This is a genomic window from Glycomyces harbinensis (assembly GCF_900101745.1).
GTDB lineage: Bacteria > Actinomycetota > Actinomycetes > Mycobacteriales > Micromonosporaceae > Glycomyces > Glycomyces harbinensis.
The window spans coordinates 1-56354 of record NZ_FNAD01000025.1 but is presented as its reverse complement, the minus strand read 5'-3'; the positions used below and the strand labels follow the sequence as shown (position 1 = coordinate 56354).

The window sequence follows — 56354 nt, the reverse complement described above, 5'->3', positions numbered from 1 at the left end:
CCCGTCCCGCCCGACAACGTCACCCTCCGCCTCGGCGAAGCGGTCGAGGCGGTCGACCTGGACGCGAAGACCGTCAACGGCGTCCCCTTCGACAAGCTGGTGCTCGCCACCGGCGCCGAGGCCTTCGTCCCGCCGATCCCCGGCCTCGACCCGCTCCCCACCGGCGCCTACGTGCTCCGCACGATCGAGGACGCGCGGGCGATCCTCGACGAGGCCGCCAACCGCGCCGGCGCGATCGTGCTCGGCGGCGGCCTGCTGGGCCTGGAGGCCGCCCGCGGCCTGGCCGGGCGCGGCATGGACGTCACCGTGGTCCACGCCGCCACCCACCTCATGGAACGCCAGCTCGACCCCGTGGGCGCCAAGGTCCTCGCCGAGTCCTACGGCGAGGTCGGCGTCGGCTCCGTGACCGACGCCCAGACCGTGGAGGTCGTCCACGGCGACGACGGCCTGACGCTGGTGCTAGCCGACGGCGGCACCGTCACCGGCCAGCTCCTGGTCGTCTCGTGCGGCGTCAAGCCGAACACCGCGCTGGCGGCGTCGATGGGCATCGCCTGTGGCCGCGCGGTCGTCATCGACGACCAGTGCCGCACTTCTCACCCGGACGTGTTCGCGGTGGGCGACTGCGCCGAGCACCGCGGCATCCCCTACGGGCTGGTCGGCCCGGCCTGGGAGCAGGCGGACGTCGTGGTCGACCTCCTCTCCGGCGTGAACCCGGACGCGGCCTACGAGGGCTCGCGCCTGGTCACCCGCCTCAAGGCCGCGGGGATCGACCTGGCCGCGATGGGGGAGGTCGACGGCGACGAGGTCGTCTCCTTCGCCGACCCCACGCGGGGCACCTACGCCCGCCTGGTGATCGACGCCGACGGCCGCCTCGCGGGGGCGGTCATGCTCGGCGACAACCCCATGGTCGGCCAGGTGGTCCAGCTGTTCGACACCGGCGACCCGGTGCCGCACGACCGCCGCACCCTCCTGATGGGCCGCCCCGGCGAGTCCGTCTCGGTGGCCCCCGAAACCCCCGCTTCCATGCCCGACGAGGTCGTGGTCTGCCGGTGCAACAACGTCACCAAGGGGACGCTCAGCCGCGCGTTCCTCGACGGGGCGCGCACCCCCGAGGCCTTGACGGAGGCCACGCAGGCCTCGACCGGCTGCGGCACGTGCGCCGAGGACGTCGCCGGGATCTGCAAGTGGCTCAACGGCACCGTCGCCGGTCTGGGCCAGGCCGCGGCGGTCATCGACGCTGCGCGAATGAACGAGGTGTCTGCATCATGAGCAAGTTGGTAGTCATCGGCGACGGCATGGTCGGCCGCCGGTTCCTGGAGGCGGTCACCCAGCGCGACCCGTCCTGGGACGTCACGGTCCTCGCCGAGGAGCCCCGCCCGGCCTACGACCGGGTGCGCCTGTCGGCGTTCTTCGACGGGGTCAGCGCGGAGGAGCTCTCGCTCGCCTCGGACCTGCCCGGCGTCGACGTGCGCCTGGGCGAGCCCGCGGTCGCGGTGGACCGCGAGGCGCGCACGGTGCGCTCGAGCGCGGGCGACTACGCCTACGACAAGCTCGTGTTCGCGACCGGCTCGTACGCGTTCGTGCCGCCGATGGAGGGCGCCGACCTCGAGGGCGTGTTCGTCTACCGCACCGTCGAGGACCTGGAGTCGATCAAGGCCCACGCCTCCGGGCGGCGCCACGGCGTCGTCATCGGCGGCGGCCTGCTCGGCCTCGAGGCGGCGAACGCCCTGAAGCTGCTGGGCCTGGAGACGCAGATCGTGGAGTTCGCGCCGTGGCTCATGGCTCGCCAGCTCGACGAGGCCGGCGGCGGCATCCTCAAGCAGCACATCGAGAAGCTCGGCATCGGCGTCGACTGCTCGACCGGCGGCACCAGGATCTCCGCGGTCGACGGCCGGCTGCTCATGGACACCAACCGCGAGGGCGTCTCCTACGAGACGGACCTGATCGTCTTCGCGGCGGGCGTGCGCCCCCGCGACCAGCTGGCGCGCGAGTGCGGCATCGCCGTCGGCGAGCGCGGCGGCATCACCACCGACCTGGCCTGCCAGACCTCGGACCCGGACGTGTACGCGATCGGCGAGGTCGCCGCCATGGAGGGCGTCTGCTACGGGCTCGTGGCCCCCGGCTACGCGATGGCCGAGGTCGTCGCCGACCGCCTCGCGGGCGGCGAGGCGACCTTCCCGGGCGCGGACATGTCGACCAAGCTCAAGCTCCTGGGCGTGGACGTGGCCCAGTTCGGGGCGTTCGACGGCCCGCTCGCGACGACCTATCTGGACCCGGTGCACGGCTCGTACGCGAAGCTCGTGCTCTCCGACGACGCCACGACCCTGCTGGGCGGGATGCTCGTCGGCGACGCGGAGGCGTACCCGCTGCTGCGCGCCTCGGTCGGCGGGAAGGTCCCGGCGAAGCTCGCCGACCTCCTCGGCGGCGGCGAGGTCGAAGGGACCCTTCCCGACGCGGCCCAGGTGTGCTCGTGCAACGCCGTCACCAAGGGCGACATCATGGGCGCCATCCACGACGAGGGCTGCGTCGACGTCCCGTCGCTGAAGGCCTGCACGAAGGCCGGCACCTCCTGCGGCTCGTGCGTCCCGATGCTCAAGCAGCTCTTGGCCGAAGGCGGCGTCGAGGTCTCCAAGTCGGTGTGCGAGCACTTCACCCAGTCCCGGGCGGAGCTGTTCGACATCGTCAAGGTCACGGGCATCACCACCTTCTCGGAGCTGATCGCCCGCCACGGCACCGGTTCGGGCTGCGACCTGTGCAAGCCCGCGGTCGCCTCGATCCTCGCGAGCCTGTCCAACGGGCACATCCTCGAGGGCGAGCAGGCCGCGCTCCAGGACACCAACGACCACTTCCTGGCGAACATGCAGCGCAACGGCACCTACTCGGTGGTCCCGCGCATCCCCGGCGGCGAGATCACGCCCGACAAGCTCATCGTGATCGGCCAGGTCGCCAAGGAGTTCGACCTCTACACCAAGATCACCGGCGGCCAGCGCATCGACATGTTCGGCGCCCGCGTGGAGGACCTGCCGAAGATCTGGCGCAAGCTGGTGGACGCGGGGTTCGAGTCGGGGCACGCCTACGGCAAGGCCCTGCGCACCGTGAAGTCCTGCGTGGGCACCGACTGGTGCCGCTACGGCGTCCAGGACTCGGTGAAGATGGCGATCGACCTCGAACTGCGCTACCGGGGCCTGCGCAGCCCCCACAAGCTCAAGTCGGCGGTCTCGGGGTGCGCGAGGGAGTGCGCCGAGGCCCGCGGCAAGGACTTCGGGGTCATCGCGACCGAGCACGGCTGGAATCTGTACGTGGGCGGCAACGGCGGTTTCACGCCCCGCCACGCCGACCTGCTCATGTCCGATGTGGACTCTGAGACGCTGGTGCGGACCATCGACCGGTTCCTGATGTTCTACATCTCGACCGCCGACCGGCTCCAGCGCACCTCGAAGTGGGTCGAGGCCCTCGAAGGCGGCATCGACTACCTGCGCGAGGTCATCGTGGACGACAAGCTCGGCATCTGCGGCGAGCTCGACGCCCTCATGGCCAAGCACGTCGAGAACTACGCCGACGAGTGGAAGGGCGTCATCGACGACCCCGAGAAGCTCCAGCGGTTCGTGTCCTTCGTCAACGCCCCCGAGGCGCCCGACCCCTCGATCGAGTTCGAGACCGTCCGGGGCCAGAAGTTCCCGGCCGGCACGACCGCACGCTCGCACACCCAACCGGTGCTGCTCGGCACTCCGGAAAGGAAGTAAGCCATGCAAACGATCTGCGAGTTCGACCGCCTGATCCCCGGCCGCGGGGTCGCCGCCCTCTTGGGCGACGGCACCCAGGTCGCGGTGTTCCGGCTGTTCGACGACAGCCTCTTCGCGGTCGCCAACCGCGACCCGTTCATGCACGCGAACGTCATCAGCCGCGGGCTCGTCGGCGATCGCGGCGGCGAACCGGTCGTGGTGAGCCCGCTGCTCAAGCAGGCGTTCTCGCTCAAGACCGGGGTGTGCCTCGACGACGAGTCGGTGGCGCTGGAGGTCTTCGCGGTGGAGGTGCTCGGCGGCGAGGTCCGCGTCGGCGTCCGCGCGGAAGCGGAAGCGAGCGCCTGATGGTCGGCACCGGTGCCCCGATCCGCGAGTCCGAAGCCCGGGCGGCGCTCGCGCCGCTGACCGGCTACACGGTCGCCGTCACCGCTCAGCGGCGCGCCGACGAGCTGTCGACGCTGCTGGAGCGCCGGGGTGCCCGCACCGTCGTCGCCCCGACCCTGCGCATCGTCCCGCTGCCGGACGACGAGGCGCTGCGGGCGGCCACAGTGGAGCTCATCAGGGAGGCGCCCGACCTGGTCGTGGCGACCACGGGCATCGGCTTCCGCGGCTGGCTCGAGGCCGCCGAGGGCTGGGGCATGGGCGACGACCTGCTGCGCGTGTGCGGCGAGGCCCGCATCCTGTGCCGGGGGCCCAAGGCCCTCGGGGCGGTGCGCGCGGCCGGCCTCACCGAGGAGTGGACCGCGCCGAGCGAGACCGGCGACGAGGTCGTGGAGTATCTGCGCGAGAAGGGCGTCGCCGGGCAGAAGGTCGCGATCCAGCTGCACGGCGACCCGGCCGAGGACTTCATCCGCACCGTCCGCGAAGGCGGCGGCGTGGCCGTCCCGGTCCCGGTCTACCGCTGGACGCTGCCCACCGACATCACGCCGGTGCAGCGGCTCGTGGACGCCATCTGCGCCAGGCGCATCGACGCGGTCACCTTCACGTCGGCGCCCGCCGCGAACGCGCTCCTGCGCATCGCCGGCGACCAGGCCGCCGACCTGCTGGAGGCCTTCCGCGCCTCGGCGGAGGACAACGGCGTCCTCCCCGTCGCGGTCGGCCCCGTCACCGCGGCCCCCTTGACGCGCTTGGGAGTCGAGACGGTGCAGCCGCAGCGGGCCCGCCTCGGCTCGCTGGTGCGCACGGTCGCCTCGGCACTGCCGAAGCGCTCCAGGAAGATGCAGTTGGCGACGGGCCACCGGATCGAACTGCGCGGGCACATGGTGCTGCTCGACGACCAGCCGTTCCAGCTGCCCCCCGCGCCCATGGCGGTCATACGCGCCCTCGCCAGCGCCAACGGGAAGGTCCTGTCCCGCGCCGAACTCCTGGGCCACCTGCCCCGGGGCGCGGACGGGCACGCAGTGGAGATGGCCGTGACGCGGCTGCGGGACGCGGTGCACCTGCGGACCTGCGTCGAGACGGTCATCAAGCGCGGCTACCGGCTCAACCTCGAAGTCTGAGAACGCCGCCCCGCCGGCTCGCCGCGGCGGGGCGGCGTCCGGCCATTGAGGATGAGTGGCGGGAGTCGCGCGGACTCCGTACGATGAGGGAGCCCGAGAACCCACCGCCCGACGCACATATCCGAATCGGAGGCCGTCATGGCATACCCGCCGGCGCCGCAGTATCCGCAACAGCCGCCACCGCCGTCCGGACCGAGGGTCAAGCCCACCTCGGTCACCGCCGTCGTCTGGACCCAGTTCATCACCGCGGCACTGCTCGTCATCACCGGCATCGGCATGTTCGCCGTGCAGTCGGCCGTCAAGGACGTCGCCGTCGACGAGATCATGTCGGACCCCAGCCTCGATTCCGCGGGGATCACCGCCGACGACATCGGCGCGCTCATCACCGTCATGTTCGCGGCCGTCGCCGGCGTCTACATCCTCTTCGCGATCTTCTACGTCATCCTCGGCATCCTCAACAACAAGGGCAGCCGGGCCTCGCGCATCCTCAGCTGGATCCTCTCGGGCATCGCCCTGCTGTGCTGCGGCGTCTTCGGCATCATCGGCCAGGTCGGCCAGGCCACCTACACGGTCAACGGCACCGAGTACCAGGACGAGATGACGCAGGCGGTCGAGGACGCGACCCCCGCCTGGGTCAACGTCCTCGACTGGGTCACCCTGCTGGCGTTCGTCGTCGGCTCGCTGCTCATCATCATCCTGCTGGCCGTCCCGGCCTCCAACGAGTTCTTCCGCAAGGACGAGCCGCCGACGGGCCCCTACCCCGGCCAGCCTCCCTACGGCGGGCAGCCCCCGTACGGCCAGCAGCCCCCGCCCCCGGGCCAGCCGCCCTACGGCCAGCAGCCGCCGCCCCCGCCGCAGCAGTAGCGCACGAGACGAACGACGGCCCCGCCGGAAGGCGGGGCCGTCGTCGCGTCCTATCCCGCGGGCGCGTCCGCCCCCGGCACCTTGAACCGGCGCTCGCGGTCGTACCACGCCAGGTCGGGATCGGGCTCGGTCCCGTGCCAGGCCGCCAGCAGCTCGCCCTCCCGCACCCGGCTCATGCCCGCGCGCAGGCTCGGCGACGCCGCGTTCGCCCGCCACCACCGCTTCACCGTCTCCTGCAGCGAAGACAGGCGCAGCCCCGCCGCGACGGCCGGACCCGCGGGCCGGCTCGCGTGCCCGTCGTACTCGGGCGAAGGCGCCCAGAAGCCGATCGACTCATGGCCCGCCCAAGGGGTCACCTCTTGTTCGAGCAGGAACTCCTGCGACACCCACGTCAGCTGCGGGCGCTCGGTGATGTGCCCCTCCTCCAGGAGCGCGTCGGCGATCCCGTCGAAGAACTCGCCCGTCCCGATGTGGTCGCCGATCGCGTCGAACGTCCCGGTGAGCTTCGCGTCCGCGGCGTCGAGCAGCCAGTTCACGTAATCCACCACGTCGATCCACTGCACCGGCCGGTCCTTCGCGCCCGGCGCCAGGATCTCGCCGCCCTCGCTGAAGCGCAGCGGCCAGAAGCCGAGCCGGTCGACCGGGTCCCCGGGGCCCACGATGAGACCGGGCCGGGTGACGAGCGCCCGGTCGCCCAGGCGCTCGCGCACCAGGTTCTCGCAGGCGACCTTGCTCGCGCCGTAGACCTCCACGGACGGGTCCGTCGAGTCGGGCGCCGTCGGCTCGTGCACCTCGTCCGCGCCCGCACCGTCCTTGTCGTAGGCCGAGATCGAGGAGATGAACGACCAGTGCCCCGCATGGTCGGCGAGGACGTCCAGGACCGGGCCGACGTACGCGGGCAGGCGCGCGACGTCGAAGACCGCGTCGAACTCCCTGCCCCGCAGCGCCTCCACCCCCTCGGGCGAACTGCGGTCGATCTTCACGAACTCGACGCCCTCGGGCGGCTCGCCGCTGGTGCCGCGCGCCGCAGCGGTGACCTGGTGGCCGCGCTCGACCGCCATGCGCGCGATGGTCCGGGAAAGGTAGACGGTCCCGCCGAGGACGAGGACCCGCTTCGGTTGTGTGCTCATCCCCTCAGCATGAACACCGACCGGGCGGCTGGCAAGCGCCGTTCGCCCACAGCAGCGCGGCCCGCGCGTCGCACCCGCGGATTATGGTGGGAGGCAGGCAGAGGGGAACCGTGGAGGACGCCATGACCGACGAGCTGTTCGGCGACGAGGGCGGATTCGGCGACGACTTCTTCGCGTCCCTCGCGGCCTCCCCGGACGACCCCGCCGACGACGGCCCCGCACCCGAAGACGACCTCTTCGCCGACGACGACGCGTTCCTCTACGAAACCGAGGAAGACGGCAGCTTCGAGACCGAAGCGGCCGACTTCGACGCCGACGACGAGCCCTTCGCACTCGAACCCGACTTCGACCCCGACCACGACTTCGACCACGAGGACGAGCACGAGTTCGGCCCCGACACCGGCCCCGGCTTCGGCACGGGCCTGTGAGGCCGTTGATGCCCCCGGGCACCGCTCGTTAGGCTTCCGGGGTGAGCGACACCTCCGAGGACCCGTCCCGCCCGGTCTACGCCCGGCTGCCGAGCGACGAAGCCGAGGCGGTGGCGATGCAGACCGAACTGGCCGGATGCGTGGTCGTCGCCGACGACGACCGCCCCGTCGACACGATCGCGGGCCTCGACATCGCCTACGACAAGCACAGCGACGCCGCCGTCGCCACCGCGGTGGTCCTGCGCCGCGAGGACCGCGCCGTCCTCGACAGCGCGGTCGTGCGCGGCGTCTCCGACTTCCCGTACATCCCCGGACTGCTCGCCTTCCGCGAACTCCCGCTGCTGCTCCGAGCGATCGAGGCGCTGGCGGTCACCCCGGACCTGTACGTGTGCGACGGGTACGGGCTCACCCATCCGCGCCGGTTCGGCCTCGCGTGCCATCTCGGGGTGGTCCTGGACGCGCCCGCGATCGGCGTCGCGAAGAACCCGCCGCACCTGCCGGTGACCGCGCCGGGGCCGCGGCGCGGCGAGTGGACCGCGATCAGCGCGGGGGAGGAGACGGTGGGCTGCGCGCTGCGCACCCAGGACGGCGTGAAGCCCGTCTACGTCTCCGTCGGGCACCGCTGCACGCTCGACACCGCCCGGGAGCTCATCCTCGAACTCGCCCCGGACTACCGGATCCCCGAACCGATCCGGGCCGCGGACCAGTTGGGCCGCAGGCGACTCGCCGAAGCGTGAGCCGCGGCGGCCCGCGCGCGGGTAGGGTCCGCCCCACCCCCGGCGGAGGTGTCCGCAGGATGGTGCCGTCCCCCCTAGGTCAATAGCGTTGGGGCCATGGAGAAACCGGAAACCATCAAGCACGCCGCCCTGCTGTGGGTCGTCGCGATCCTGGCCGGCGTGATCGAGACCGTGCTGGCCGTCAGCGCGGTCGCCAAGGAGTCGGGGATCGACGGCGACGTCTGGATGAACGTCGGCATGCGCTCGGCGATCTACATCGGAGCGTTCGTGCTCGTGGCGTTCTTCGCGTCGGGCCGGCGCTGGGCCCGCTGGAGCCTCGCCCTGCTGCTGTCGGTGATCGGCCTGGTCTCGCTGGTCATCGAACCGATCAGGTTCCTAGCCGAGGGCGAGTCGTTCATCGCCGCGTTCGGCGGCGACAGCGAGTTCGCGATCGCGTTCTTCGTGACCCGGATGACGCACATCGCGGCCGTGCTGCTCGCGACGGTCCTGATGTTCGCCCCGAGCGCGAACCGCTACTTCGGCAAGCGGGCCGAGCCCATCGCCGCCTGAAGCGAGACGAGAAGCGCCCCGGCCCTTTCGGGCCGGGGCGCCGTGCCGTGTGCGGTCTCAGCCCTCGTCGTAGCGGCCGCGCAGGTACCCGATCTCGCTGGGAGGGATGTCGGGTGATTCGAGGAGCCGGGGGATGAGGTCGCGTTCGCCCATCATCGCCCGGAAGTACATCGCGACGGTCAAGTCGAGGTCGGGCCGGTGGACGACCTCGAGCTCGGTGTCCTGCTCGACGTGGCCCGGTTCGACCACCCGCAGGTACGGGCCCGGGCGGGCCTCGCGGGTGAAGGTCTTGAGCCAGCCGCGCTCCTCGATCCAGCCCCGGAAGGTGCCGCAGGGGGTGCGCGCGCAGGTCACCTGGAGGACCAGGCCGCCGGGGCCGGCCCAGCGCTCGCCGATGCGGGCGGCGTTGACGTCGTATCCGGCGGTGGTGAGGTTCTCCCCGAACGCGCCGGGGCCGAACTCGCGGCCGGTGAGGGCGTTGAAGTGGGCGTAGTCCTCGCCGGCGTAGGCGTAGACGGCCTGGTCGTCGCCGCCGTGGTGGTCGACGTCGCCGGCGCGGTCGCCTTCGAGGCCGACGGCGCCGGTGCCCTTGGGCCCGGGCGGGGCCACCCGGACCGGTCCGGCGACGGGGCGCTTGTCGATGCCGGTGAACTCGGTGCCCGGCTTCCAGAGGTTGGGCCGGGGCCTGCCGACGTTCACGGAGATGATCCTCACCGCCGGAGCCTAACGGCGCCGCTGGGGCAGGGCAATCGCTTTTGGGCAGGGGAAGGCGTCCCGGGCGCCGGTGCGCAGGCGCCCCCGGCTTCAACGATGCCCGGCGGGTATGACATTTCGCAGGCTCGCAGGCTCGCAGGCTTACGGTGCGGCCGGATCATGGGCAGGGGCGATGCCCCAGGGGGCCGGTTCGCAGGCCCCCCGATCGCAAGGGTGCCCGAGGGGTCCGACAAGTCGGCCCGGCCGTCTTCGCTCCGGCGCCCTCCACGGTGTCGCGCCCGTTCGCCGCCCGCGACTTCGCCGGCGCTGTCGGCCGGCCGGGATAGGCTTGCTTCGTGGGGGTCGGCACTCGAAAACTGTTCCGCGACGATGCGGTGGTCCTGCGCACCTTCAAACTCGGCGAAGCCGACGCGATCGTGTCGGTCCTCGGGCGCACTCGCGGCCGCTACCGCGCCATGGCCAAGGGCCTGCGCCGCACCTCCTCCAAATTCGGGGCCCGCCTCGCGCCGTTCAGCCACGTCGACCTCCAGCTCATCGAGGGCCGCGCCGAACTCCACACCGTCACCCAGGCCGTCGGCCTGCACCTGAGCGGCGGCGCGATCAGCGGCGACTGGGCCGCGTACACCGCCGCGTGCGTCATCGCCGAGGCCGCCGAACGGCTCGTCCCCGAGGACCACCAGCCCGACCTGGACGTCTTCCGGCTCACCCTCGGCGCCTTCCGCGCCCTCGCCGAGACCAGCATCCCGCCGGTCCTGGTCATGGACTCCTACCTGCTGCGCGGCATGAAGTCCGCCGGCTGGGCGCCCTCGCTCGGCGAATGCGCCGTCTGCGGCAGGGACGGCGCGCACCGGGCCTTCGCCGTCGCCGCCGGCGGCGCGGTCTGCTCCGACTGCCGGCCCGGCGGCGCCTCCGTGCCCGCCCCGGCCTCGCTGGAACTCATGCGCGCCTTGGAGTCCGGCGACTGGGAGAACGCCGCGTCCGCCGACCGGCGCCAGCGGTCCGAGGCCGCGGGGCTCATCGCCGCCCACTTCCAGTGGCACTCCGAACGTCCCCTGAGGACGCTCAAGTACGTCCCGCACCAGACCTGAACCGCTCACACGGTGCGCAGCAGGAACTCCCCGGTGAGGTCTAGCAGCCGCTCCCGCTCCGCGAGGGTGCCCGGGCTGTGGCCCATGCCCTCGATGCGGTGCAGCTCCAGCCGCGCGCCCCACGCCTCAACATAAGGGTCGATGAGCTCGGCGCGCATGAGGCTGTCCTCGGTGCCGCCCGCGAGGAGCACCGGGCCGGCGTGGCGTCGCGCGGCGGCGAACTGGTCGAGTCCGGGCAGGTCGTCGAGGAACGCCCGGCCGAAGCGGATGCCGTTGTAATCGGCGTAGCCCCAGTCGCGGATCTGATCGCGGTAGGGCCCGCCGTTCCAGAACGGCAGGTTCAGCGCGCCGCCCGAGGGCGCCCACAGCGCGAGGGTCCGCAGGGGCCGCGCGCCCGCGGTCAGCACGGCCGTCAGTGCGCCCATGCTGAACCCGAGCACGCCGATGCGCGCGGGGTCGACGGCGCGGTTGCGCTCGAGCTGGTCGAGCACCGCGCCGAGCTGGGACACCTGGTCGGAGACGCTGAAGTCCGCGGGGTCGCCGTCGGACTCGCCGAACGCGGCGAAGTCGAACCGGTAGGCCGCGACGCCCTTGTCGGCGAGGAGGCGGGCGAGCCGCACGAACTCGTCGCGCGAGCCCATGCGGTTCTCGCCGAAACCGTGGCACAGGACCACGGCCGGGACGGGCTCGCGGTGCGGATGGGGGAGGTGGAGGACGCCCCGGAGGGTGCGCCCGGCGTGCTCGACGTTGAGAGGGTCCACGGCCTGAACGTAACAGAGCCCACACCGAGGCGCCATCGCACGAGCGGCAGCGAATCGAGGGCACGGGCCGGCGCCCCGGGCGCCGGTTCGCAAGCGCCCCCGGCTTCAACGATGCCCGGCGGGTACGACAGGACGGCCCCGCCGACTCCGATTCGTGCCCGCGGCGGTGCCGCTTTCGGACCCGCTCACCGTGGCGGGGCCGTGCGCCCGTGCGCGCTCGCTCCGGGACTACGATCGAGGCCCGCCGGACCGACCCTTGGAGGATCTGTGAGCCGCACGTACGAGCCGCCGAAGCCGCACCCCTCGGGCGCCAAGCCGCCCGCGCTGCCCCGCGAGTTCGTCCCGCGCCACATCGCCCTCGTCATGGACGGCAACGGCCGCTGGGCCAAGGACCGCGGCCTCAAGCGCACCGAAGGCCACACCATGGGCGAGGCCTCTCTCTTCGACACCATCGAGGGCGCCATCGAGATGGGCGTCTCCACCCTCTCCGCCTACGCGTTCTCCACCGAGAACTGGCGCCGCAGCCCCGACGAGGTCCGCTGGCTCATGGGCTTCAACCGCGACGTCATCCACCGCCGCCGCGACGAGCTCCACGCCATGGGCGTCCGCATCCGCTGGGCCGGCCGCCGCCCCAAGCTCTGGAAGAGCGTCATCTCAGAACTCGAAGTGGCCGAGGAGATGTCGAAGCACAACGACAAGATCACCCTCCAGTTCTGCGTGAACTACGGCGGCCGCGCCGAGATCGCCGACGCCGCCGCGGCCCTCGCCCGCGACGTCAAGGCCGGCAGGGTCAACCCCGAGCGCGTCACCGAGAAGACCTTCGCCCGCTACCTCTACAACCCCGACCTGCCCGACGTCGACCTGTTCCTGCGCCCCTCCGGCGAGCAGCGCACCTCGAACTTCCTGCCCTGGCAGTCCGCCTACGCCGAGATGGTCTACCTCGACGTTCTCTGGCCCGACTTCGACCGCCGCCACCTGTGGCAGGCCTGCGAGATCTACGCCAGCCGCGACCGCCGCTTCGGCGGAGCCGAGCCCAACCCGGTCGTTCAGTAGGCCGACAGGCGTCCCGCGCCACTGCGGCGGAGCCGAAGGAAAAGGCACAGCGGCGGAGCCGAGCCCAACCCGGTCTCCGCTACTTAACGGAACGGCGTGTACTGCCGCGCCCGCTCCTGGTCGTCCGCCAGCTTGTCCACGGTCGACTGCAATTTGTCGATCCGCTCCAGCAGCAGCGCCGTGTCCGCCGAGACCTGGCCGTCCTCGTCGTCGAGTTTCTGCGCCTCCTCCATCGAGGCCAGCACCACGCCGATCATGAGGTTCACCAGGATGAACGCGCCGAACAGGATGAACACCACGTAGTACGGCAGCGTCCACATGTTGTTGGCCATGCTGGCGCGGATGACATTGCCCATGTCGTCGAACGCCACCAGCTGGAACAGGTTCAGCAGCGCCTTCCCGACCGTACCGAAGTGGGCCGGGTCGCTCTTGTTGAACGCGATCCACCCGATCATCGCCCACAGGTACATGACCAGGCCCGTCAGCGCGAACACGCCCGCCGACTTCGGCAGCGCCTTCCCGGCCGAGACCAGGATCAGCCGCAGCGACGGCATCGACCGGAAGATCCGCACGATCCGCGCCAGGCGCAGCATCCGCAGGATCGTCACGTTCTCCCGAATGCCCGGCAGGAACGACGCCACCACGATCACGAAGTCGAACACGTTCCACCCGTCGCGGAAGTACCGCCACGGCCGCCGCCCGAACGACACGATCCCCGCCGCGACCTCGAGCGAGAAGAACACCAGGCACACGTAGTCCACCCAGTGCAGGAAGCCGCCCGCGACCCTCTCCGCCCGCGGGAACGTCATCGCTCCCAGCACCGCGCCGTTCACCACGATCACAGCGATGGACAGCATCTGGAACCGCCGGTGGGCGAGCAGCGCCCTGCAAGCGGCCGGGATGCGGCTGGGGTCGGTACCTAGGGTGGGAACGCGCACGGGGCAAGCGTAGTAAGTGCGAACCTCTCTCAACGGCCGAGGTGGGCGAGCCGGGGAGGCATCCACCGGCGTCCATGCCGCACAATGGCAATGTGAGCGCCGACCTCGCCAGCCGCGAGACCCCCGCACCCCCCGCCCCGAGACGCCGCCGCGGACCGACCTCGCTCGAGGCGCTCGCGCTCCTCCTCGTCTTCGGCCTCACCGCCCGCCCCGGACTCACCGAGCTGTTCGCCGCCCCCGCCGCCCAGGCGTGGGCCGCCCGCTTCGTCGCCGTCTGCGTCCAGGCCTTCCCCTTCCTCGTCCTCGGCGTCGCCCTCTCCGCGGCCATCGCCGCGTTCGTGCCCGCCGGCTTCTTCCACAAGGTCGTCCCCAAGCGCACCGCGCTCGCCGTCCCCGTCGCCGCCGTCAGCGGCGCGGTCCTGCCCGCCTGCGAGTGCGCGTCCGTGCCCGTCGCCGGCGCCCTCGTGCGCCGCGGCGTCGCCCCCGCCGCCGCGTTCACCTTCATGCTCGCCTCGCCCGCGATCAACCCGATCGTCGTGGTCTCGACCTTCGTGGCCTTCCCGAACGACCCGCAGATGGTCGCCGCGCGCGTCTGCGCCTCGCTCCTCGCCGCCGTCACCATCGGGTGGCTGTGGGCGCGCCTCGGCAAGACCGAATGGCTCAAGCTCCCCGCCCACCGCCACCACGACGGCGGCAAGTGGGCCGCGTTCTGGGCCGCGATCCGCCACGACTTCCTCCACGCGGGCGGCTACCTCGTCATCGGCGCCGCCATCGCCGCGAGCCTCAACACGCTCGTGCCCGAGCGGTGGCTCGCCCCGATCGCCGACCATCCCGTGCTCGGGGTGCTCGCGCTGGCGGTCCTGGCGGTGCTGGTGTCGATCTGCTCGGAGTCGGACGCGTTCGTGGCGGCGTCGCTCACCCAGTTCTCGCCGACGGCGAAGCTGGCGTTCATGGTGGTCGGCCCGTTCATCGACGTGAAACTCGCGGCCATGCAGGCCGGGACCTTCGGCCGCCGGTTCGCGGCCCGCTTCGCGCCCGCCGTGTTCTGCACGGCCGTGGCCGCGAGCGTCCTGATGGGAGTGATCTGGCTGTGAGGCGCGACGCGCAGGCGATCATCCTGCTCCTGGTCGGCGGGGGCATGCTCCGGCTGGCCGCCACGGGCGACTACCTCAACTACGTGAAGCCGTACGCGTTCTGGCTGATCCTCCCGGCCGGGGCGATCCTGCTGGTGGTCGCCGCGATCACCGGCTGGCAGGCCTGGCGCGACCGGCGGGAGGCCGACGACGACGACGGCCACGGCCACGGCGATCCGAAGGTCGCGTGGCTGCTGCTCGCGCCGGTGGTCGGCATGCTCCTGGTCGCGCCCGACGCCCTCGGCTCCTACGAGGCCGAGCGGACCGGCACGGTGGTCGGCGCGGAGGAGGACCGGTCGACGTACCCCGACCTGCCCGACGACGTGGACCCGGTGCCGCTGACGCTGCTCGACTACGCGGCGCGGGCGATCTTCGACGACGGTCACACCCTGGAGGGCCACCGCATCCAGCTGCGCGGGTTCATCCTCTACGACGGGGACGAGCCGCAGCTGGCGCGCATGGTCGTCTCGTGCTGCGCGGCTGACGCGCGGCCGGTGAAGATCGGCTTCGACGGTGAGATCCCGGCCGGCCTGGAGCCGGACCAGTGGGTCGAGGTGATCGGCGAGTACACGCCGCGCCAGGGCCGCGACGAGATCAACGGCGAGCTGGTGCCCTACATCGAGGTCGAGTCGATCACGGGCATCCCGACCCCGGACAACGAGTACCAGTAGCGGCGACCGGTGGGACCGGTGGCCGGCGACCGCAGGCGCTCTGAACGTTCGCGTTCCCCACAGACCATCCCTAACCCCCACCCACCCGGGGGAAAGGTAGCCGCAACCTTCCCTTGCGGGTCCGACAAGAACCCGCCCCTCGGCGCACCCCGTGCCCGGAATTCACCCGTTCGCGCGATATCGAACGTGATACCGATCATTTACCCTGCGCGGCCGAAGCGCCCGCGCCCAGGCGTTTCCCCAGCTCACGGTCGATCATTCCTGCACGAACGCTCATATTAGCTGTTGACAATGATTGTCATGACTGGGCAAGGTTCAATGATGCGCCGTTCCAGTCTCTTCCTCCTGCCCATCGCCGGCCTCGTCGCGGCCGGCACCCTCGCCGCCTGCGGCGGCGACAGCGCCGACGACGGCGAGATCAACGTCGTCGCCGCCTTCTACCCCCTCGCCTACGCCACCGAGCAGGTCGGCGACGGCAACGTCACGGTCACCAACCTCACCCCCGCCGGCCAGGAGCCCCACGACCTCGAGCTCTCCCCCTCCGACATCGCCGCCATCGAAGAGGCCGACTACGTCGTCTACCTCAAGGACTTCATCCCCGAACTCGACGCCGCCATCGAGCAGTACGCCCCCGACAAGTCCCTCGACGTCGCCACCGCCGTCGAGACCATCGGCTACGACTCCACCCAGGTCTTCGAGGACGACCACGCCGAGGAGGAGCACGCGGACGAGCACGCCGAAGAGGAGTCGCACTCCGAGGAAGAGACCGAGTCCCACGCCGAGGAAGAGGGCGAAGAGGAGCACGAGCACGCCGACGAGCTCGAAGGCGTCGACCCCCACATCTGGCTCGACCCGACCCGCTACGCCCAGATCGGCACCGCCATCGGCGACGGCCTGGCCGGCATCGACGAGACCAACGCCGACGACTACACCGCCGCCGCCGAAGCCTTCGCCGCCGACCTCACCGAACTCGACGCCGAGTTCACCGACGCCCTCGCCGGCCGCACCAGCGACGCCATCGTCACCTCCCACGCCGCCTTCGGCTACCTCGCCGACCGCTACGGCCTCACCCAGGTCGCCATCTCCGGCCTGAGCCCCGACCAGGAGCCCGACACCCAGCGCATGGCCGAGGTCGCCGAATACGTCGAGACCAACGGCATCAGCACGATCTTCTTCGAGACCCTCGTCTCGCCCGACATCGCCGACACCCTCGCGGCCGAGACCGGCGCCGACACCGCCGTCCTCAACCCGCTCGAAGGCCTCACCGCCGAGCAGACCGACGCCGACGCCGACTACTTCACTGTGATGCGCGAGAACCTCGCCGCGTTGCAGACCGCCCTCGGCGCGGCGTAAGGCAGCATTGCCCCCATGCCCGTTCTCAACGTCCACGGCGCGACCGTCTCCTACGGCGGTCGCGCCGTCGTACGCGGCGTCGACCTCGCCGTCGCGCCCGGCGAGGCCGTGGCCCTCATGGGCGCCAACGGCTCCGGGAAGTCCACGCTGATCAAGGCGGTCGCCGGCCTCGTCCCGCTCGCCGGCGGGACCATCGAGCTGTTCGGCACCGCCCAGAAGCGCTTCCGCGACTGGAAGCGCGTCGGCTACGTCCCCCAGCGCACCGGCGCCGCCTCCGGCGTCCCCTCCACCGCCGCCGAAGTCGTCTCCCAGGGACGCCTCGCCCACCGCCTCCTCGGCATGCCCTCGCGCCGCGCCGACCGCGACGCCGTCGCCCGCAGCCTCGACGAGGTCGGCCTCGCCGACCACGCCCACTGCTCCGTCGACACGCTCTCGGGCGGCCAGCAGCAGCGCGTGCTCATCGCCCGCGCCCTCGCCACCGACCCCGAACTGCTCATCATGGACGAGCCCACCGTCGGCGTCGACGCCGAGACCCAGGCCGCGCTCGCCGCGGTCGTCGCCGACCGCATCGACGCCGGATGCGCCGTCCTCCTCGTCACCCACGAACTCGGCCCCCTCACCGACCGCCTCGACCGCGCCGTGGTCCTCGCCGACGGCAGGGTCGTCCACGACGGCGAGCCCCCGCGCCCCGTCGGCGAGCACGCCGACCCCGGCCACCAGCATTCGCATCCGCATTCGAACGGCCAGACGGCCGAGGACTTCTGGGGCGGCAAATGAACCTCGAGCAGGTCTTCGGCTACTTCGAGTACGAGTTCATGCAGCGCGCCCTCATCAGCGCGCTCGTGGTGGGCCTGTGCGCGCCCTCCGTCGGCGTCTTCCTCGTCCAGAAGCGCCTCGCGCTCATCGGCGACGGCCTCGGCCACATCGCCTTGACCGGCGTCGCCATCGGCTTCCTCACCGGCACCGCCCCCCTGTGGACGACGCTCGCCGTCACCGTCGCCGCCTCGATCGTCATGGAGCTGCTGCGCAGCCACTCCAAGACCTCCGGCGACGTCGCGCTCGCCATGATGTTCTACGGTGGCATCGCCGGCGGCGTCTACCTCACCGGCATCGCCTCCGACAAGGGCGTCGCGAACCTCCAGCAGTACCTGTTCGGCTCGCTCCTGACCGCCGGCTGGTCCGAAGTCTGGACCATCGTGATCGGCGGCGCGGTCGTCGCCGTCCTCATGCTCGTGCTCCGGCCCTGGCTCACCGCGATCTGCGCCGACGAGCAGTACGCCCGCGTCTCCGGCCTCCCCGTCGGCGCCCTGAACCTGCTCCTGCTCGTCACCACCGCCGTCACCGTCTCGGTGTCCATGCGCGCGGTCGGCCTGCTCCTGGTCAGCGCCCTCCTGGTGATCCCCGTCGTCACGGTCCAGCAGTTCACGCGCTCGTTCAAGGCCACCATGTTCGCCGCGATGGGCGCCGGCCTCCTCATCGCCGGCACCGGCGTCCTCGCCTCGGCCGTGAAGGACGTCCCGCCCGGGTCCACGATCGTGCTCATCGGCGTCGCCGCCTTCGTCGCCACCGCGCTCGCGGCGGCCGCTGTGCGGCGCCTGCGGCGCACCCGACGCGGCCACCTGCCGCCCGAAGGGGAGCCTCTCGAGGTCGAGCTCCCCGCGAAAGCATGACCTCTGCGGCACCTGGAACCCCCGACGGCCCGGCGACGAGATATTTTTGCCAGGTGCGGACCGAGACCGAGCGAGCCGAAGAGTCCACCCCAGCCGACTACGAAGCGGCCGGGGAGCTGCTGCGCGCGCTGGCCGCGCCGCTGCGGATCGCCATCGTGATGGAGCTGGCCGCCGGACCCAAGTACGTCCACCAGATAGTGGAGACCCTGGGCGTCACGCAGCCCCTGGTCTCCCAGCATTTGCGGGTGCTGCGCGGGGCGGGTATCGTGCGCGGCACCCGATCGGGGCGGGAGATCTCCTACTCGCTCATCGACGACCACATCGCGCACATCGTCACCGACGCCGTCCACCACGCCCGAGAGGAACGCTAGTGGCCACGAAGCCCCCGGCCGACAACATGGCCAGGTCCACCAAGCAGCGGACCGCGATCCTCGAGCTGCTCGAACACGACGAGGCCTTCCGCTCGGCGCAGGACCTCCACGCGATTCTGCGCGACGCCGGGTCCAAGATCGGCCTGACCACGGTCTACCGCACCCTCCAGGCGTTCGCCGAGGCCGACATCGTCGACGTCATGCGCCTGCCGGGCGGCGACCACCTCTACCGGCTCTGCTCCGCCGAGGAGCACCACCACCACCTGGTGTGCCGTTCGTGCGGCAAGACCGTGGAGGTGGCCGGGCCGACCGTCGAGCGCTGGACCAACAAGGTCGCCGCCGAGCACGGGTTCACCGAGGTCGGGCACACGCTCGAACTCCACGGCCTGTGCGCCGACTGCGCACAGTAGTTCAATGCCAAGTAGGGTGAGGACCGTGCTGGTTGTATATCGTTTCGCCGTAAGCGAAGGCGAGGCGGACACCTTCTCGCGCGACGCCGAGGGCGCCCTCGGCGCGCTCGCCTCCTGCGACGGCTACCTCCGCGGGGGACTCGGGCGCGCCGTCGACGACTTCAGCGACGGCGACGACACCGCCTGGATGCTCTGGACCGAGTGGAACGGCGTCGGCTCCTACCGCCGGGCGCTCTCGAACTTCCAGGTGAAGATGGCGACCCCGCTGCTCTCCCGCGCGCTCCCCGAGGCCTCCGGCTTCGAGGTCCTCGCCGAGTGCGAACCGGGCGCCGAGCCCGTGCGCACCGACTCCGACCGCACCGCCGACCCCGACGAGGCCCGCCGGGAGGCCGCCAGATGACCGACCGGCCGAACCCCGACGCCGCACCGCCGGAGCAGCCGCGTCCAGAACCCCCGGCAGCGCCCGTGAACCCGGCGGAGCCCCTGAACCCGACGGCGCCCCCGAACTCCGCGGCGTCCCCGCACGACGCGCCGCCGAGTCCCGAACCCCGGGTCGACCCGCAGGTCGACCAGCATCCGGACTCCCAGGCGTTCGCGTCCGTCGAGGCCGAACCGCCCTCGCACTCGTACGCCGAGCCGATCCCCGAGCCCGGCCGCGGCGAGGCCGCGCCCGAGCAGGTCCCGTCCGACCCCCGCGCGCACGTCGAAGCGGTCGCCGAACCCGCCGCGCCCGCGCAGGTCGCCCCGGATCCCGGCGCCGCGCCGATCCCGCTCGAACCCGAGCCGTCGGTGCCCGAACCGGCCGACGCCGCCTCCGTCCCGTCGGCCGCGCTTGAATCTCCGACCGACCAGACGCTCGCGCTGCCGCCGACCACCAAGGAGGTCGAGCCGCCGCCGGTGCCCTCGGCCCCGCCGCCGCCCCCTTCGGGCGTCCCGGTCCCGTTCGCGGCCCCGCCCACCGACGTCAACGGCGGCCGCCTCGCGATGAAGCTCGCGTTCGGCATCGGCGGCGGCGTCGCCTTGGTCGCCACCGTCGTCATCGCGGTGGTCGTCGCGTTCACGACGTTCACGAACTCGGTCCTCGACAAGATGGAGTCCACCGCCGAGGACTTCATCGCCGAAGTCGCCGACGAGGACTGGGACTCGGCCTACGCGATGCTCTGCGACGACCTCAGGGAACGGCCCGTCGAGGACTACACCGGCGAATGGGAGTCCTGGGACGCCGACACCGCCGAGGTGCAGCCGATGTCGGTCGAGGCCACGGAGGTCGAGGTCGAACTCGCCGACGGCTCCTCGATCGCGCTCACCGTCGAGGTCGACCAGTCCGCCGAGGCGCTCGACACGAACATCTGCGGCTGGCGCTCGGTCTCGGGCTGAACCCCGTTCAGCGGCCCTGGGACCTCCGCTGCCCTGCGGCGGGCGGCGCGGCGTAGTGGCGATGCCCGGGCGCGCCGTGCGGCGGCTGCGGCGGGCAGTACGGCAGATGCAGGTTCGGCGGCCCCTGCGGCCCCACGGGACCTCGCAGCGGCGGCCTCTGCTGCGGCACGGGCGGACCAGCGGGCCGCTGCGGAGGCCCGGCCGGAGGCGCGGCGGGAGCCGCGGGAGGTGCCGCAGGAGTAGGCGGAGTCGCGGGCGGCGCGGCCGGAACCTGAGGCTCGACCTGCGCCGGAACGAACGGCGCCGCGGACTGCTGCGGGACGAACGGCGCGGTCTGCACCGCGGGCCCCGGAACCTCGCCTCTGCGCATGCGCTGCACGAGCATCCACCGGCGCGTCGACTTCGACAGCAGCAGCGCCAGGACGGCCCCGTAGAGGGCGGCGATCGCCAGCCCGAGCAGGACCGGCAGCGGTCGCGCGTCGAAGGAGACCATGCCGACCATCGTGGTGCCGAGCGCCACGACCACGCCCACCGAGGCCGTGACGAAGCCCCAGATCCACGCCCAGCGCTTGCCGAGCTTGAGTTGGATCGGCGTGATGAGCGACTGGACCGTCGTGTAGAGCGCGTACGCCAGGCCGAGCAGGCTCAGCGGGCTGAAGTCCTGGGCCATCACGAAGGCCATGTACAGGTCGGCGCCGGTGGCGACGAACGCGAACACCGCCAGGAGCACCTGGATCCCGCTGATGCTGCGGGGCTTGGCCATCTTCATGTCGAGCTGACCCAGCGCGGACGGGACCAGCCCGTTCAGGACCGGACCGTACGCGCCGCCCGGCCCTGCGGGCGCCGCGGCGCGGAGATCGGGAGCGGGCGGTTGCGTTGCACGGTACGACAAGTTGCGCTCTCAGGGGTCGGCGGCGGTGTCGGGTTCAGTATTGCGGCGGGTACGGCGGCTGCTGCGCGGGGCCTTGCTGTTGTGGGGCCTGCTGACCTTGCGGCCCACCGTAATGCGAGCCCTGCGGCCCTCCGTATTGCGGCGCCTGCTGCTGTCCGTACGGTCCGGGCTGCGGCTGCCCCATCGGAACCATGACGACCAGCGCGGTCGCGGGCTTCCCCGGCGTCCAGGCGCGCACGCCCGGCAGCAGGACCGCGATGAACGCGACGACCAGGAGCACGACGATCGCGACGCCGCGGGCGACGGCGATCGTCCAGGAGCTCCGGTCCGGCGGCGGGATCGCGTCGGCGTACCGGAGGTAGTCCATGACCTGGCCGAAGACCAGGAATCCCCAGGGCAGCACCAGGACCGAGGTCCAGATGATGGTGAAGACGCGGGCGCCGAACCTGCCCTTGTTGAGGCCGAGGGCCGCGATCAGCGCGCACACCAGGATCGGCGCGAGGACCGAGATGCTGACGACGACGATGAACGCGCCGTATCCCATGGCCATGTACTCGATGCCCGTCGGCACGCCGGCCCGGTTCATCGCAATCAGCGTGGTGACGTTGGCGTAGAGGCTCCAGCCGGTCGCCAGGACGAGCAGTCCGAGCACCACGATCGCGAAGTTCACGGTGCCGGGCTTGGTCTCGGGCCGCTGCGGCGCCGAACCCTGCACCATGCCTCCCTGTGCCGTGCCGCCCTGCACCGCGCCGTCCGGGCCCATGCCGCCCGGGAGCTGTACTTCGCCCCTTTGGATGCGGTGCATGAGGATCCACTGGCGAGCGGACTTGGAGCACAGGAGCCCCAGGAGCGTGCCGTAGAGGGCGGCGAGGGCGATGCCGACCAGGAGCGTGACCCAGCCGCCGTTGTCGACGTAGATGACGCCGAAGACGATCGCGGCGGCGCTCATGAGCAGGCCGAGGATCGCGCTGACGAGCGTCCAGATCCACGCCCAGCGCTTGCCGCGCGCGATGTGCACGCCGCTCAGGAGCGCCTGGATCGTGGAGTACGCGGCGAAGCCCAGGCCGATCAGCTGGAACGGGTTGAACATGTCGACCATGCTGATGATCGAGGCGAGGTTCCCGAGCGAGCCGAGCGCCAGGAAGATCCACAGGATCACCTGGACGCCGGTGATCGTGCCGGGTTTCGCCGCCGTCATCGACGGGGGCGGGAGCTGCCCGGGGACGGGCTGGCCGGGGTCCTGGCGCATCGGCCCGTACGCGCCTCCCGGCCCCATCTGCTGCGGCTGCTGCACCGGAACAGGCTGGTACTGGAGGTGCATGCGGTCCGGGGGCGGGGGCGGGAAGGTCATGGGGGCGCATTCCTCGCATGTCGTGATGATCGGTAGCGGCCACCTTACCCGACCTGGGCGGCCTCTAGGGGTCGCCCGCGCGCCGCAGACGTGTCGTCACGAAGTGTGAAGGGCGGCAATGGGTCCGGTCGAAGCCACGCTCCACTGCGCCTTTTCGCGCGATCCCGGGATGCGGCGGTTTGCTAGTCTGACTGACGCTGAACGACCTCCGATCGAAGCAGGACGCGCCGTGTCTGAGACAACGCCCACTTCCCATACCTTCCAAGTGGACTTGCGCGGCCTGGTGGACCTGTTGTCCCACCACCTGTACTCGTCGCCGAAGGTCTACGTCCGCGAGCTGCTCCAGAACGCCGTGGACGCCGTCACGGCCCGCCGCGCCGTCGACCCCGCCTTCGCGGAGGAGGCGCCCGAAGTCCGGATCGTCGCCGACGGCAAGCGCCTGCGCATCACCGATCCCGGTGTGGGCCTGACGGTCGCGGAGGTGCACCAGCTCCTGGCGACCATCGGCGGGTCCTCCAAGCGCGACGAGGAGATCGAGGGCGCCCGGCGGGACTTCCTGGGCCAGTTCGGGATCGGCCTGCTCGCGTGCTTCACCGTCGCCTCGGTCATCACCGTGACCTCCCGCTCCGCGAAGGACCCCGAAGCCGGCGCGGTGCGCTGGACCGCCTGCGACGACGGCTCCTACACCGTGGTCGAGGTGCCCCTGGACGAGCACCCGCGGGCGGGCACCACCGTCGAGCTGGTCTCCCGCCCGGGCGAGGACTGGCTCAAGCCCGAGAAGGTCGCCGAGCTCGCCCGCGAGTACGGCTCGCTCCTGCCGGTGCGGGTCACCGTCGAAGGCGACGGCGCCCCGGTCCGCATCACCGACACGCCCCCGGTGTGGGAACGGGCGCACCCGACCCCCACCGCGCGCCGGCTCGCGCTGAACACCTACTGCGAGAGCGTCATGGGCTTCCCGCCGCTCGACGTCATCGACCTGGACGTGCCCCTGTCGGGCATCAAGGGCGTCGCGTTCGTCCTGCCCCACGCGACCTCGCCCTCGGCCCGGCCGGCCCACCGCGTCCACCTCAAGCGGATGCTCCTGACCGAGACGGCCGACAACCTGGTCCCCGAGTGGGCGTTCTTCGTGCGCTGCGTGGTCGACACGGACTCCCTGCGCCCCACCGCCTCCCGCGAATCGCTCTACGACGACGAGGCCCTCGCCGTCGCCCGCGACGCCATCGGCGCGCAGATCCGCGAGTGGATCTCCCGCCTCGCCTCCGCGGACCCCGACCGCCTGGAGGCGTTCCTCGCCGTCCACGAACTCGGCGTCAAGGCCCTCGCCCGCCACGACGCCGAACTGCTCTCGGCGATGCTGCCGTGGCTGCGCTTCGAGACCACCGCCGGGCACACCAGCCTCCCCGAGTTCGCCCGCGCCTACAAGCCGATCTACCTCGCCGCCACCGTCGACGAGTACCGGCAGGTCGCCCAGATCGCCGCCGCCCAGGGCATCGGCGTGGTCAACGGCGGCTACACCTACGACGCCGAACTCGTCCAGGCCCTGCCGCGCATGGACCCGCAGATCAAGGTCGAGTCGCTCCAACCCGGGGTCATCTCGGCCAGCCTGGACCCCCTCGACACCCGCACCGAACTGGGCATCCAGGCCTTCCTCAACGCCGCCCGCGCCCGCCTCGACGCGGTGGACGTGGACGTCGTCATGCGCGAGTTCAACCCCGTCTCGGTGCCCGCGCTGCTCCTGGACGACCGCGAGGCCCGCCGCGAACGCCAGCGGGCCGAAGCCGAAGTGCAGGCCGACGACCTGTGGGGCGGCATCCTCGCCTCCATCAAGCAGCACGCGCCCCGCGCCCAGCTCGTCCTCAACCACCGCAACCCCACCGTCCGCCGCGTCAGCGCCATCGGCGACCCCGACCTCGCCGGCACGGCCGTCGAATCGCTCTACGGCCAGGCGCTCCTGATGAGCCGCCGCCCGCTCCGCAGCACCGACACCGCACTGCTCAACCGCTCCTTCATGAACCTGCTGGAGCACGTCACCCGAACCGATTGACGGCTGCCGCACCTCGGCGGGAAACGAGCAGCCTCCACCGAGCTCCCGGAACCCATCATTCCTGGAACCCATCACGAAGGACTAGTGACAGGTATGGCCACTCCCGACCCCGACGAGATCTGGCGGCTGCTCAACGAGGCGCGCTTCGAAGAGGCCAGTGAAGCGAAGGTCGCGGCCCTGGAGCGGGCGGTCGAGGCCGCCGACGCGGTCGGGGACCCCGAGCTCACGAACTACGCGCTCAGCGGCCTGGTCGACGCCTACGAGTTCTCCCGCGACTCCACGCGCATCCTCGTCCCCTTCGCGCGCCTCCTGCGCGGCTTCGACAACCAGCCCGAGCACTTCGACGCCTACCTCACCCGGTCCCTGTACTGGACGTTCAAGTGGATCGTCGACAAGATGATCGAGCAGCCCGACGTGCCCCTCGAATCCATCGAGCACTGGCTGGAGGAGATGCGCCGCCGATACCGCGAGGCCGGCTACTCCATGCACGCGCCCGCCGCCTACGAGATGCAGCTCGCGTACCACATCGGCGACTACGACCGGGTCGCCCGCGCCATCGAGGCCCTCGGCGAGGCCGAGGAGGACGAGATGTCCGACTGCACCGCCTGCCAGTACACCTCCCTGGCCACCATCGTGTTCTACGCCGAGGAGGACTCGGCCGACGCCGCCATGGAGATGCTCGAGCCCGTCCTCGCAGGCGAGCACACGTGCGCCCACGAACCCCACTACGGGCTCGCCCTGTCCCTCCTGCCCCTGGTCGAACTCGGCCGCATCGACGAGGCCCGCGCCAACCACCTGCGCGGCTACCAGATGTGCAAGGGCAAGGAGGACATGGTCCCCATGATCGCCCTCCACGTCGAGTTCTGCGCCCTCACCGGCAACGAGCACCGCGCCGTCGAGATCCTCGCCGAGCACGCGGGCTTCTTCGACCTCGACCTCGGCGTCCGCGACCGCCAGCGCCTCCTCGAGGTCGCCGTCCTGACCTGCCGCCGCCTCAAGGCCCTCGGCTTCGCCGACGCCTCGGTGCCCGGCCCCGGCGGCGGCGAGTGGACCGCGTCCTCGCTGCACGAGTGGGCCGAGGCCCAGCGCGCGGCGGTCTGCGCCCGCTTCGACGCCCGCAACGGCAACGACCACCACTCGACCATGTCCGGGTGCGTCGTCGACTCCACCCCGTACGAGCAGAAGGTCCACCTGGGCCTCAAGGAGGTCCGCCCGGCCCCCGCCGTCGACGTCCTCACCGCGGACCTCGTCGAGGGTCCGGTCGAGGGCCCCGACCTGGACGCCGCGATCGACGCCGCGTACGCCGCCTACGACGACTGCTCCCCGGACACGTGGAAGGCCTGGCTGAAGGTCGGCGCGATCGCCGCGGCCCTCGGCATCGAGCTGATCCCCGAGCACCGCGCCGAGATCGCCCACGCCGAGTCGGCCCAGGCCGACGACCCCGACGCGGTCCTGGAGGGCCTGCGCCGCGCCGTGGACCTGTTCGGCGAGGCGGGGCAGCCCGGCCGGGCCCTCGTCGCCGAGGCGTTCCTGCTCATCCACCGCGCCGAGGCCGCGCCGGACGAGACCCGCGCCGGGGCGGCCCGCGTCGCGGCCGCCGCCCGCGCACTGCGCGCCGAGCAGCGCATCGACGACCGCAGCTTCCACACCGCCCAAGTCCTCGCGATGAGGGCCGAATACCTTGCCGCCCAAGGCGATCCCGGCTCGATGCCCCCGGACTTGGACGAGCGGGCCCGCGTCCTCGACGGCGAACTCGCGGCGTTCCCCGACCGCCGCTACGCGCTCATCCGCCGCTGCGACCTTTTGGACCTGCGCGCCCGCCTCGAACGCGACGCGGACGCCAAGACCGCTCTGCTCACCGCCGAACTCGAGGTCGCGCGCGCGGCCGAGGCGGGCTGGGCCGTCGCCCGGGCCTGCGCCGAACTCGCCGACCAGGTGAGCCTCGCCGGCGACATCGAGCGGGCGTTCGCCACGACGTTGTCGGGCCTGGAGGCCCTCGGGGACGAGCCGAGCCACACGATCGCCGCGAAGCTGCACCTCCAGGCCGCGGAGTTCTCGATGCGCTCGGGCGACCACGAGGCGACCCACGCGCACGCGCTGGCCGCGTCGGTCCACTGCGACGCCGCGGGGATGACCGTGCCCGCCGCCGTGGCCCGCCACCTGATGGGCGCCGCGCTCATCGAGCAGGAGCGCCGCGCCGAGGCCGTCCCGCTCCTGGAGGCCGCGCTCACGGATCTGCCGGACCAGGACCTGTGGCGGGTGTGCAACGTGCGGTACAACCTCGCGGAGTCCTACGACAAGCTGGGCGACACCCGCCAGGGCGTCGAGCACGGGCTGGCGGCCCTGGCGCTCCTGGAGGCCGCGGGGGAGGACCGCCACCTGGCGGGCCTGTACTCCGAGGCGCTGTTCCTCACGGGGGAGCTGCTGGAGAAGCTCGGCGAGCACGACCACGCGCTGGAGGTCTACACGAGGGCCGTGGAGGTCGCCGACGCCACGGGCGATCTGACCGCGTGGACGCGCGTCAGCCGGGCCCGCGCCTGGCTGCTGCGCACGATCATGGGGGACACGGCGTTCGGCGAGGGCTTGCAGACGATGGCGCAGATCGCGGCCCGGCTGCACGCGGCGCGCACCGACCCGGACCTGGCGGCGCCGGCGCAGGAGGCCGCCCGGTTCGAGCTCGGTGAGACCTACCGCCAGCACGCCCAGTTGACGTTCCAGTTCCTGGAGTCCCAGGCCGGGGCGCCGGGCCTGCACCGCGACGAGGCCGAGCCGGTGCTGGACCTCCAGCGCCGGGCCCTGGCGGTCTTCCGGGACGGGCCCCTGCTGCTGGAGCGGGCGAGTCTGACGGCGCACCAGATGATGTGGCTCCTGTCGGAGCTCGGTGACGCGCAGGGCGCGATCGAGGTGGGGGAGGAGGCCCTGGTGTGGACCGCGGCCCCCGTCTTCGCCGAGGCCAGGGAGGGTTTCGAGCAGCATCTGGCGGATCTGCGGCAGCAGAGCCAGAGCTGATCGGGGACGGCCGGGGCGGGCGGCCCGCCGAGCGGGGCGGCAGCGGAGGAGCGCCTACTGCGAGGTAGGCTTGCCCACTGGCGGACCGCACTTCGAGTGCGCCCCGAGCGTCAAGACAGCACTGAAACTGGATTGACCGGGTATGCCGCCGGCTGAACAATCTGTTCAGGGGTTCTCAACTGAGAAACTTATTCGCAGTCTCACCGACCGCCAGCCGGATCGAGAGGAATCATCGTGTCCCAAGATCGCACCGAAGCGCTCATCAGCCTGTCCAAACGCCGCGGCTTCGTCTTCCCCAGTTCGGAGATTTACGGAGGCACCCGCTCTGCTTGGGACTACGGCCCGCTCGGTGTCGAGCTGAAGGAGAACATCCGCCGCGAGTGGTGGAACGCGATGGTCCGCGAGCGCGACGACGTGGTCGGCCTCGACTCCGCCGTGGTCCTCAACCCGCAGGTGTGGGTCGCCAGCGGCCACATCGAGGAGTTCACCGACCCGCTCACCGAGTGCCAGTCGTGCCACAAGCGCTTCCGCGCCGACCACCTCGTGGAGGCGTACGAGGAGAAGCACGGCACCGCCCCCGAGAACGGCCTGGCCGACCTCGCGTGCCCGCACTGCGGCGCCCGCGGCTCCTTCACCGAGCCGCGCATGTTCAACGGCCTCATGAAGACCTTCCTCGGCGCCACCGAGGACTCCGAGAACGTGCACTACCTGCGTCCCGAGACCGCGCAGGGCATCTTCGTGAACTTCACGAACGTCATGACCTCCTCGCGGCGCAAGCCCCCGTTCGGCATCGCCCAGACCGGCAAGTCGTTCCGCAACGAGATCACGCCGGGCAACTTCATCTTCCGCACCCGCGAGTTCGAGCAGATGGAGATGGAGTTCTTCGTCGAGCCGGGCACGGACGAGGAGTGGCACGAGTACTGGCTCCAGCAGCGCTGGGACTGGTACGTCGACCTGGGCCTGAAGGTCGAGAACCTGCGCCGCTACGAGCACCCGCAGGAGAAGCTCTCCCACTACTCCAAGCGCACCGTCGACATCGAGTACCGGTTCAACTTCGCCGGCAGCGAGTTCGGCGAGCTCGAGGGCGTGGCCAACCGGACCGACTTCGACCTGTCGACCCACTCGAAGCACTCGGGCGCGGACCTGTCGTACTTCGACCAGGCCAAGGGCGAGCGCTGGACCCCGTACGTCATCGAGCCCGCGGCGGGCCTGACCCGCTCGGTGCTGGCCTTCCTCCTGGAGGCCTACGACGTCGACGAGGCCCCGAACACCAAGGGCGGCGTGGACAAGCGCACGGTGCTCCGCTTCGACCCGCGCCTGGCGCCGGTCAAGGCCGCGGTGCTGCCGCTGAGCCGCAACGAGGACCTGTCGCCGAAGGCGAAGGACCTGGCGGCGCGGCTGCGCAAGCGCTGGAACGTCGACTTCGACGACGCGGGCGCGATCGGGCGCCGCTACCGCCGCGCCGACGAGATCGGCACGCCGTACTGCATCACCGTCGACTTCGACACCCTCGAAGACCAGGCCGTGACGATCCGCGACCGCGACACGATGCAGCAGCAGCGCGTCGCGATCGACCAGGTCGAGCAGTTCCTCCTCGAAAGGCTGTAAGCCTGGAAGGCTGAACTGTTCTGAAACTGAACTGCTCTGAGACTGAAGAGCTCTGAGACAGAACAGCTCTAAAACTGAACAGCTCTGCGACCACCGGGCGGCTTCGCCCGGGTCAGGCGCTGGGGCCGACCTCGAACCGATCGGGGTCGGCCCCTTCCGGTATCCAGGCCGTGGGGATGTCGACGTGCTGGAGCGTGCGTCCCGCCTCCACGGGCAGGTAGCTCGCGGACCAGCCGTCGTGGAACCGGCTGAACGGCTCGGCGCCCGCCGGTATCCCGCCGAGGAGCCGGCCTTCGCCGTCGCGGAACAGGACCGAGATCTGGACGTCGGTCGCCTCGACCGCGTCCACCTGGTACCGCAGCCGGTAGCCGTCGGGACTGAGCAGCGGCTCGGTCTCCAGGAGCGTCACCTCCGGCAGCGTCGGCGCCGCCACCATGCCCTCGCCGAAGCCACCGGTGGTGCTGTACAGAAAGGACGGTTCGATCGCCTTCAGCTCGAACCTCTCCACCGGGAGCTCGCCGCCGCCGGAGGCGACGAAGCCGATGTTCATGCTGGTCTCGGGCGGGATCGTGCCGATGTAGAAATCCTCGATGCGGACCGGGTCGCCGCGCTCGCTCTCGGCGGTGAGCGACAGCGCCCCGGCGCTCAGGTCCCGGTCGTACGGGTTGCGCACCACGGCGCCGATGATGAGCCGTTCCAGGTCGTTGACCACGACCTTGCTGATGCCGAACTCGACGATCTCGAGCGCGACCTCCTCCTCGGTGTACCCGGTGTCGTACTGGACCTCCGGTGAGTTCGAGGGGCGCTCGTCGACCTCCGCCGCGGCCTGTTCCGACGGCGGGCTGAACTCCAGGGCGACGACGAGTGCCACGACCGCCACGGCGAGCGCGACCGCGAACGGCAGCCGCGGCATCGGCTCGGCGCGCCGGTGGACACGGGTCGCCATGCGCCGCAACGCCTGCGCGCCGTCCTTGATCCGACCGGTCGCGCCGCTCCTCCGCCCGACCGCGCCGCCGATCCATCGGGTCGCGCGGCTCCTCCGCCCGACCGCGCGGCTCTTTCGTCCGGTCGCGCCGCTCCTTTTCCACCTGGTCGAAGGCATCGCAGTCCAACCTGAGAACGCTACACTTTGGTGGTCAACGGTAGCAGTCCGACGGCTGGAGACAAGGTGTCCGGAGCCCCCGCACCGGATCGATGGGACGCCGAGATCTCGATCGACCTCGGTGCCGTCGACGCGTTCCCGGACCCCGGTGAACCGCCGCCCCCGACGCCGCGCCGCCCCTGGCTCGGCCTCCCGCCCGGTCGCGAGAACGTCCTGCTCGCCTACGCCGCCATAGTGATCACGCTGGTGGCCGCGGCCGTGGCCCTGGTGAAGGTCTCCCCGCTCAGCCGGCCGCTCGCCGAGAAGACCGTCGCCGCATACCTGGAGGCCGTCCACGACGGCGACGTGGACGCGGCCATGTCCTATACGAACCTCGACGAACCCGTCGGCGATTTCATGGTGCCCGAGGCCCTGGACGACTCCTGGCGCATCGTCAAGGTCGCGCAGGTCGAGTACTCCGAGAACCGGGTCGCCGGCGCCGCCGTCGCCCTGGTGTACGCCGAGATCGAGGCCGAGGACGGCACCCGGGCCGGCTACCGCTACCGGGTCGGGCTCGAGAACGGCCGGGCCGAGATCGAGAACGCGCTCATGACGGCGGACGCCTACGCGGCCTTCGACCATCTCGCCATCAACGGCGTCACCGTCCCGGTCGACCGCGAAACGGGTTTCGTGGAGGTCATGCTGCTGCCCGGCGTCTACCGGTTCTACCCCGACCTGCCGTCCACATTGGAACCCGACACCGAACCTCGGATCTTGGCGCTCGGAACCCAGTTCACCATGTTCGGCGAGGAGTACGCCGACCCCTGGCTGCCGGTCCCCTGGATGCACGCGACGGAGGAGGGCCAGGCGGCCGTCGAGGCGGCGCTGCGCGCGCACTTCGACGGGTGCGCGGCCGAGCCCTCGCTCGAGCTCTGCCCGTTCACGCTCCCGGCCGACCCGGACCGCGACGTGGCGCTCGCTCCCGGCGGGGCCTGGGAGATCACGGCCTACCCGCAGGTGCAGGTCCAGTGGTGGTGGTACGAGGAGGGGGAGGGCTTCACGGTCGTGGCGACCGTGCCCGGCGAGGCCCGCGCGCAGGTGGTGATCGTCGAGGGCGGGCAGGCCCGCCTGGCGACGGTGAGCTGTCCCATCTGGACCGACGGCTTGACCGCGGACCTCGACTTCGAGGGCGGCGTCACGATCGGCGAGGGCCCGGACGGCGTGGACGAGCAGTGCCGCTCGCTGGTGGAGGTCGGCTGAAGCACGCCCCGGAGCCCGGGGAGTCGCAGCTTCGGACCGCTAGTCGCCGTGGATGACGCAGTCGCAGTCGATCCAGGCTCGGGCGTCGCCCGGCTCGACGTGCGTGATGGAGTAGTGGGCCCGGCTCTCCGACGTCCACAGGGACGCGGGGCTGGCGGGCACGTCGGCCGCGACCTCGGCGGGCTCACTCGCTTCGGACGGGGCGGTCTCCAATTGCTGGACCATCGCTGTCATAACTCCCTTTTCGCTCATGGAGTTCAACGCACGAGACGCTCTCATGGTTCGGGATTGAGAGTAGTCTCACAGCGCACTCGCAAGGCCCAGATTAGCGTCCCCCTGCGACGCGCACATAACGGTTTCATGCCAAAGGGTCGCAGGGGGACGCAGGTCAGGCGCGTTCTCTGCCCGATTTGAGTGAGGCTCCTACCAGGACGCTTTACGCACACCGGGCAATTCGCCCCGATGCGCCATCTCCCTGAGTCGGATACGCGACAGTCCGAATTTTCGGTTGAAACCACGCGCGCGGCCGTCCACGGCGTCCCGGTTGCGCAGCCGCGAGGGGGAGGAGTCGCGCGGCAGCCGCTGGAGCCGCCGCACCGCCTCCGCGCGCGCCCCGGGATCGGTGTCCGGATGCGCGATGAGCCGCTTGAGCTCGGCCCGGCGCCCCCGGTACCGCTCCACGAGGACCACGCGCCGCGCCTGCTTGGCGATCGCACTCTGCTTAGCCATCAGCGCTCCTCCCTGCTGGGCTCATGATCCAAGATCGTCACTAGCGCTCCTCCCTGAACTCGACGTGCCTGCGCACGATCGGGTCGTACTTGCGCAGGACCATCCGGTCCGGGTCGTTGCGCCGGTTCTTCCTGGTCACGTACGTGAACCCGGTGCCCGCGGTCGACCGCAGCCTCACCACCGGCCTGATGTCAGTGCTCTTGGCGGCCATCTCAGACTCGCTTCCCTTCCGCTCGCATCCGCGCCACGACGGCCTCGACGCCGTCGCGGTCGATGATCTTGATCCCCTTGGCCGACACCCGCAACCGCACGTGCCGACCCTCACTCGCCAGGTAGTACCGCTTGCTCTGCAAGTTCACGTTCCACCGCCGCCGGGTCTTCTTCTTGGACCACGGCACGTTGTTGCCGAAGCCCGGCCCGGCGCCGGTCACCTCGCATGTTCTGGACACGGTCGTCCCCCTCTCCTGAACGCAAGTATAATGACAATCGTTTTCAAATAGATCGGAGGTCTCATGTCCCGACTCGCCAAGCCCGACGCGCCGCGGTCCCCGGCACCTGAACCGTTCAACGACGCGCGCCCAGCGGTGACGATCCTGACCGGGTTCGCGCCCGAAGCCACCCGCGAGGCCGCCGAGCAGCTCACCCGCGCCGACCCGAGCCTCCTCGTCGTCGCCCACGACCTCACCGCACTCCTGGTCGACGGCACCGTGCACCGCACCGTCCACGACGGCACCGGCCTCATCGAGGACGAGCGGCTCGCCCTCGAACACGGCTGCATCGCCTGCACCGTCCGCGAAGACCTCCTCCCGGCCCTCGTGCGCCTCGCCCGCACCCGGCCCGAGAGCGACATCGCCCTGGTCCTGCCGCCCTCGATGGAACCCGAGACCGTCGCCGCGGCCTGCTCCTGGTGCCACGTCGACGGCGCGCCCGTCACCGACGCGCTGCGCATCGACTCCGTCGTGGCCGTCTGCGACCCCGCGACGCTCCTGGAGACCCTCGACTCCGACGAGGACCTCGCCGACCGCAGCCTCCAGGCCGCCGACGACGACAACCGCTCGGTCGCCGACGTCGCCGCCCGCCAGATCGAGTACGCCGACACCGTCCTGCTCTGGGCCCCGCGCACCGAGCCCGCCTACGAGCAGGCCCGCCTCGCCGTACTGCTCCAGCGCCTCAACCCCTGGGCCAGGCACCTCGTCGTGAACCTCGAAGCGCCGCTCTCGGCGAAGCCGACCGACCCCTCGCAGGACTCAGCGAAACCGCCTGCGAGCGGCGAGACCGCGCAGTGGCTCTCGGCCAGGCTCCGCCGCAGCGGCGGCTTCGACCCCGACGCGCCCGAACCGTACGGCCGCGGCCTGGAGGGCTACGCCGTCGGCTGCCACGAGCCCGAACCCGACTGCGGCGTCGTCGCCGCCGTCTACCGGGCCCGCCGGCCCTTCCACCCCGAGCGGTTCCACCAGGCCCTCCCCGCGATCGCGGGCCGCACCCTGCGCGGGCGCGGCCACCTGTGGCTCGCCGCCCAGCCCGACCACATCGCCTGCTGGGAGTCCAGCGGCGGCGGGGTCTCGATGGGGGACCTGGGGCGCTGGCTCGACGCGACCCCCGACGAGGAGTGGGACGAGTCCAGCCCCGAGCGGCGCGTCAACGCCGACCTGAACTGGGACGGCGAGTTCGGCGACCGCGAGATCAACCTGGCGTTCGTCGGCCTGCACTTCGCGGCCGACGAGCTCGCCGCCGTACTCGACTCGTGCCTGCTCACCGACGCCGAGGTCGCCGAGGGCCGGGCCGCGTGGAGGGAATACCACGACCCGTTCGCGGGTTGTTTCGAGAGCAACGAGAGGAACCAGGAATGAAGCAAGGTATTCACCCGGACTATCACCACGTGGTCTTTCGCGACCGCGGGGCCGACTTCGCCTTCCTCACCCGGTCCACGGTCACCTCGGCCGAGACTGTGGAGTGGGAGGACGGTCGGACCTACCCGGTGATCGACGTCCAGATCTCCTCGGCCTCGCACCCGTTCTGGACCGGCAAGAGCCGCGTCCTGGACGACGAGGGCCGAGTCGCCAAGTTCTACAAGAAGTACGGCAAGGCCCCCAAGGAGGGCTAGCCGCCGCGAACGAAGGGGGCCTCCCGGCACCGGAGGCCCCCTTTTCCACGCCTCCGGCCACTGCCCGCTGGAGCGGACCGCTCAGCCGCCCGAGGAGTCGATCTCGGCGCCCTCGGGCACCGTGCAGTCGTCGCGGTCGTCCAGCCAGCCCTCCGGGAGGGTCACCTTGCCGGGGCTGTTGGTGCGCCCGCGCGGCTTGCCGATGGTCGACTCGGGGAACGGCGCCTCGGCGTCGAGCTTGCCGAGCAGGTCCTCCAGCTCGTTCAGGGACGCGACCATGGAGAGCGAGCGGCGCAGCTCGCCGCCGACCGGGAACCCCTTGAGGTACCAGGCGACGTGCTTGCGGAACTCGCGGCAGCCGTGCTCCTCGGCGGCGATGTTGCGGCGCGCCTCGTAGGTCTCGGCCCCCGCGATCCACTCGACCAGGAGCGCCGCATGGCGCTGCATGACCCGGGCGACCTCGCCCAGCGTCGGCATGCGGCGCTCGGTGCGGCCGTCGAAGGCCGCTTCCAGGTCGCCGAAGAGCCACGGGCGCCCCAGGCACCCGCGGCCGACCACGACGCCGTCGCAGCCCGTCTCATCGACCATGCGCAGGGCGTCGTCGGCCTCCCAGACGTCGCCGTTGCCGAGCACCGGGATGTCCAAGCGGTCCTTGAGGTTCGCGATGGCCTCCCAGTCGGCGGTGCCGGAGTAGCGCTCGGCGGCGGTGCGCCCGTGGAGCGCGACCCACGCGACCCCGGCGTCCTGGGCGATCTCGCCGGCATCGAGGTAGGTGAGGTGGTCGTCGTCGATGCCCTTGCGCATCTTGACGGTGACCGGGACGTCCCCCGCGGCCTCGACCGCGGCGGTGACGATCTCGCGGAACAGGCGGCGCTTCCAGGGGAGCGCGGAGCCGCCGCCGCGGCGGGTGACCTTGGGGACCGGGCAGCCGAAGTTCATGTCGATGTGGTCGGCGAGGTCCTCGTCCACGACCATCTGGACGGCCTTGCGCATCCCCGCCGGGTCGACGCCGTAGAGCTGGAGGCTGCGGGTCTCCTCCTCGGGGTCGAACTCGATGAGGCGCATGGTCTTGGGGTTGCGCTCGGTGAGCGCGACGGTGGTGATCATCTCGCACACGTAGATGCCGGCCCCCTGCTCGCGGCAGAGTTTGCGGAAGGGCAGGTTCGTGATCCCGGCCATGGGCGCCAGGACGACGGGCGGGGACACGGGCTTCCCCGCGAGCGAGAGCGGTTGCGCCTTTTCTACGGATGCCACCGGTCGATTATCCCAGTGGAGCCCGGCGCCGCCAAAGCCCGCCGCAGTGACACCGGCCGCGCGGCCGAAGGCCGCGGGCGGCGGACCACTCGTCCGGGTGACATGGGCGCTGCCCGGGCCGGTTTTTGTCGCACCCGCGCGGGAAGGTTGCGGCTACCTTTCCCCCGGGTGGGTGGGGGTTGGGGACGGTACACGGCCCCGAACACCCCGCCCGCCCTTCCACGCGACGAGAGGGCCGCCCGGCACTGCCGGGCGGCCCTCTCCTTCGTCTGCGTTGTTCCCCTGAGCCGTTCCGATCGCAGCGTTCCCGATCCGAGTGCTCCTCTGCGCCGTTCTACTCCAGGTCGACCGTGACCGAGGCGCCCCACGGCTTGCCCGCCACCGCGTACGCGCCGGTGTACGAGAAGCCCTCGCCTCCCACGGTCGCGCCGCCCGGGATCGTCGCCGCCCCGTCGAGGTACGCGTGCAGCATCTGGCCCTCGAAGTCCGAGACCAGCACCACCGCCGCGCTCCCGTCGTAGTTCTTCACGTTCAGCGCCGGCGTCTCCGAAGCGCACAGCGGGTCGGTCAGCCGCGAGTCCGCCAGTTCCTTGGAGACCTCGCCGCCCGAGACCCAGCTGATCGTCGCGTCGCCGCGGCTCGTGGCGATGAACGCCCCGCTCTGCGCGCCCACGACCAGGCAGGTCGGGTTCGCGCCGACCTCGGTCGCCGCCGTCTCCGCCAGTTCGCCGTCCAGCTCGTGCACGACGCCGTCGCTGGTCGCCACGGCCGAGGCGCCCTCGGTCGCGGCCACGTCGGCGACGCCGCCGTCGAAGGCGACCGCGTCGCCCGCGGTCGCGTCGAACGCGAACTCCGCGCCGTCGTAGTACTGCGCCGCCAGGCCGCCCAGGGTCGAGGCGAGGTCCACGACCGCGACCTCGCTCGAGCTCAGGTCGCCCACGATCGCGTAACCGGCGGTCGCGACGGTGTCCTGATGGGCCCCGTCCTCGACCGTGCCGCGTTCCAGCGCGAGCGTTCCGCCCGAGTTCGACCACGCGTCGACCGAGGTCGGCGCGCTGAACGGCAGTTCGACCGTGCCGACGACCGCCGCGCTCGCGAAGTGCCCGGGGTTCGGCAGGCCGGGGTAGGGCTCCGACCAGCTCGAGGAGTAGGAGCCGCTCTTGTCGCCCATGGCGACGACCACGAGCGCACCGGTCTGCGACTCGGGGTGCCACGTGGTCACGAGCGCCAGTTCGTTGCCGTCGGTGAGCGCCACGTCCGTGGGGACCTGGCCGTCCGGCAGCTGCAGGCAGGTGCCGCCCTGGGCGCCGCTGATGCCCGCGGTCGCGATGATCCCCGAAGAGAAGGCGATCACCGAGTGGGCGCTGACCTCGGCGCTCTGCTCGGGGCGCGCGAGGGCCACCGGCCTGCCGAGGTCGCCGAGCCCGGCGAGGCAGTCGGCGGTCGCGCCCTCCTGGAGTTCGAGTTCGGGGGCGCCGTCCTCGGAGAACCGGCCTCCCGCGCGGGGCGCGAGGCCGATGAGGTCGTCGGTGCTCTCGACCGCGGTGACGTGGTCGATCCCGGTCAGGCCCGATTCGTCGGTGAGGTATCCGAGCTGGCCCTGGACGCTCCGGTCGGCGTCGCCGAGGAGCGGTTCGGTCGCGAGGGCGTCGCCGCCCGCGGCCGGGACCTCTTCGGCGCCGCTGCCCTCGCCCGCGTCGCCGTAGCGCCACGAGAACCATTCGGCGGTGCCCGCGGCGGCGGCGAGTTCGCCGTAGCGCTCGGCGTTCAGCGCTTCGTCGGCGCCGGGGGTCTCGCTCGAGGAGTCCCCGTCGGAGTCGTTCTGGCTCGGCTCGCTCGGTGGGTCGGCGCCGAGCATGAGGACGATGCCGATGATGAGGCCCAGCGTGATGAGCCCGCCGATGCCGTAGATGGCGTAGCGGACGCCCACGTGCGTCGGCGGTGAGACGCGGACTTCGCGCGCGGGCTCGGGCGCCGCCTCAGGTGCGGCGGTCTCCTCGCTGCGCCGCTGCGCCGGGACCGTCTCGGTGGCCGTGGCCTCCGGGCCGGTGATGGTCTCGCGCTGCAGCGGGTCCCCATAGGACTGCTCGCCGTAGTTCGACGGCGGGGGCGGCGGCACCTCGGCCTGGAACTGCTGGTCGCCGTACTGGCCGGGCCCGAACTGCCCGCCCGGCTGCTCCCCGTACGGGGTCTGCTGCTGCGGCGGGGGCCCGAACGGGTCGGGCTGCTGCTGTCCGGACTGGTACTCCTCGCGGGCCTGCTGGGCCTCCGCCTGGAGTCGCTCGGCCTGGTAGGGATCGGACTGGTAGAGGTCCTGGCCGCCGGAATCGCCGCGGTACTGGGCGTGCCCGTAGACGTCGGCCGCGTACGGGTCGGCGCGCAGCTCGGGGAACTCGAGGCTCTCGCCCTGCTGACCCGGCTGGCCCTGCTGACCCGGTTGGCCTTGCTGCGGCGGCTGGCCCTGCGGGCTCTGCGGCGGCGCGTTGAACGCGGGCCCCGATGCGGGCGCGCCGTAGGTCGCCGCGCCCTGGTCGGGGAAGTACGCCTGCTCAGGGGCCGCCTCGGGTGCGGGCTCGGCCGCCTGCGGCGGCGGGCCCTGACCGGTCCAGGGCGCCCCGCCCGCCAGTCCCCAGCCGGTGTGCGACTGCTGGGACATCCAATCCTGGCTCGACTTCGGCGGCCAGTCGGCGGACTCGCCCCACTCGCCGCCCTGCTGCGGGGCCTGATCCTGCGGACCAGGGCCCTGCGGGCCCGCGAACTGGGACCCGGGCGGGGGTCCCGCCTGCTGGGGGACCTCCGGGGCACCGCCGAGATCGGCGGCCCATTCGCTGCGCCGGGCCTCGGGATCGAGGCCGTACGGGTCGGCGGACCGCGCCGGGTCGTCGGACTGCGACGGGTAGCCGGGCTGACCCGGGAAACCGGGCTGCGCCGGGTTGCCGTGCTGCGCCGGATTGCCGTGCTGGGCGGACTCGCCGTAGACGCCGGGGTCGGGGGCCGGAGGTTGGAAGAGGTCGGATGCCGGCTCGTCTTCCGGCGTGGCGGAAGGCAAGTGACCCACCCCGCGCGCGGTGATGCGGGGCGGATTCGTGGGTCTGGCCGCGGGCTCGCTGGTCGGAGGCCAGGAGGGCGGCTGCTCGGGCGATGGGTCCGGCATGATAGGCGACTCTAGCTGATTGGACCGCGCAACCGTGAGGCGTGGTCGGGAAAGGTGCTAACGGGGATCATGGTACAGCGGCGCTGCCTGCGCGACTCCGCTCGGCGCCAAGCGATCCCGCGTGTCGAAAACAGAAGGTGACGGCCGCGACCCCGCTCCCTCACACCGGCGGCGTCTGCGAGCGGGGTGTCACACCGACCGGGCAGAATGGTGTCTGCAGTGAGAAGAGGTGAACAGTGGCGGGGCGAATCCGGGACGCCGATATCCAGCTGGTGCGCGAGCGCGTGGACATCGCCGAGGTCATCGGCGAGCGCGTCACCCTGCGCAACGCCGGAGGCGGGAACCTCAAGGGGCTGTGCCCCTTCCACGACGAACGCTCGCCGAGTCTCAACGTCACCCCCGCCCGTGGCGTGTACCACTGCTTCGGCTGCGGGGTCGGCGGCGACGCCATCACCTTCCTCACCGAGGCCGACGGCCTCAGCTTCGTGGAGGCGGTCGAGCGCCTGGCCGCCCGCGCGGGCCTCAAACTCACCTATGAGGACATCGACGGCCGCGTCCAGCGCGGCCCCTCGGGCCAGCCGGGCCTCAAGCAGCGCCTCCTCGACGCCCACACCGCGGCCGCCGCGTTCTACACCGACAAGCTCCTCTCGCCAGAGGCGATCACCGCCCGCCAGTTCCTGACCGCGCGCGGCTTCGACCGCGACGCGGCGGCGACCTTCGGCTGCGGCTACGCCCCCGACGGATGGGACGCCCTCGCGAAGCACCTGCGCGCCAAGGGTTTCACCGCCGAGGAACTGACCCAGGCCGGGCTCGCGAAGCCCTCCCGCTCGGGAAGCCTCATCGACCGGTTCCGCCGCCGCCTGCTGTGGCCCATCCGCGACTCGTCGGGCTCGGTCATCGGCTTCGGCGCCCGCAAGCTCTTCGACGACGACCAGGGGCCCAAGTACCTCAACACCCCCGAGACGCCCCTGTACAAGAAGTCGCAGGTGCTGTACGGGATCGACCTGGCGCGCAAGGACATCGCCAAGTCCGGCCGCGTCGTGATCGTCGAGGGCTACACCGACGTGATGGCCTGCCACCTGGCCGGCGTCCCGGTCGCGGTCGCGACCTGCGGCACCGCGTTCGGCCCCGAGCACATCCGCATCCTGCGGCGCTTCCTGTTCGACTCCGAATCCGCCGACGGGCGCATCATCTTCACCTTCGACGGCGACGAGGCCGGCCAGCGGGCCGCGCTCAAGGCCTTCGACGAGGAGCAGCGCTTCGTCTCCCAGACCTACATCGCCGTCACCCCCGGCGGCCAGGACCCGTGCGAGCTGCGCCAGAGCGCCGGCGACGCGGCGGTGCGCGAGCTCATCGAGCGGCACACGCCGCTGGTGCAGTTCGCGATCGAGCGCGCGATCGCCAAGCACGACTTGGACACCGCCGAGGGCCGCCTGCACGCGACGCGCGCGATCGCGCCGATGCTGGCCCGCGTGAAGGACCGCGGCCTCGTCGAGGAGTACCTGGGCGTGTACGCCGGGCGGCTCGGCAAGGACAAGGCCGAACTGCGCCGCGCGGTGCAGGGGGCCGCGAGCGGACAGCAGATGGAGGCCCCGGCCGGGCCCAAGCGCGAGCAGCGCACCGACTCGACCCAGCTGCGGGCCCAGCGCGAGCTGCTGAAGGTGGCGCTCCAGCAGCCCCAGATCGCCGGTCCGTACTTCGACGCGGTGGACGCCACGCCGTACACCGATCCGAACTACCGGGCCGTCCGCGAGGCCGTGGGCGCCGCGGGCGGCGCTGCGAAGGCCGCCGCGGGCCCCAACTGGATCGCCGCGGTGCAGTCGGCGTGCACGGAGATCGCCGCGGGCGCGCTGGTCTCCGAGCTGGCGGTGGAGGAGCTGCGACTCGCGGGCGAGCCCGATGCGGTCTACGTGCGGACCATCCTGGCGCGCATCCAGATCCCGGTGGTCGAGGCCGAGCTCGCCGACATCAAGCGGCGCCTCCAGCGGATCAACCCCAGCACCGACAAGGACGAGTACATGGGCCTGTTCGGTCAGCTCATGGGCTTCGAGCAGCACGTGCGGTCCCTGCGGGACCAGGCCGCGAACGCCGTCGAATAGGGCGAATCCACCTGCTCGTTCGCGATTCCCGCCGCTGTTCCGCCGGTCCAGCGCCTGGTGGCGGCGCCGTCCTTCGACCACACTGGAAGGTGTGCCCGGGCTGATCCAGCCCGGCACCTCTCTTGTGAAGGACTCCCATGACCTTTCCCGCCCCCGCGGACCCGCAGCGCCCCGACGAGGATCGGTCGCCGTACTCGTCCGAGCCGCTGCCTCCGTCGGCGCAGCCGCCCGGCGTGAGCCGTGAGCGGTCGAAGACGATCAGTGTCCTCGCGATGGTCGTCGGCACGGCGGCGCTGCTGCTCGGCCTCATCCCGGACGTCGGGATCTACATCGGCGGCCTGGCCGGGATCGCCGCGATCGTGCTCGGCGTCATCGGGATCGTCAAGTCGCACTGGATCGTGTCGATCATCGGCATCGTGTTGGCGCTGGCGGGGTCGATGCTGTCGTTCGCGATCACCGACGCGGTCGAGGACCGCGCCCAGGACCGCGCTGAGCAACTCGAGGCCGAGGCCCGAACCGTCCCCGAAGTCCTCGATGCCGCCCCGGTGGTCGACGGCGTCTTCGAGTTCACCGCAGGCTCGCTGCAGCAGGGCCTCACCGAGTTCGGGAACACGAGTTTGACGAAGCAGGCGGCGGGCGAATTCGTGGTCGTCGACCTGACGGTGGAGAACATCGGAGACGAGGGCCGGATCTTCTCCGACAGCCTTCAACTGCTGTACGACACCGACGGGAACGAGTACTCCGCCAGCTCGAGTGTCGGAATGTACCTGGACGGCAACGACTTCTGGCTCGTCGCGGTCAACCCGGGCGACCAGATCGAGGGCAAGATCGTCTTCGACGTGCCGGTCGGGACGGAACTGGCGACGCTGAGACTGCACGAATCCACCGACTCCCCGGGAGTCGAAGTCTCCCTCCAGTAGCGGAAGTTCACGCGATTCGGACTGGTGGGGGTCGCGGTTCCTGCGGCGGCGACGAAGAGGCGGGTTCTCCTTCGGGAGGGCTCTGCGGCTGCCTGCGAAGTCGGGGTCGGGCTTCAGGCGGGCGGCGACTGAGGCGGGCACTCTTTCCCGGTGGCACTCCGGCCCGCTGGTCCTGTCGGGTCGGGGTTCGGGCTGGCGGCGACAAAGGGTTGACGGGGGACTGCGGTCGGTTCTCGTTGCCGGGCGCGCTGGTCGTCTCGGAGCTGTTGCCGGGCATGGCGAGGGGCCCGACCCCGTGCGGGATTCGGGCTGGAAGGCATCACTGGCGTGCGCTTCCCGTCCCCGCCGGGATTGCTGCCCCAGCGGGCGACTTCAGAAGGGTATGAGGTCTTCGACCGAGTCCCGCTCCCCGTAGATCGGAGGCGGCGGCGCCATGGCCCCGACTTCGATCACCGGAGCTTCGCTCGTATTCGAGCCGAGGCCGGTGCGCTTGCGCCAGAGCGATTCCTCGTAGTAGACCCTGGCCTGCTTGACCTGGTCGAGCTGCGCTTTCAGCTCCGGCTCCATCACCTCGGACCATTCCGAGGAGTAGAGGCCGGTGGGGAAGACGTTCGTCTTGTCGCCTCGGAAGGCTTCGTCCAGGTCCGCATCGGTGCGCCAGTCGGAGCAGCCGCACCCGCTGTCGGCGGGGGCGCTCTCGTGGCCGTCGTGATGGGTGATGAGGGCCTGACCGGGGCCGGTCTTCTCGACCGTCCAGCCGTCGGTGTGAATGCGGCCGTGGTGGAAGCGGCAGAGCAGGATCAGGTTCTCGGCGTTCGTGTCGCCGCCGTCAGCCCAGTGCACCAGGTGGTGGGCCTCGCACCAGGCGATCGGGCGGTCGCACCCGTGCCAGGCGCACCCGCCCTGCTGTTCGAGTTCCAGCTTGCGGCGGAGGGCCGTGTTGGGGAGGCGCAGGGCCCTGCCGAGTTCCACCGCTTCGCCGTTCTCGTAGTCGAAGACGCTGGGGACGACCCCGGCTTCGCAGGCGAGCAGGCGGGCCTGGGCGACGCTGACCGGTCGGCCCTCCAGGAGCGGGATGCGGCCGGTCTCCTTGCCCTGCAAGGTCTCGATGTCCACCACCAGATCGAGGGTGGCGGTGTGGCCGTGGCGCTTGACCGCCTCGGGGGAGGACCCGTACCCGGCGATGAGCTGGTGCAATGCCTCGGCGTTCCGGTTCGCCTGGGGAGGGAGGACGCCGTGGTGGTCGGTCTCGTCCTGGCGGGGAGGCGGGCAGGCGGTCTTCAAGTACTTGTCCAGCAGACGGCCCGTGTCGGCGGACAGGAGCCCTGACAGCGCCCACATCCCGCCTTCGTCGATCTCTTGGACCTCGAGGTATTGCAGGGACTTCTCGCCCAGGCCGTCGAGGAGTTCGGCCTCCTCCGCCAGGCCCGCGTGCAGCTCGGCCAGGTGGCGGCGCAGCTCTCGGTAGGGGGCGTGGGCGGCGTACTCGCACACCAGCGCCTCAGGGGTGTCGCAGGAGACCTCGGGGTCGAAGGGGGAGGCCACCGGCTCACGGAAGGGAGTGCGGGCGAACAGCGTGGCGGCGGGAGTCTTGTGCAGCTGACCGGCCGCGTAGGCGACCTGGTCGATGCGGGCGTACCCGGACAGGGCCGCGTCGGCGAGGATCGTGAACTTCTTCGCGAGCTTGGCGATCGCGGCGATGTTCCCGGCTGCGGAGTAGGTGAAGTCGAAGGTCGAGACCAGCCAGTCGCGCTGGGCCGAGAAGCCGTCCACCTCGCGGTGCACGTTGGCGGCGAAGGCGTCCATGACCAGTCGCAGGGCGGTGGCATAGACGCCGTTGACCAGAGCCGCAGTGTCATCGAGGGAGGCGTGGAGTGCCCGAGCCGCTTCGCGTCGTGCGGTGCGGTCCTGGGGAGTGAGCGTCTTGGCGGCCATCGGGTTCACCTCCTACCGGTTATCGAATGTCCTGGCTGTTTTGGTCTGCTTGTTCGGTAGTTCAATCGTAACTTTATGCGATTGGTTGATCCACTTACGACAAAGAGACGTGAGTCACATTGATCCCTTTCTTGTTGTGGCGCAGGGAAAATCGTCCCGCCAGCCGCCAGCCGCCAGCCGCCAGCCGCCAGCCGCCAGCCGCCAGCCGCCAGCCGCCAGCCGCCAGCCGTCCTGGACGGAATGAGTCCTCTTCGTCGCTGCCCGCCCGAACCCCGACCCAACAGGACCAGCGGGCCGGAGTGCCACCCGGCAAGAGCGCCGCCTCTTCGTCGCCGCCGCCTGAACCTCGACCACCGACTCCCCGAGGACGGCAAAAAGCCGCCCGCGAGATCGCGGGCGGCTTCGTACTTCAGCGTCTATAAGACCTTGGAGGGAACCGGGTTCCGGAGCGGTTCGCCGTGGGCGTGCAGTTCCGTGAGGACTTCCTTCCAGGACGCGAACAGGCCGGTCGCGTGGTAGGGGATGCCCTTCTCGTCGCAGAACTGCTCCACGATCGGCTGCGCCCGGTTCAGGTTCACCGAGGGCATGGCCGGGAAGAGGTGGTGCTCGATCTGGTAGTTCAGGCCGCCGAGGGCGAAGTTCGTGAACCAGCCGCCCTTGACGTTCCGCGAGGTCAGCACCTGCTTGCGCAGGAAGTCCAGCTCGGTCTCGCCGACGAGCGTCGGCATGCCCTTGTGGTTGGGCGCGAACACCGATCCCATGTACAGGCCCCACACGGCCTTGTGCACCAGGAGGAACACGACGGCCTTGCCGGGGGAGAGCACGATGAACAGGGCGCTGAGGTAAGCGGCCCAGTGGACGGCCAGGAACAGGGCCTCCCAGCCGCGGTTCTTCAGGCCCGGCTTGATGACCGACTTGATGCCCGACCAGTTGAGGTTGATGCCCTCGAGGAGGAGGATCGGGAAGAACAGCTGCGCCTGGTACTTGCCGAACCAGGTGGCGATGCCCTGCGCGAAGCCCGCCTGGCGCTTCGACCACACGAACAGGCCCGGCGAGACGTCCGGGTCCAGCTCCTCGTGGTTGGGGTTGGCGTGGTGGCGGTTGTGCTTGTCGTTCCACCAGCCGTAGCCCATGCCGTTGGAGAGGTTGCCGGTGAACCAGCCGAGACGCTCGGAAGTGGCGCGGCTGCGGATGACCTGGCGGTGCGCGAGGTCGTGGCCGAGGAACGCGACCTGGGTGCTCACGAGCGCCAGGAAGACGGCGGTGAACATCTGGAGCCAGGTGTCGCCGATCAGAGCGAAAGCCACCCACGTGCCGACGAATACCGCGGCCATGGCGGCGAACCGGATCACGTAGTACGCCGGGCGGCGGTTCATGAGCCCCGCCTCGTTGATCCGGCGTCCGAGTTCGGCGAAGTCGCTGCCGGCCCGCTTGGGAGCCGGGGCCTCGGCGGTGATCATCGTCATGGAAACTTCCGATCTGTCGGGTTAGTGGTCGACCTCTTAAGCCTCCCCTCTCGCGCGCGACTTGTCGCTACTGCTGACCCGTCAATGGGGGTAGTGCTTGCCCTACCTTTTGCGCCCCACCCTTTACACGAACGCGATCGCTGCACTAGATTCTCTGGCGATAAAATTATGAAGGATTCACTTCAAAAGCGTTGGACGGTTGTCGGTCCCTCCGCTTAGGGTTGCCCCATGCCAATTCACAACGAGATCCTCGCGCGCGCCGTCGACCTGCGGAAAAGCTACGGCGAGCACGAGGCCGTCCGCGGCGTCGACTTCGAGATCCTCAGGGGCGAGGCCTTCGGCTTCCTCGGCGCGAACGGCGCCGGGAAGTCCACCACCATGCGGATGATCGGCTGCGTCTCCCAGCCCACCTCCGGCAGCCTCGAGGTCTTCGGCCGCGACCCCCGCACCGAAGGCGCCGCGATCCGGGCCCGCCTCGGCGTCGTCCCCCAGGACAACACCCTCGACGGGATGCTCACCGTCTTCGAGAACCTCGTCGTGTACGCCGGATACTTCGGCATCAAGAAGAAGGACGCCCGCGAGAAGGCCGCCGAACTCCTCGACTTCGTGCAGCTCACGCCCCGCGCGAAAGACCAGGTCTCGGAGCTGTCGGGCGGCATGCAGCGCCGCCTGGCGATCGCCCGCTCCCTCATCAACGACCCCGACCTGGTGATCCTCGACGAGCCCACCACGGGCCTCGACCCGCAGGCGCGCCACCTCGTCTGGGAGCGCCTGTTCCAGCTCAAGCAGCGCGGCGTCTCCATCCTGCTCACCACGCACTACATGGACGAGGCCGAGCAGCTGTGCGACCGCCTCGTCGTCATGGACGAGGGCCGCATCATCGCCGCCGGCTCCCCGCGCGAACTCATCGACACGCACGTCACCAAGGAGGTCGTGGAGCTGCGCTTCGGCCCCGCCCACACCACCGAGCTCGCCGAACTCTCCCTCACCCTCACCGGCGTCGGCGCCCAGATCGAGTCCCTGCCCGACAAGATCCTCGTCTACACCGACGACGCCGACGACACGAACGCCGCGCTCGACGCCCGCGACATCCGGCCCACCTCGATGCTGGCCCGCCGCGCCACCCTCGAAGACGTCTTCCTGCGCCTCACCGGCCGGGCCCTGGTGGAGGACGAGACGTGAGCACCGCCGTCAGCACGGTCGCCGACCGCACCGCGCCCTCCCCCCTCACCGGCGCCTGGCGGGCCTTCACCCTCCAACTCGCCCTTTACAAGCACATCTGGCACGGCACCGTCTTCACCTCCGTGCTCCTCCCGGTCCTCTACATGGTCTCGGTCGGCATCGGCGTCGGCGCCTACATCGACCCCGCCTCCATCGGCGGCCTCACGTACGCCGAGTTCATCGCCCCGGGCCTGATCTGCTCGGTCGCGGTCATGATGCTCGGCAACGACATGGTCTTCCCCGTCTTCGGCGGCTACCACGAATGGGGAGGCCACTACCTCGCCCAGCGCGCGACCCCGCTGCGCCCCATCGACATCCTCAACGGCCACCTCGCCTACTCGGTGATCTTCCGGCCCTTCACCAACTGCACGATCGTCGCGATCGTCATGGCCTTCTTCGGCGTCTACACGTCCTGGTGGGCCGCGCTCTCGGTCGTCGCGGCCGCGCTCGTGTCGGCCTCGCTCGCGCCCTGGCTCCACTTCTGGGCCTCCAGCCTGAAGAACGACGCGAACCTCAACATGATCTTCCGGTTCGCCGTCATGCCCATCTCCCTGTTCTCCGGGGTGTTCTTCCCCGCCAGCGAGATGCCCGGCTTCCTCCAGCCGCTCGTGTGGCTCTCGCCGCTGTGGCACGGCACCGAACTCGCCCGCGCCGCCACGGCCGACGTCGCCCCCGCGCTCTGGCCGGCCGCCCACATCGCCTACCTGGTCGCACTGGCCGTCGCCGGGTGGTTCATCGCCCGCCGCGTCATCCAGCGCCGCCTGAACTTCTAGGAGCCCAGCGTGTCCGTCATCGCCTACAGCGCCGCGCGCGCCACCCTCCGCTCCTCCGGCGCCCTGCTCAACCGCAACTGGATCGCCATGCGCCGCGCCTGGGTCCTCATCGTCTCCGGCGCCGTGGAGTCCCTGCTGTTCCTGTTCGCCTTCGGGTTCGGCGTCGGCTCCCTCGTCGGGGACCTGACGCTCCCCGACGGCTCCACCGTCTCCTACACCGCCTACGTCGCGCCCGCGATCCTCGCCAACGCCGCCATGATGGGCGTGCTCGCCGAGACCTCCATCAACGTCTTCGCGAAGTTCAAGTGGATGAAGGTCTACGACGGCATCCTCAACACCCCGCTGCGGCCCTGGGACGTGGCCCTGGGCGAGGTCTGGTGGGCCCTCATCCGCGGCGGCACCTACATCGGCGCGTTCGTGGTCATCATGGGGCTGTTCGGCCTCCTCGACTCCTGGTGGTCGCTGCTGGCCGTGCCCGCCTGCGTGTTCATCGCGCTCGCGTTCGCCGGGATCGGCCTGACGCTCGCCACGCTCTTTCGCGAGTGGACCGACTTCGACTGGATGAACGCGGTCGTGTTCGCGATGTTCCTGTTCGGCGGCACGTTCACGCCCGTGGAGGCCTACCCGGCCTTCGTGCAGCCGGTCGTCTACGTCATGCCGCTGTACCACGGGATCGAGCTCGTCCGCGGCCTCAGCCTCGGCCAGCCCAGCCCCTGGATGCTCCTGCACATCGCCTACCTCCTGGCGCTGTGCGTGGTCGGCATGTGGGTGGCGCAGAAGCGGCTGTCGAAGGCGCTCTACAAGTAGCGGCCGCGGGCCCGTTTGCGCGGGCCTTGTATAAGTGGACACCGGTCAAGCAGCAGGCCGCGCCGACGGGGAACCGGCGGCGCGGCTGACCCTTCCCCCAGGTCGCGTTCCCCGTCGAGAGCGAACGCCCGCAAGGATCTCGTAAGAAGAAATTCTTCATCAGTGACCTTCCCCACGAAGAAAAACTCCGATATCGTCCTATTCACGCATGAAGGCCAGCGCTCCTCACCCCAGCGCGACCCCGACTCGCAATAAGGAGGTTCCTCATGCGGAATTCCGGACGATCCCGGTGGCTTCGCGTCCCCGGCACCCGGCGCGCGCGCCGACTCGTCATCCTCATCAGCGCCCTGGTCCTCGCGGCCGCCGGCGCGGCGATCCCCACCGTCGTGTCCAACGCCCAGGACGTCTCCATCCAGGCCGTCACCCACAAGAGCCCCTTCAACTGCAACAAGACCTTCTACGCCAACAACTGGAGCGGCGGGCACAACCCCAGCAACTCCATCGACTGGCAGACGTACGGGTCGGACGCCATCAACGGCGAGAACGTCCGGGCCACCGCCGGCGGCACCGCCTACTTCTACAACGAGGGCAGCACCAGCTACGGCAGGTGGGTCAAGGTCGTCCACTCCGACGGCTCCAGCACCCGCTACGCGCACCTCGCCACCCAGGTCAAGGCTCCGGGCTCCAGCATGTCCGTCTCTCAGGGCACGATCATCGGCACCGTCGGCTCCACCGGCGGCTCCACCGCCCCGCACCTGCACTACGAGCAGCGCAACAGCTCCGGGACGGTCCGCTCCCCGGTGGTCGAGGGCATCTCGGTCCCCTTGGGCACCAAGAAGGCCGTCACCTCCTCGAACGGCTGCTCCGGCGGCGGCAACCCGTACACCGCGGGTGAGGTCTGCGGCTCGGGCTACAGCCAGATCAACCAGCACGCGCTGGGCACCGTCGGCGCGGTCTTCCTGCTGTACAACAGCTCCAACGGCTACAACTGCGTGGTGACGCTGAAGTACACGAGCGTCGGCAACCCCAGCGCGGTCTCGGCGTCCCTCCAAGTGGAGGGCGGCACGGTGACGAAGGATTCGGGCAGCTTCTCGTACTACGCGGGGCCGGTCAAGAAGTCGGCGCCGAACACCTGCGTCAAGTGGGGCGGTTCGGTCGGCTCCACGACGTGGACGAGCGCCTGGAGCCACTGCGGCTGACACCGCACTTCCCGCTAAGGTGGGCGCTTGACTCCTCCCCTCCCGTCAGGGAGAGGATTCATGGCTCACGCTGCTCGACCACCCTGCGGGAGAACGAGTCTGACGCGATCGACACCATCCGGGTTGAGACCCGCCCGGACCAGCATCACGTGTGCGGAGTTCTTGTCTCGAGGTGAGACGGCTCCGCACACGGTGCAGGTGTATGTCCTTTCGGAGAGGGGGAGTGCGTGCTTGGCTCTCGCTCCGCACTGGGCGCAGTCCATGGTGGTGTGAGCCGGATGGACCAGCCGCAAGTCACGGACGTGCTTTCGGCTCATCTCGATGAGCGCGGTCTTGGTGGCGCTGATGGCGCCGTCAGCGGCTTTGCGGGCCAAGGTGGTCCTGGCCATGAACTTCGGCCGGAAGTCCTCGGCGGCGATCCGGTCATGGTCTCGGACGACACGCTTCGCCCACTTGCGCGCGGTGTCCAACCGCTGCCTGGCGATCTTCTTGTGAGCTTTTGCGGTTTGCTTCTTGGCCTTGAGATATCCGCGTGATTGCGCCTTGCCCTTGGGCTGGCGTCTTCGCGCCATCATGCGCTGGTAGCGCGCGAGCTTTTCCGCTGAACGTTTCCCATGCTCGTGATGCGGCAGGTCGTAGTCGTCACGGGTGGTGGCGGCGGTGACGGTCACGCCCCAGTCGATGCCGATGACGTCGCCGGTAGCGGGGAGTGGCTCAGCGCGGGAAAGGACGACGAATGAGGCGTACCAGTGGCCGAGGCTGTCGCGGTGGATGCGCACACTCGTCGGTTCATCTGGCAGCGCCCTCGACCACACCACGGTGAGCGAAATGCCGCCGGCCAGGCCGAGCCGTCCGTCCTTGATCCGGAAGCCACGCAGCGTGTAGTTGAGCGTGGGCGCGGTGACATCCCGCTTCTTGAAGCGAGGCATGCCCGCTCGACGTCGCATGGGAAGCCGAGATTTGATGTCCTTCATCGCTTTGGCCCGAGATGCGGCGAAGTCGCGAATCGTCTGCTGCTGCGGCACCGAAGCGCCGCTCCCGAGCCATTGAAGTTCGGAGCGCCATCCCGTCAGTCGCTTGTCCAACTGGGCTGGGCCGCAAGTATCCCCGATTCGGTGGGCCTCACGAGATGCGGCGACGCATTGATTCCAGACCCACCGACACCGGTCCCACTCTTCGAGCAACGCCGCTTGAGCGCTCGCCGACACCCGGAGTCGGTAGGTGTATCGGACCTGGCCGGTCTCCTCACCCAACTCTGGTGTCGTCATGACACTAGAATACCACTATGCTTGATCGCTATGGATCGTGAAGTACGCATCACGCTGCGAATGCCAGCCGAAATTCACTCCCGGCTTTCAGGTGAGGCCAAGACGTCTCGGCGATCGCTCAACGCTGAGATCGTCTACCGTCTTGAGAACAGTCTAGGAATTGACAAGCTGCCTTCCGGCGCTCCGAACGTCCGTGATTCGCTATGAGGCAAACCCGATCAGTTCTTTGGAGTTGACGTGAGAACCCTGCTGCGACTGTTCACGATCGTCGCGCTGGCCTGCGCGCCCGCCTTCGCCCCTTCCGCGGCCTTCGCCGCCGGAGGGCCGCAGGTCCTGGTCGTCACGACCGGGAACGAGGCCCAGGACGTGGCCGACTACGCGGTGGAGCGCCTCCAGATGGAGGCGCGGCGCTGGAACTTCACCCTCATCGAGGGCACGCCCGAGGACCTGACCGATCTCGGCGGCATCGACGTGGTCATGTTCCTCAACACCGGACCCGACCTCCTCGACGGCGCCCAGCAGGCGTCGCTCCAGACGTTCGTCGAGGGCGGCGGCGGTTTCGTCGGGACGAACTCGGCGGCGGCGAGCGCCGCCGACTGGGCGTTCTACCAGGAGATGCTCGGTGCGACGGCCGTGCTGCCGCCGGGCGATCCGGAGGCCAAGGAGCCCGTGAGCTTCAACGCGGGCTCGCGGATCACCGAGGGCCTGGACGAGGACCTCGAGGTCACCGAGCGCTGGTACCGCTTCGATCCCGCGCCCGTGGCGCCGGATTCGATCATCTTGGCGCAGTTGGGTTCGGGCGACCCGGTGGCGTGGAACAGCGAGGCCTACAACGTCTTCTACGCCTCGCCGGGCGGCGAGGGCGGCACGTGGGGCGACCGGGACTTCCTGCAGCTGATCCGCCAGGGCATCTGGTGGGCCGCCGGCGAAGAGGGCGCGCTGGTCCAGAACTCGGACGACGCGGCGCCGCCGTGGCCCTACACCTGGACGTTCGTGCTGTTCGTGGTCGCGGTGGCCGGGGGCGGCTCGATCGCGGTGTGGCGCTTGGACAAGGCCGAGTCCGCGAAGGAGGCCGAGGCCGGCGGGGCACCACCGGTCGCGGCCGGCGTCTGAAAGAGCGTTCACGATCGGGCGGGAGGCCATGCCTCCCGCCCGATCGCCTGCGGTCCGCGCGGGCACCTCCAGTACCCGACGATCATCGCCGGTCCGGCTCCCGAGAGGGGAAGTTCCCACGACCCACTCACTCCCCGCGGTCCTGTCGCGCGGAGTCCGGGGCCGGTCCGGCGACCCGTGCGGACCGAGGTTCAGAGGCGCCCGGTGACGACCGTGGCCACGTCGGCGACGCCGTTCTCGAACGGCAGGTCCTCGTCGTCGGGCTCTTCGACCGACGGGCCCTGGCGCTGCTTGATGGAGACCTCCTCGAGGGGGATCGCCAGGAGCGCCGACATGGCGTTCTCCTTGGGGCTGGCCTCGCGCGAGCGCTCGGAGCGGCCTTCGGCCATGCGGTTGATGAGGGCCTTGAACACCGACCAGCGCTCGTCGGCGTCGGCGACCAGCCGCGCGTTCGCGTGGACCACGACGCTGCGGTAGTTCATGGAGTGGTGGAACCAGGATTTGGCGTACACGAGCCCGTCGACGACGGTGGCGGTGACGCTCACGGGGAACTCCTCGCGCCCGCCCAGTCCCATGCTCGATCCGGTGGAGCCGTGGAGGAACAGCGTGTCGCCCACGCGCACATGGAAGGTGGGCAGGACCCTCGGTGCGCCGTCGGGGCCGACGAAGGCCACGTCGCAGTACAGGGCCTCGTCGAGCACCTGGTACGAGGCCGCCCGCTCGTAGGTCACGCGTTCGCGGGACCGGTTGGGGGTGGTGCGCTCGGTCTGGGCGAACTGGCCGCTGTAGGGGCATTCGAGGGTGGACATCGAGGGGGCTCCCATCGGAAATTTATGTACTGATACAATGCTTGAGTTATGTCGGTACAGTATCAGATCACCGGAACCGCGGCAAGCGAGATCGCGTCGAGCGTCGAGTCCGGCGTGCGCTCGGGCCGCCTCGCGCCCGGCCGCACCCTGCCCCCCGTCCGCAAGCTCGCCGCCGACCTCGGCGTCGCCCCCGGCACCGTCGCCTCCGCCTACCGCCGCCTGCGCGAGCGCGGCGTGGTCGAGACCGGCGGCCGCGCGGGCACCTTCGTCCGCGAGCGCTCCTCGCTCACCCCCACCGGGATGCTCACCGTCCCTTCGGGAGTGCTCGACCTCGTCTCGGGCGAACCCGACCCCGGCCTGCTGCCCGACCTGAACGCGCTCAAGCCGCGCGTGGAGATCACCCACGGCAACTACCGCGACGGCGGCCCCTGCCCCGACCTGCTCGACCTCGCCCGCGAACGCTTCGCCGCCGACGGCGTCCACGGCGAGCTCACCGTCACCTCGGGTGCCCTCGACGCCTTCGAGCGCGGCCTGGCCGCCCGCCTCGAACCCGGCGACACGGTCGCCGTCGAGGAGCCCACCTGGTCCAACGGCCGCGACCTGCTGCTCTCGGCCGGATACCAGGTCACGCCGGTCGCCATCGACGGCGACGGCCCGCTCCCGGGCGAACTGGACGCCGCCCTCGCCTCCGGCGCCCGCGCCTTCATCCTCACCTCGCGCGGCCAGAACCCCACCGGCGCGGCGGTGTCCGCCGAGCGCGCCGCGGCGCTGCGCGCGGTCCTCGCCGCGCACCGCGGCGTGTTCGTCATCGAGGACGACCACTGGGCCGAACTCTCGCAGGTCCCGCTGCACCTCGTCGCCGACGCCGCCGACCGCTGGATGTTCGTCCGCTCCGCCTCCAAGCCCTACGGGCCCGACCTGCGCTGCGCCGTCGTCGCCGCCGACCCCGACACGAAGGCGCGCGTCCAGGGCCGCATGGCGATCGGCCACGGCTGGGTCTCGTGCATCCTGCAGCACTTCGTGATCGCCGCGTGGACCGACGACGCGGCGGGCGCGCGGGTCGCGCACGCCGGGCGCGTCTACGCCGAACGCCAAGGCGCCCTTCGTGAATCGCTCGCCGAGCACGGCATCGACGTGTGGGGCCGCTCGGGCCTCAACGTGTGGATCCCGGTCGCCGACGAGACCGCGGCCGTGGTCGCCCTCCGCGACGCCGGGTACGCCGTCTCCCCGGGGCGCGGGTTCTCCTTCCACGGCGCGCAGAGCATCCGCGTCAGCACCGCCCGGCTCGCGCCCGAACTCGCCCCGAAAGTCGCCGCCGCGATCGCCTCGGCGTCGGGACCGGCGTCGCCGCCGATCTGAACCGGCGCCCCGCGCCGAAACGCCCGCCCCGGGCCGCGAAGCCGCCCGAAGCGGCCGAGGCCGAGCCGGTCCCCGCCGGCCCGGCCCCGGCGCCGGACCCACCCGATCCGGCCGACAACTCCAGAAAGGAAACCCCGTGACCGCCTCCCCACCGACTCCTCCCGCCACCCCGGCCGGAGTCGACGCCGCGCCCGGCGCGCCAACGGACACGACACGACTCCAGAGGCGCGTGCTGCGCACCCTCTTCGCCACCCAGATCATCGGCGGCCTCGCCGTGGGCATCGGCATCGCCGTCGGCGCCCTCCTCATCGAGGACATGACCGGCTCCTCGACGTACGCCGGCCTCGGGCAGAGCCTGTTCGTCGGCGGCTCGGCCCTCGTCGTGGTTCCCGCCGTGCGCATCACCGAGCGGTACGGGCGCCGCGGCGGCCTCGCCTTCGGCTACGCGTGCGCCGTCCTGGGCACCCTCACCGTCATCGCCGCGATCCACCTCGACAACCCGGTCGTCGCCGTCTCCGGGTACTTCCTCCTCGGCTCGGGCTCGTTCGCCGGACTCCAGTCCCGTTACGCCGCCGCCGACCTCGCTCCGCCCGCGCGCCGCGGCTCCCACCTCGCGATCGTCGTGTGGGCCACCACGATCGGCTCGGTGGCGGGCCCGTCCATCGCCGGGCTCGCCGAGCGCCTGTGGACCGGCTGGTTCGGCGGCCCCGCCTACGTCGGGTCCATGGCCGCGATGGGTCTGCTGTTCGTCGCCACCGCCGTCATCATCGGCGTCCTGCTGCGCCCCGACCCGCTCCTGACCGCCCGCGAGCTCAGCGGCGAGACCGACGCGCCGAAGCGCTCCATCGCCGACGGCTACCGCACCGCGAAGACCAACCCGGCCGTGCGCACCGGCGTCGTCGCCGCGGCCCTCGGCCACTTCGTGATGGTCGGCGTCATGGCCATGACCGCGCTCCACATCCGCCACGGCATGGCCGACCCCGAGGACGCCCTCAGCGTCGTCGGGATCATCCTCGGCCTGCACATCGGCGCGATGTACGCGTTCTCGCCCGTCATCGGGCGCCTGGTCGACAAGTACGGCGCCCGCCCGGTCCTCATGGCGGGCACCGCGGTCCTCGTCGCCGCGTGCGTCGTCTCCGGGTCGTCTCCCGCGACCGACCACGTGCGCCTCTCGATCGGCCTGGGCCTGCTCGGCCTCGGCTGGTCGGCCATGACCGTCGGCTCGGCCGCGCTCGTCACCGGTGCGGTCAGCCCCGCCCGCAGGCCGTCCACGCAGGGCTTCTCCGACCTCGTCATGGGCCTCGCCGCCATGGGCGCCGGGATCGCCTCGGGCCCGATCGTGGAGTACGCGAGCTACGGCATGCTCGGCGTCTTCTGCGCCGTCGTCGCGCTCGCGGTCTTCCCGTTCCTCATGGGCAGGCTCGAGCCGCCGGCCGAGGAGGCGGCGGCCTAGGCAGCGTTTGAGAACAGTGGGAGCCTCCAGTTAGTTTTGTTGTGTCGCAACGAAACTCAATACTGGAGGCTCCTGGTGTCAAGCGTACCGGTTCCTGCCGTGCTCACCGATGGTCAGTGGCGTCACCTGCGTCGCTGGTTGCCTGCCCCGGCCCCGACCGGCCGACCGATCACCAGATCGCGCAGAACGCTGGTCGATGCGATTGCCTGGCGGGTCCGGGTGGGAGCACCCTGGCGGTTCCTCCCGCCCAGTTTCGGTCCCTGGCAGACGGCGTACTGGCTGTTTCGCACCTGGCAGACCGAGGGCGTCTGGCCCATGATCGTCAAAGCGATCTGGACCTTCCTCGATGCAGCCGGGCACCTGACCTGGACCGTCAGCGTCGACTCCACCACCGTGCGCGCCCACCACGCCGCGGCCGGAGCCGGCCGGCGGCTGGTCCCCGGTGAACCCGACGACCATGCGCTGGGCCGCTCGCGGGGCGGCTGGACCACCAAGATCCACCTCGCCGCCGATGCCAGCCAGACCGTGCTGAGCTTCAAACTCACCGCCGGGCACATGGCCGACTCCCCGCACCTGCCCGGTGTGCTCGATGACATCGGCGTGCCTCGGCCCGGGCCGGGCAGGCCCCGAACCCGGCCGTACCGGGTCCTGGCCGACAAGGGCTACCCGTCCCGGGCCAACCGTGCCTACCTGCGCCGGCGTGGCATCCAGGCGGTGATACCCGACCGGGCCGATCAGCAGCGCAACCGCACCGCGAAGGGCCGCCTCGGCGGGCGGCCCCCCTCGTTCGACCGCGAGATCTACAAGCAGCGCAACACTGTTGAGCGAGCCATCGGCCGTCTCAAGCGCTACCGCGCCGTCGCCACCCGATACGACAAACTCGCCGTCCGATATGAAGCCACCATCCAGGTCGCCATCATCCTCGACTGGAAACCCGAGTTCTCAGACGCTGCCTAG

General features: G+C 71.0%; 53 protein-coding genes (1 of these 53 running past the window's edge). 36 read left to right on the top strand and 17 right to left on the bottom strand.

Going from position 1 to position 56354, the window contains the following annotated elements; translation table 11 throughout:
* The 5 genes from BLQ63_RS26545 to BLQ63_RS26525 form a co-directional block, all read left to right on the top strand.
* Positions 1-1269 carry the 3' portion of an FAD-dependent oxidoreductase gene (locus BLQ63_RS26545; protein WP_218125527.1) on the top strand. The gene continues 171 nt to the left of window position 1, outside the view, so only the last 1269 of its 1440 coding nucleotides appear in the window; the start codon falls outside the window, past its left edge; its stop codon occupies positions 1267-1269.
* The gene (nirB, locus tag BLQ63_RS26540) at positions 1266-3743 is read left to right on the top strand and encodes a nitrite reductase large subunit NirB (RefSeq protein ID WP_091040557.1); all 2478 of its coding nucleotides are present in this window, start codon (positions 1266-1268) and stop codon (positions 3741-3743) included. Before BLQ63_RS26545 ends, nirB begins: the two co-directional genes overlap by 4 nt.
* Positions 3744-3746: 3 nt before the next feature.
* Positions 3747-4088 (top strand): nitrite reductase small subunit NirD, encoded by a 342-nt coding sequence (gene nirD / locus BLQ63_RS26535; protein ID WP_091040556.1) that lies wholly within the window; start codon positions 3747-3749, stop codon positions 4086-4088.
* The gene (locus BLQ63_RS26530; RefSeq protein ID WP_091040555.1) at positions 4088-5242 is read left to right on the top strand and encodes a uroporphyrinogen-III synthase; all 1155 of its coding nucleotides are present in this window, start codon (positions 4088-4090) and stop codon (positions 5240-5242) included. The genes nirD and BLQ63_RS26530 overlap by 1 nt, the downstream gene beginning before the upstream one ends.
* 138 nt (positions 5243-5380) lie before the next feature.
* Positions 5381-6106, top strand: a complete 726-nt coding sequence (locus BLQ63_RS26525; RefSeq protein WP_091040554.1) for a hypothetical protein — start codon at positions 5381-5383, stop codon at positions 6104-6106.
* A gap of 50 nt (positions 6107-6156) precedes the next feature.
* Here the strand turns inward: BLQ63_RS26525 and BLQ63_RS26520 are convergent, their stop codons facing one another.
* The gene (locus BLQ63_RS26520) at positions 6157-7236 is read right to left on the bottom strand and encodes an NAD-dependent epimerase/dehydratase family protein (RefSeq protein WP_143015111.1); all 1080 of its coding nucleotides are present in this window, start codon (positions 7234-7236) and stop codon (positions 6157-6159) included.
* A 122-nt stretch (positions 7237-7358) separates the two neighbouring features.
* Here BLQ63_RS26520 and BLQ63_RS26515 point away from each other — a divergent pair, with 122 nt between their 5' ends.
* The 3 genes from BLQ63_RS26515 (at position 7359) to BLQ63_RS26505 (ending at position 8950) form a co-directional block, all read left to right on the top strand.
* On the top strand, positions 7359-7664 hold the full coding sequence (locus BLQ63_RS26515; RefSeq protein WP_091040553.1) for a hypothetical protein: 306 nt from the start codon (positions 7359-7361) through the stop codon (positions 7662-7664).
* Positions 7665-7780: 116 nt separating this feature from the next.
* A complete protein-coding gene (locus tag BLQ63_RS26510; RefSeq protein ID WP_091040562.1) occupies positions 7781-8401 on the top strand; it encodes an endonuclease V in 621 nt (206 codons plus the stop codon).
* Between the two features lie 96 nt (positions 8402-8497).
* Positions 8498-8950: a hypothetical protein gene (locus BLQ63_RS26505; protein ID WP_091040552.1), complete on the top strand. Its 453-nt coding sequence runs from the start codon at positions 8498-8500 to the stop codon at positions 8948-8950.
* Positions 8951-9007: 57 nt separating this feature from the next.
* On the opposite strand, the gene BLQ63_RS26500 is transcribed toward BLQ63_RS26505, so the two are convergent.
* Positions 9008-9664 carry an MOSC domain-containing protein gene (locus tag BLQ63_RS26500; protein WP_091040551.1) on the bottom strand — a complete coding sequence of 219 codons (657 nt, stop codon included), beginning with the start codon at positions 9662-9664 and terminating at the stop codon, positions 9008-9010.
* Positions 9665-9999: 335 nt separating this feature from the next.
* Between BLQ63_RS26500 and recO the strand changes: the two genes are divergently transcribed.
* Positions 10000-10752 (top strand): DNA repair protein RecO, encoded by a 753-nt coding sequence (gene recO, locus BLQ63_RS26495; RefSeq protein WP_091040550.1) that lies wholly within the window; start codon positions 10000-10002, stop codon positions 10750-10752.
* Between the two features lie 5 nt (positions 10753-10757).
* On the opposite strand, the gene BLQ63_RS26490 is transcribed toward recO, so the two are convergent.
* Positions 10758-11513: an alpha/beta hydrolase family protein gene (locus tag BLQ63_RS26490; RefSeq protein WP_177155121.1), complete on the bottom strand. Its 756-nt coding sequence runs from the start codon at positions 11511-11513 to the stop codon at positions 10758-10760.
* Positions 11514-11780: 267 nt separating this feature from the next.
* Here BLQ63_RS26490 and BLQ63_RS26485 point away from each other — a divergent pair, with 267 nt between their 5' ends.
* Positions 11781-12566, top strand: a complete 786-nt coding sequence (locus tag BLQ63_RS26485; RefSeq protein WP_218125525.1) for an isoprenyl transferase — start codon at positions 11781-11783, stop codon at positions 12564-12566.
* An 83-nt stretch (positions 12567-12649) separates the two neighbouring features.
* On the opposite strand, the gene BLQ63_RS26480 is transcribed toward BLQ63_RS26485, so the two are convergent.
* Positions 12650-13504, bottom strand: coding sequence for an ion transporter (locus BLQ63_RS26480; protein WP_143015110.1), 855 nt, complete (start codon positions 13502-13504; stop codon positions 12650-12652).
* A 74-nt stretch (positions 13505-13578) separates the two neighbouring features.
* Between BLQ63_RS26480 and BLQ63_RS26475 the strand changes: the two genes are divergently transcribed.
* The 9 genes from BLQ63_RS26475 (at position 13579) to BLQ63_RS26435 (ending at position 20489) form a co-directional block, all read left to right on the top strand.
* Positions 13579-14598, top strand: coding sequence for a permease (locus tag BLQ63_RS26475; protein WP_091040546.1), 1020 nt, complete (start codon positions 13579-13581; stop codon positions 14596-14598).
* Positions 14595-15308 carry a TIGR03943 family putative permease subunit gene (locus tag BLQ63_RS26470; RefSeq protein ID WP_091040545.1) on the top strand — a complete coding sequence of 238 codons (714 nt, stop codon included), beginning with the start codon at positions 14595-14597 and terminating at the stop codon, positions 15306-15308. Before BLQ63_RS26475 ends, BLQ63_RS26470 begins: the two co-directional genes overlap by 4 nt.
* Before the next feature lie 321 nt (positions 15309-15629).
* Positions 15630-16661: a metal ABC transporter substrate-binding protein gene (locus BLQ63_RS26465; protein WP_218125523.1), complete on the top strand. Its 1032-nt coding sequence runs from the start codon at positions 15630-15632 to the stop codon at positions 16659-16661.
* Between the two features lie 15 nt (positions 16662-16676).
* The gene (locus BLQ63_RS26460; RefSeq protein ID WP_091040543.1) at positions 16677-17438 is read left to right on the top strand and encodes a metal ABC transporter ATP-binding protein; all 762 of its coding nucleotides are present in this window, start codon (positions 16677-16679) and stop codon (positions 17436-17438) included.
* Positions 17435-18331 (top strand): metal ABC transporter permease, encoded by an 897-nt coding sequence (locus BLQ63_RS26455; RefSeq protein ID WP_091040542.1) that lies wholly within the window; start codon positions 17435-17437, stop codon positions 18329-18331. Before BLQ63_RS26460 ends, BLQ63_RS26455 begins: the two co-directional genes overlap by 4 nt.
* A gap of 53 nt (positions 18332-18384) precedes the next feature.
* Entirely contained in the window at positions 18385-18702 is a 318-nt protein-coding gene (locus tag BLQ63_RS26450; protein ID WP_218125522.1) for an ArsR/SmtB family transcription factor, read from the top strand.
* Positions 18703-18728: 26 nt separating this feature from the next.
* Positions 18729-19112: a transcriptional repressor gene (locus BLQ63_RS26445; protein WP_091040561.1), complete on the top strand. Its 384-nt coding sequence runs from the start codon at positions 18729-18731 to the stop codon at positions 19110-19112.
* Positions 19113-19137: 25 nt separating this feature from the next.
* The gene (locus BLQ63_RS26440) at positions 19138-19512 is read left to right on the top strand and encodes a hypothetical protein (protein ID WP_091040540.1); all 375 of its coding nucleotides are present in this window, start codon (positions 19138-19140) and stop codon (positions 19510-19512) included.
* Positions 19509-20489 carry a hypothetical protein gene (locus BLQ63_RS26435; RefSeq protein WP_143015109.1) on the top strand — a complete coding sequence of 327 codons (981 nt, stop codon included), beginning with the start codon at positions 19509-19511 and terminating at the stop codon, positions 20487-20489. The genes BLQ63_RS26440 and BLQ63_RS26435 overlap by 4 nt, the downstream gene beginning before the upstream one ends.
* Before the next feature lie 7 nt (positions 20490-20496).
* Here the strand turns inward: BLQ63_RS26435 and BLQ63_RS26430 are convergent, their stop codons facing one another.
* Together BLQ63_RS26430 and BLQ63_RS26425 are read right to left on the bottom strand one after the other, a co-directional pair.
* Entirely contained in the window at positions 20497-21381 is an 885-nt protein-coding gene (locus BLQ63_RS26430) for a hypothetical protein (protein WP_143015108.1), read from the bottom strand.
* Between the two features lie 34 nt (positions 21382-21415).
* Positions 21416-22732 carry a hypothetical protein gene (locus BLQ63_RS26425; RefSeq protein ID WP_091040537.1) on the bottom strand — a complete coding sequence of 439 codons (1317 nt, stop codon included), beginning with the start codon at positions 22730-22732 and terminating at the stop codon, positions 21416-21418.
* A gap of 169 nt (positions 22733-22901) precedes the next feature.
* Between BLQ63_RS26425 and BLQ63_RS26420 the strand changes: the two genes are divergently transcribed.
* The 3 genes from BLQ63_RS26420 (at position 22902) to BLQ63_RS26410 (ending at position 29393) form a co-directional block, all read left to right on the top strand.
* Entirely contained in the window at positions 22902-24776 is a 1875-nt protein-coding gene (locus tag BLQ63_RS26420) for an HSP90 family protein (RefSeq protein WP_091040560.1), read from the top strand.
* Between the two features lie 93 nt (positions 24777-24869).
* Positions 24870-27785 carry a hypothetical protein gene (locus BLQ63_RS26415; protein WP_091040536.1) on the top strand — a complete coding sequence of 972 codons (2916 nt, stop codon included), beginning with the start codon at positions 24870-24872 and terminating at the stop codon, positions 27783-27785.
* A gap of 234 nt (positions 27786-28019) precedes the next feature.
* Positions 28020-29393, top strand: a complete 1374-nt coding sequence (locus BLQ63_RS26410; RefSeq protein ID WP_091040535.1) for a glycine--tRNA ligase — start codon at positions 28020-28022, stop codon at positions 29391-29393.
* A gap of 112 nt (positions 29394-29505) precedes the next feature.
* Here BLQ63_RS26410 and BLQ63_RS26405 read toward each other — a convergent pair whose 3' ends face one another.
* On the bottom strand, positions 29506-30339 hold the full coding sequence (locus tag BLQ63_RS26405) for a hypothetical protein (RefSeq protein ID WP_091040534.1): 834 nt from the start codon (positions 30337-30339) through the stop codon (positions 29506-29508).
* A gap of 222 nt (positions 30340-30561) precedes the next feature.
* On the opposite strand from BLQ63_RS26405, the gene BLQ63_RS26400 reads away from it, so the two are divergent.
* Positions 30562-31734: a hypothetical protein gene (locus BLQ63_RS26400; protein ID WP_091040533.1), complete on the top strand. Its 1173-nt coding sequence runs from the start codon at positions 30562-30564 to the stop codon at positions 31732-31734.
* 39 nt (positions 31735-31773) lie between these two features.
* Here BLQ63_RS26400 and BLQ63_RS26395 read toward each other — a convergent pair whose 3' ends face one another.
* The 4 genes from BLQ63_RS26395 to rpmB form a co-directional block, all read right to left on the bottom strand.
* On the bottom strand, positions 31774-31968 hold the full coding sequence (locus tag BLQ63_RS26395) for a hypothetical protein (RefSeq protein WP_091040532.1): 195 nt from the start codon (positions 31966-31968) through the stop codon (positions 31774-31776).
* Between the two features lie 189 nt (positions 31969-32157).
* Complete coding sequence (rpsN, locus tag BLQ63_RS26390) at positions 32158-32463, bottom strand: 30S ribosomal protein S14 (protein WP_091040531.1); 306 nt, start codon at positions 32461-32463, stop codon at positions 32158-32160.
* Between the two features lie 40 nt (positions 32464-32503).
* On the bottom strand, positions 32504-32674 hold the full coding sequence (gene rpmG / locus BLQ63_RS26385; RefSeq protein ID WP_091040530.1) for a 50S ribosomal protein L33: 171 nt from the start codon (positions 32672-32674) through the stop codon (positions 32504-32506).
* 1 nt (position 32675) lies between these two features.
* Positions 32676-32912 (bottom strand): 50S ribosomal protein L28, encoded by a 237-nt coding sequence (gene rpmB, locus BLQ63_RS26380; protein ID WP_091040529.1) that lies wholly within the window; start codon positions 32910-32912, stop codon positions 32676-32678.
* Positions 32913-32975: 63 nt separating this feature from the next.
* Between rpmB and BLQ63_RS26375 the strand changes: the two genes are divergently transcribed.
* Together BLQ63_RS26375 and BLQ63_RS26370 are read left to right on the top strand one after the other, a co-directional pair.
* Complete coding sequence (locus BLQ63_RS26375) at positions 32976-34313, top strand: CobW family GTP-binding protein (protein ID WP_091040528.1); 1338 nt, start codon at positions 32976-32978, stop codon at positions 34311-34313.
* Positions 34310-34567 carry a type B 50S ribosomal protein L31 gene (locus BLQ63_RS26370; protein WP_091040527.1) on the top strand — a complete coding sequence of 86 codons (258 nt, stop codon included), beginning with the start codon at positions 34310-34312 and terminating at the stop codon, positions 34565-34567. Before BLQ63_RS26375 ends, BLQ63_RS26370 begins: the two co-directional genes overlap by 4 nt.
* 81 nt (positions 34568-34648) lie before the next feature.
* Here BLQ63_RS26370 and dusB read toward each other — a convergent pair whose 3' ends face one another.
* Together dusB and BLQ63_RS26360 are read right to left on the bottom strand one after the other, a co-directional pair.
* Complete coding sequence (gene dusB / locus BLQ63_RS26365) at positions 34649-35821, bottom strand: tRNA dihydrouridine synthase DusB (RefSeq protein WP_091040526.1); 1173 nt, start codon at positions 35819-35821, stop codon at positions 34649-34651.
* A gap of 334 nt (positions 35822-36155) precedes the next feature.
* Positions 36156-38870, bottom strand: a complete 2715-nt coding sequence (locus BLQ63_RS26360; RefSeq protein WP_091040525.1) for a chromosomal replication initiator protein DnaA — start codon at positions 38868-38870, stop codon at positions 36156-36158.
* Between the two features lie 341 nt (positions 38871-39211).
* Between BLQ63_RS26360 and dnaG the strand changes: the two genes are divergently transcribed.
* Positions 39212-41074 carry a DNA primase gene (dnaG, locus tag BLQ63_RS26355; protein WP_091040524.1) on the top strand — a complete coding sequence of 621 codons (1863 nt, stop codon included), beginning with the start codon at positions 39212-39214 and terminating at the stop codon, positions 41072-41074.
* A 137-nt stretch (positions 41075-41211) separates the two neighbouring features.
* A complete protein-coding gene (locus tag BLQ63_RS26350) occupies positions 41212-41994 on the top strand; it encodes a DUF4352 domain-containing protein (RefSeq protein ID WP_091040523.1) in 783 nt (260 codons plus the stop codon).
* A 372-nt stretch (positions 41995-42366) separates the two neighbouring features.
* Here BLQ63_RS26350 and BLQ63_RS26345 read toward each other — a convergent pair whose 3' ends face one another.
* Positions 42367-43929: an HNH endonuclease signature motif containing protein gene (locus tag BLQ63_RS26345; RefSeq protein ID WP_091040522.1), complete on the bottom strand. Its 1563-nt coding sequence runs from the start codon at positions 43927-43929 to the stop codon at positions 42367-42369.
* 416 nt (positions 43930-44345) lie between these two features.
* Positions 44346-45395: a fatty acid desaturase family protein gene (locus BLQ63_RS26335; RefSeq protein ID WP_218125520.1), complete on the bottom strand. Its 1050-nt coding sequence runs from the start codon at positions 45393-45395 to the stop codon at positions 44346-44348.
* 228 nt (positions 45396-45623) lie between these two features.
* Between BLQ63_RS26335 and BLQ63_RS26330 the strand changes: the two genes are divergently transcribed.
* The 4 genes from BLQ63_RS26330 (at position 45624) to BLQ63_RS26315 (ending at position 49395) form a co-directional block, all read left to right on the top strand.
* The gene (locus BLQ63_RS26330) at positions 45624-46577 is read left to right on the top strand and encodes an ABC transporter ATP-binding protein (RefSeq protein WP_091040520.1); all 954 of its coding nucleotides are present in this window, start codon (positions 45624-45626) and stop codon (positions 46575-46577) included.
* A complete protein-coding gene (locus BLQ63_RS26325; RefSeq protein WP_091040519.1) occupies positions 46574-47389 on the top strand; it encodes an ABC transporter permease in 816 nt (271 codons plus the stop codon). Before BLQ63_RS26330 ends, BLQ63_RS26325 begins: the two co-directional genes overlap by 4 nt.
* Positions 47390-47398: 9 nt before the next feature.
* Positions 47399-48196 (top strand): ABC transporter permease, encoded by a 798-nt coding sequence (locus tag BLQ63_RS26320; RefSeq protein WP_245681102.1) that lies wholly within the window; start codon positions 47399-47401, stop codon positions 48194-48196.
* Positions 48197-48462: 266 nt separating this feature from the next.
* Positions 48463-49395, top strand: coding sequence for a M23 family metallopeptidase (locus BLQ63_RS26315; RefSeq protein WP_091040518.1), 933 nt, complete (start codon positions 48463-48465; stop codon positions 49393-49395).
* 65 nt (positions 49396-49460) lie between these two features.
* On the opposite strand, the gene BLQ63_RS26310 is transcribed toward BLQ63_RS26315, so the two are convergent.
* On the bottom strand, positions 49461-50663 hold the full coding sequence (locus BLQ63_RS26310) for an RNA-guided endonuclease InsQ/TnpB family protein (RefSeq protein WP_091040517.1): 1203 nt from the start codon (positions 50661-50663) through the stop codon (positions 49461-49463).
* 30 nt (positions 50664-50693) lie between these two features.
* On the opposite strand from BLQ63_RS26310, the gene BLQ63_RS29910 reads away from it, so the two are divergent.
* Together BLQ63_RS29910 and BLQ63_RS26300 are read left to right on the top strand one after the other, a co-directional pair.
* Positions 50694-50870 carry an Arc family DNA-binding protein gene (locus BLQ63_RS29910; RefSeq protein ID WP_091040516.1) on the top strand — a complete coding sequence of 59 codons (177 nt, stop codon included), beginning with the start codon at positions 50694-50696 and terminating at the stop codon, positions 50868-50870.
* 30 nt (positions 50871-50900) lie between these two features.
* Positions 50901-51776, top strand: coding sequence for a ThuA domain-containing protein (locus tag BLQ63_RS26300; protein WP_091040515.1), 876 nt, complete (start codon positions 50901-50903; stop codon positions 51774-51776).
* 191 nt (positions 51777-51967) lie between these two features.
* Here BLQ63_RS26300 and BLQ63_RS26295 read toward each other — a convergent pair whose 3' ends face one another.
* The gene (locus BLQ63_RS26295) at positions 51968-52585 is read right to left on the bottom strand and encodes a pyridoxamine 5'-phosphate oxidase family protein (RefSeq protein WP_177155120.1); all 618 of its coding nucleotides are present in this window, start codon (positions 52583-52585) and stop codon (positions 51968-51970) included.
* A 48-nt stretch (positions 52586-52633) separates the two neighbouring features.
* On the opposite strand from BLQ63_RS26295, the gene BLQ63_RS26290 reads away from it, so the two are divergent.
* The 3 genes from BLQ63_RS26290 (at position 52634) to BLQ63_RS26280 (ending at position 56354) form a co-directional block, all read left to right on the top strand.
* Positions 52634-53944: an aminotransferase class I/II-fold pyridoxal phosphate-dependent enzyme gene (locus BLQ63_RS26290; protein WP_091040513.1), complete on the top strand. Its 1311-nt coding sequence runs from the start codon at positions 52634-52636 to the stop codon at positions 53942-53944.
* Positions 53945-54080: 136 nt separating this feature from the next.
* The gene (locus BLQ63_RS26285; RefSeq protein ID WP_091040512.1) at positions 54081-55397 is read left to right on the top strand and encodes an MFS transporter; all 1317 of its coding nucleotides are present in this window, start codon (positions 54081-54083) and stop codon (positions 55395-55397) included.
* Between the two features lie 75 nt (positions 55398-55472).
* Positions 55473-56354 (top strand): IS5 family transposase, encoded by an 882-nt coding sequence (locus tag BLQ63_RS26280; RefSeq protein ID WP_091030119.1) that lies wholly within the window; start codon positions 55473-55475, stop codon positions 56352-56354.

Excerpts from the sequence above, each read along its gene's own strand:
- nirB (WP_091040557.1), top strand. The coding sequence starts at position 1,266 with ATGAGCAAGTTGGTAGTCATCGGCGACGGCATGGTCGGCCGCCGGTTC.
- nirD (WP_091040556.1), top strand. The coding sequence starts at position 3,747 with ATGCAAACGATCTGCGAGTTCGACCGCCTGATCCCCGGCCGCGGGGTC.
- BLQ63_RS26530 (WP_091040555.1), top strand. The coding sequence starts at position 4,088 with ATGGTCGGCACCGGTGCCCCGATCCGCGAGTCCGAAGCCCGGGCGGCG.
- BLQ63_RS26525 (WP_091040554.1), top strand. The coding sequence starts at position 5,381 with ATGGCATACCCGCCGGCGCCGCAGTATCCGCAACAGCCGCCACCGCCG.
- BLQ63_RS26520 (WP_143015111.1), bottom strand. The coding sequence starts at position 7,236 with ATGAGCACACAACCGAAGCGGGTCCTCGTCCTCGGCGGGACCGTCTAC.
- BLQ63_RS26515 (WP_091040553.1), top strand. The coding sequence starts at position 7,359 with ATGACCGACGAGCTGTTCGGCGACGAGGGCGGATTCGGCGACGACTTC.
- BLQ63_RS26510 (WP_091040562.1), top strand. The coding sequence starts at position 7,781 with ATGCAGACCGAACTGGCCGGATGCGTGGTCGTCGCCGACGACGACCGC.
- BLQ63_RS26505 (WP_091040552.1), top strand. The coding sequence starts at position 8,498 with ATGGAGAAACCGGAAACCATCAAGCACGCCGCCCTGCTGTGGGTCGTC.
- BLQ63_RS26475 (WP_091040546.1), top strand. The coding sequence starts at position 13,579 with ATGCCGCACAATGGCAATGTGAGCGCCGACCTCGCCAGCCGCGAGACC.
- BLQ63_RS26465 (WP_218125523.1), top strand. The coding sequence starts at position 15,630 with ATGCGCCGTTCCAGTCTCTTCCTCCTGCCCATCGCCGGCCTCGTCGCG.
- BLQ63_RS26460 (WP_091040543.1), top strand. The coding sequence starts at position 16,677 with ATGCCCGTTCTCAACGTCCACGGCGCGACCGTCTCCTACGGCGGTCGC.
- BLQ63_RS26455 (WP_091040542.1), top strand. The coding sequence starts at position 17,435 with ATGAACCTCGAGCAGGTCTTCGGCTACTTCGAGTACGAGTTCATGCAG.
- BLQ63_RS26445 (WP_091040561.1), top strand. The coding sequence starts at position 18,729 with ATGGCCAGGTCCACCAAGCAGCGGACCGCGATCCTCGAGCTGCTCGAA.
- BLQ63_RS26435 (WP_143015109.1), top strand. The coding sequence starts at position 19,509 with ATGACCGACCGGCCGAACCCCGACGCCGCACCGCCGGAGCAGCCGCGT.
- BLQ63_RS26425 (WP_091040537.1), bottom strand. The coding sequence starts at position 22,732 with ATGACCTTCCCGCCCCCGCCCCCGGACCGCATGCACCTCCAGTACCAG.
- BLQ63_RS26420 (WP_091040560.1), top strand. The coding sequence starts at position 22,902 with ATGCGGCGGTTTGCTAGTCTGACTGACGCTGAACGACCTCCGATCGAA.
- BLQ63_RS26415 (WP_091040536.1), top strand. The coding sequence starts at position 24,870 with ATGGCCACTCCCGACCCCGACGAGATCTGGCGGCTGCTCAACGAGGCG.
- BLQ63_RS26405 (WP_091040534.1), bottom strand. The coding sequence starts at position 30,339 with ATGGCGACCCGTGTCCACCGGCGCGCCGAGCCGATGCCGCGGCTGCCG.
- BLQ63_RS26395 (WP_091040532.1), bottom strand. The coding sequence starts at position 31,968 with ATGACAGCGATGGTCCAGCAATTGGAGACCGCCCCGTCCGAAGCGAGT.
- rpsN (WP_091040531.1), bottom strand. The coding sequence starts at position 32,463 with ATGGCTAAGCAGAGTGCGATCGCCAAGCAGGCGCGGCGCGTGGTCCTC.
- rpmG (WP_091040530.1), bottom strand. The coding sequence starts at position 32,674 with ATGGCCGCCAAGAGCACTGACATCAGGCCGGTGGTGAGGCTGCGGTCG.
- BLQ63_RS26375 (WP_091040528.1), top strand. The coding sequence starts at position 32,976 with ATGTCCCGACTCGCCAAGCCCGACGCGCCGCGGTCCCCGGCACCTGAA.
- BLQ63_RS26370 (WP_091040527.1), top strand. The coding sequence starts at position 34,310 with ATGAAGCAAGGTATTCACCCGGACTATCACCACGTGGTCTTTCGCGAC.
- BLQ63_RS26350 (WP_091040523.1), top strand. The coding sequence starts at position 41,212 with ATGACCTTTCCCGCCCCCGCGGACCCGCAGCGCCCCGACGAGGATCGG.
- BLQ63_RS26345 (WP_091040522.1), bottom strand. The coding sequence starts at position 43,929 with ATGGCCGCCAAGACGCTCACTCCCCAGGACCGCACCGCACGACGCGAA.
- BLQ63_RS26335 (WP_218125520.1), bottom strand. The coding sequence starts at position 45,395 with ATGACGATGATCACCGCCGAGGCCCCGGCTCCCAAGCGGGCCGGCAGC.
- BLQ63_RS26330 (WP_091040520.1), top strand. The coding sequence starts at position 45,624 with ATGCCAATTCACAACGAGATCCTCGCGCGCGCCGTCGACCTGCGGAAA.
- BLQ63_RS26315 (WP_091040518.1), top strand. The coding sequence starts at position 48,463 with ATGCGGAATTCCGGACGATCCCGGTGGCTTCGCGTCCCCGGCACCCGG.
- BLQ63_RS26310 (WP_091040517.1), bottom strand. The coding sequence starts at position 50,663 with ATGACGACACCAGAGTTGGGTGAGGAGACCGGCCAGGTCCGATACACC.
- BLQ63_RS29910 (WP_091040516.1), top strand. The coding sequence starts at position 50,694 with ATGGATCGTGAAGTACGCATCACGCTGCGAATGCCAGCCGAAATTCAC.
- BLQ63_RS26295 (WP_177155120.1), bottom strand. The coding sequence starts at position 52,585 with ATGTCCACCCTCGAATGCCCCTACAGCGGCCAGTTCGCCCAGACCGAG.
- BLQ63_RS26290 (WP_091040513.1), top strand. The coding sequence starts at position 52,634 with ATGTCGGTACAGTATCAGATCACCGGAACCGCGGCAAGCGAGATCGCG.